Source organism: Monashia sp. HAY1-2A (genome assembly GCF_056755315.1).
Map to the genome: position 1 here is coordinate 1 of NZ_JBNDHY010000006.1, position 56,724 is coordinate 56,724.

At 70.7% G+C, this 56,724-nt stretch carries 49 protein-coding genes and 2 pseudogenes; 35 read left to right on the top strand and 16 right to left on the bottom strand.

Annotation, left to right across the window (positions count from 1 at the left end):
- From ACPYOM_RS01695 to ACPYOM_RS01720, 6 genes and pseudogenes are all read right to left on the bottom strand, one after another.
- On the bottom strand, nucleotides 1-295 hold a 295-nt coding region (locus ACPYOM_RS01695; protein ID WP_481344646.1), incomplete at its 3' end, for a helix-turn-helix domain-containing protein.
- A gap of 74 nt (nucleotides 296-369) precedes the next feature.
- Nucleotides 370-2,250, bottom strand: a complete 1,881-nt coding sequence (locus tag ACPYOM_RS01700; RefSeq protein WP_481344647.1) for an SIR2 family protein — start codon at nucleotides 2,248-2,250, stop codon at nucleotides 370-372.
- 336 nt (nucleotides 2,251-2,586) lie between these two features.
- Nucleotides 2,587-2,799, bottom strand: a complete 213-nt coding sequence (locus ACPYOM_RS01705; RefSeq protein WP_481344648.1) for a hypothetical protein — start codon at nucleotides 2,797-2,799, stop codon at nucleotides 2,587-2,589.
- Nucleotides 2,800-3,237: 438 nt separating this feature from the next.
- Nucleotides 3,238-3,537: a hypothetical protein gene (locus ACPYOM_RS01710; RefSeq protein ID WP_481344649.1), complete on the bottom strand. Its 300-nt coding sequence runs from the start codon at nucleotides 3,535-3,537 to the stop codon at nucleotides 3,238-3,240.
- Between the two features lie 147 nt (nucleotides 3,538-3,684).
- Complete coding sequence (locus ACPYOM_RS01715) at nucleotides 3,685-3,834, bottom strand: hypothetical protein (RefSeq protein ID WP_481344692.1); 150 nt, start codon at nucleotides 3,832-3,834, stop codon at nucleotides 3,685-3,687.
- Between the two features lie 326 nt (nucleotides 3,835-4,160).
- Nucleotides 4,161-5,109 (bottom strand): annotated as a pseudogene (locus tag ACPYOM_RS01720) (IS110 family RNA-guided transposase); the annotation flags it as partial.
- Nucleotides 5,110-5,385: 276 nt separating this feature from the next.
- On the opposite strand from ACPYOM_RS01720, the gene ACPYOM_RS01725 reads away from it, so the two are divergent.
- The 6 genes and pseudogenes from ACPYOM_RS01725 to ACPYOM_RS01750 all read left to right on the top strand — a co-directional run bounded on the left by ACPYOM_RS01725 (nucleotide 5,386) and on the right by ACPYOM_RS01750 (nucleotide 11,507).
- On the top strand, nucleotides 5,386-6,168 hold the full coding sequence (locus ACPYOM_RS01725; protein ID WP_481344650.1) for a hypothetical protein: 783 nt from the start codon (nucleotides 5,386-5,388) through the stop codon (nucleotides 6,166-6,168).
- 1,141 nt (nucleotides 6,169-7,309) lie between these two features.
- The gene (locus ACPYOM_RS01730) at nucleotides 7,310-7,678 is read left to right on the top strand and encodes a hypothetical protein (protein WP_481344651.1); all 369 of its coding nucleotides are present in this window, start codon (nucleotides 7,310-7,312) and stop codon (nucleotides 7,676-7,678) included.
- 285 nt (nucleotides 7,679-7,963) lie between these two features.
- Nucleotides 7,964-8,110, top strand: coding sequence for a hypothetical protein (locus ACPYOM_RS01735; protein ID WP_481344652.1), 147 nt, complete (start codon nucleotides 7,964-7,966; stop codon nucleotides 8,108-8,110).
- A 717-nt stretch (nucleotides 8,111-8,827) separates the two neighbouring features.
- The gene (locus tag ACPYOM_RS01740) at nucleotides 8,828-10,144 is read left to right on the top strand and encodes a hypothetical protein (RefSeq protein ID WP_481344653.1); all 1,317 of its coding nucleotides are present in this window, start codon (nucleotides 8,828-8,830) and stop codon (nucleotides 10,142-10,144) included.
- Between the two features lie 59 nt (nucleotides 10,145-10,203).
- Nucleotides 10,204-10,340 (top strand): annotated as a pseudogene (locus tag ACPYOM_RS01745) (CpaF family protein); the annotation flags it as partial.
- Between the two features lie 48 nt (nucleotides 10,341-10,388).
- Nucleotides 10,389-11,507 carry a TIR domain-containing protein gene (locus ACPYOM_RS01750; RefSeq protein ID WP_481344654.1) on the top strand — a complete coding sequence of 373 codons (1,119 nt, stop codon included), beginning with the start codon at nucleotides 10,389-10,391 and terminating at the stop codon, nucleotides 11,505-11,507.
- Nucleotides 11,508-11,708: 201 nt separating this feature from the next.
- Here ACPYOM_RS01750 and ACPYOM_RS01755 read toward each other — a convergent pair whose 3' ends face one another.
- On the bottom strand, nucleotides 11,709-11,939 hold the full coding sequence (locus tag ACPYOM_RS01755; RefSeq protein ID WP_481344655.1) for a hypothetical protein: 231 nt from the start codon (nucleotides 11,937-11,939) through the stop codon (nucleotides 11,709-11,711).
- Between the two features lie 771 nt (nucleotides 11,940-12,710).
- Between ACPYOM_RS01755 and ACPYOM_RS01760 the strand changes: the two genes are divergently transcribed.
- The 22 genes from ACPYOM_RS01760 to guaD all read left to right on the top strand — a co-directional run bounded on the left by ACPYOM_RS01760 (nucleotide 12,711) and on the right by guaD (nucleotide 39,171).
- Nucleotides 12,711-14,006: a type IV secretory system conjugative DNA transfer family protein gene (locus ACPYOM_RS01760; RefSeq protein WP_481344656.1), complete on the top strand. Its 1,296-nt coding sequence runs from the start codon at nucleotides 12,711-12,713 to the stop codon at nucleotides 14,004-14,006.
- Nucleotides 14,003-14,467 (top strand): hypothetical protein, encoded by a 465-nt coding sequence (locus tag ACPYOM_RS01765; protein ID WP_481344657.1) that lies wholly within the window; start codon nucleotides 14,003-14,005, stop codon nucleotides 14,465-14,467. Before ACPYOM_RS01760 ends, ACPYOM_RS01765 begins: the two co-directional genes overlap by 4 nt.
- A gap of 43 nt (nucleotides 14,468-14,510) precedes the next feature.
- Nucleotides 14,511-15,176 (top strand): hypothetical protein, encoded by a 666-nt coding sequence (locus tag ACPYOM_RS01770; protein ID WP_481344658.1) that lies wholly within the window; start codon nucleotides 14,511-14,513, stop codon nucleotides 15,174-15,176.
- Nucleotides 15,173-16,627 carry a CHC2 zinc finger domain-containing protein gene (locus tag ACPYOM_RS01775; RefSeq protein ID WP_481344659.1) on the top strand — a complete coding sequence of 485 codons (1,455 nt, stop codon included), beginning with the start codon at nucleotides 15,173-15,175 and terminating at the stop codon, nucleotides 16,625-16,627. Before ACPYOM_RS01770 ends, ACPYOM_RS01775 begins: the two co-directional genes overlap by 4 nt.
- A gap of 19 nt (nucleotides 16,628-16,646) precedes the next feature.
- Complete coding sequence (locus tag ACPYOM_RS01780) at nucleotides 16,647-16,958, top strand: hypothetical protein (protein ID WP_481344660.1); 312 nt, start codon at nucleotides 16,647-16,649, stop codon at nucleotides 16,956-16,958.
- Nucleotides 16,955-18,295, top strand: coding sequence for a helix-turn-helix domain-containing protein (locus ACPYOM_RS01785; protein WP_481344661.1), 1,341 nt, complete (start codon nucleotides 16,955-16,957; stop codon nucleotides 18,293-18,295). The genes ACPYOM_RS01780 and ACPYOM_RS01785 overlap by 4 nt, the downstream gene beginning before the upstream one ends.
- 1,139 nt (nucleotides 18,296-19,434) lie before the next feature.
- A complete protein-coding gene (locus ACPYOM_RS01790; protein WP_481344691.1) occupies nucleotides 19,435-20,673 on the top strand; it encodes a DUF6986 family protein in 1,239 nt (412 codons plus the stop codon).
- A gap of 255 nt (nucleotides 20,674-20,928) precedes the next feature.
- Nucleotides 20,929-21,861 (top strand): factor-independent urate hydroxylase, encoded by a 933-nt coding sequence (pucL, locus tag ACPYOM_RS01795; protein WP_481342446.1) that lies wholly within the window; start codon nucleotides 20,929-20,931, stop codon nucleotides 21,859-21,861.
- Between the two features lie 18 nt (nucleotides 21,862-21,879).
- Complete coding sequence (gene uraD / locus ACPYOM_RS01800) at nucleotides 21,880-23,835, top strand: 2-oxo-4-hydroxy-4-carboxy-5-ureidoimidazoline decarboxylase (RefSeq protein ID WP_481344662.1); 1,956 nt, start codon at nucleotides 21,880-21,882, stop codon at nucleotides 23,833-23,835.
- The gene (uraD, locus tag ACPYOM_RS01805; protein WP_481344663.1) at nucleotides 23,832-24,359 is read left to right on the top strand and encodes a 2-oxo-4-hydroxy-4-carboxy-5-ureidoimidazoline decarboxylase; all 528 of its coding nucleotides are present in this window, start codon (nucleotides 23,832-23,834) and stop codon (nucleotides 24,357-24,359) included. Before uraD (ACPYOM_RS01800) ends, uraD (ACPYOM_RS01805) begins: the two co-directional genes overlap by 4 nt.
- Nucleotides 24,359-24,685, top strand: a complete 327-nt coding sequence (gene uraH, locus ACPYOM_RS01810; protein ID WP_481344664.1) for a hydroxyisourate hydrolase — start codon at nucleotides 24,359-24,361, stop codon at nucleotides 24,683-24,685. Before uraD (ACPYOM_RS01805) ends, uraH begins: the two co-directional genes overlap by 1 nt.
- A gap of 170 nt (nucleotides 24,686-24,855) precedes the next feature.
- Complete coding sequence (locus ACPYOM_RS01815; RefSeq protein ID WP_481344665.1) at nucleotides 24,856-25,710, top strand: hydroxypyruvate isomerase family protein; 855 nt, start codon at nucleotides 24,856-24,858, stop codon at nucleotides 25,708-25,710.
- Nucleotides 25,711-25,771: 61 nt separating this feature from the next.
- A complete protein-coding gene (locus ACPYOM_RS01820) occupies nucleotides 25,772-26,656 on the top strand; it encodes a 2-hydroxy-3-oxopropionate reductase (protein ID WP_481344666.1) in 885 nt (294 codons plus the stop codon).
- A 75-nt stretch (nucleotides 26,657-26,731) separates the two neighbouring features.
- Complete coding sequence (gcl, locus tag ACPYOM_RS01825) at nucleotides 26,732-28,510, top strand: glyoxylate carboligase (RefSeq protein ID WP_481344667.1); 1,779 nt, start codon at nucleotides 26,732-26,734, stop codon at nucleotides 28,508-28,510.
- Nucleotides 28,511-28,530: 20 nt separating this feature from the next.
- Nucleotides 28,531-29,661, top strand: coding sequence for a glycerate kinase (locus tag ACPYOM_RS01830; RefSeq protein WP_481344668.1), 1,131 nt, complete (start codon nucleotides 28,531-28,533; stop codon nucleotides 29,659-29,661).
- A 44-nt stretch (nucleotides 29,662-29,705) separates the two neighbouring features.
- Complete coding sequence (locus tag ACPYOM_RS01835) at nucleotides 29,706-30,614, top strand: fumarylacetoacetate hydrolase family protein (RefSeq protein ID WP_481344669.1); 909 nt, start codon at nucleotides 29,706-29,708, stop codon at nucleotides 30,612-30,614.
- On the top strand, nucleotides 30,596-31,960 hold the full coding sequence (allB, locus tag ACPYOM_RS01840; protein ID WP_481344670.1) for an allantoinase AllB: 1,365 nt from the start codon (nucleotides 30,596-30,598) through the stop codon (nucleotides 31,958-31,960). The genes ACPYOM_RS01835 and allB overlap by 19 nt, the downstream gene beginning before the upstream one ends.
- Entirely contained in the window at nucleotides 31,957-32,808 is an 852-nt protein-coding gene (locus tag ACPYOM_RS01845; protein WP_481344671.1) for a bifunctional allantoicase/(S)-ureidoglycine aminohydrolase, read from the top strand. The genes allB and ACPYOM_RS01845 overlap by 4 nt, the downstream gene beginning before the upstream one ends.
- Before the next feature lie 198 nt (nucleotides 32,809-33,006).
- A complete protein-coding gene (locus ACPYOM_RS01850; RefSeq protein ID WP_481344672.1) occupies nucleotides 33,007-34,512 on the top strand; it encodes a xanthine dehydrogenase small subunit in 1,506 nt (501 codons plus the stop codon).
- The gene (xdhB, locus tag ACPYOM_RS01855; RefSeq protein ID WP_481344673.1) at nucleotides 34,509-37,004 is read left to right on the top strand and encodes a xanthine dehydrogenase molybdopterin binding subunit; all 2,496 of its coding nucleotides are present in this window, start codon (nucleotides 34,509-34,511) and stop codon (nucleotides 37,002-37,004) included. The genes ACPYOM_RS01850 and xdhB overlap by 4 nt, the downstream gene beginning before the upstream one ends.
- A complete protein-coding gene (xdhC, locus tag ACPYOM_RS01860; protein WP_481344674.1) occupies nucleotides 37,001-37,879 on the top strand; it encodes a xanthine dehydrogenase accessory protein XdhC in 879 nt (292 codons plus the stop codon). Before xdhB ends, xdhC begins: the two co-directional genes overlap by 4 nt.
- A complete protein-coding gene (gene guaD, locus ACPYOM_RS01865; RefSeq protein WP_481344675.1) occupies nucleotides 37,876-39,171 on the top strand; it encodes a guanine deaminase in 1,296 nt (431 codons plus the stop codon). Before xdhC ends, guaD begins: the two co-directional genes overlap by 4 nt.
- 9 nt (nucleotides 39,172-39,180) lie before the next feature.
- Here guaD and aceB read toward each other — a convergent pair whose 3' ends face one another.
- Nucleotides 39,181-40,803 carry a malate synthase A gene (gene aceB / locus ACPYOM_RS01870; RefSeq protein WP_481344676.1) on the bottom strand — a complete coding sequence of 541 codons (1,623 nt, stop codon included), beginning with the start codon at nucleotides 40,801-40,803 and terminating at the stop codon, nucleotides 39,181-39,183.
- A 223-nt stretch (nucleotides 40,804-41,026) separates the two neighbouring features.
- Here aceB and ACPYOM_RS01875 point away from each other — a divergent pair, with 223 nt between their 5' ends.
- Entirely contained in the window at nucleotides 41,027-41,875 is an 849-nt protein-coding gene (locus ACPYOM_RS01875) for an IclR family transcriptional regulator (protein ID WP_481344677.1), read from the top strand.
- 80 nt (nucleotides 41,876-41,955) lie between these two features.
- On the opposite strand, the gene ACPYOM_RS01880 is transcribed toward ACPYOM_RS01875, so the two are convergent.
- The 6 genes from ACPYOM_RS01880 to ACPYOM_RS01905 all read right to left on the bottom strand — a co-directional run bounded on the left by ACPYOM_RS01880 (nucleotide 41,956) and on the right by ACPYOM_RS01905 (nucleotide 46,641).
- Nucleotides 41,956-43,443 (bottom strand): nuclear transport factor 2 family protein, encoded by a 1,488-nt coding sequence (locus ACPYOM_RS01880; RefSeq protein ID WP_481344678.1) that lies wholly within the window; start codon nucleotides 43,441-43,443, stop codon nucleotides 41,956-41,958.
- Between the two features lie 67 nt (nucleotides 43,444-43,510).
- A complete protein-coding gene (locus ACPYOM_RS01885) occupies nucleotides 43,511-44,083 on the bottom strand; it encodes a nitroreductase/quinone reductase family protein (RefSeq protein WP_481344679.1) in 573 nt (190 codons plus the stop codon).
- Between the two features lie 138 nt (nucleotides 44,084-44,221).
- Complete coding sequence (locus ACPYOM_RS01890; RefSeq protein WP_481343692.1) at nucleotides 44,222-44,602, bottom strand: hypothetical protein; 381 nt, start codon at nucleotides 44,600-44,602, stop codon at nucleotides 44,222-44,224.
- 108 nt (nucleotides 44,603-44,710) lie between these two features.
- Nucleotides 44,711-45,358, bottom strand: coding sequence for a CPBP family intramembrane glutamic endopeptidase (locus ACPYOM_RS01895; protein WP_481344680.1), 648 nt, complete (start codon nucleotides 45,356-45,358; stop codon nucleotides 44,711-44,713).
- 105 nt (nucleotides 45,359-45,463) lie between these two features.
- Nucleotides 45,464-45,709 (bottom strand): PLDc N-terminal domain-containing protein, encoded by a 246-nt coding sequence (locus tag ACPYOM_RS01900; protein ID WP_481344681.1) that lies wholly within the window; start codon nucleotides 45,707-45,709, stop codon nucleotides 45,464-45,466.
- Between the two features lie 29 nt (nucleotides 45,710-45,738).
- On the bottom strand, nucleotides 45,739-46,641 hold the full coding sequence (locus ACPYOM_RS01905) for a universal stress protein (protein WP_481344682.1): 903 nt from the start codon (nucleotides 46,639-46,641) through the stop codon (nucleotides 45,739-45,741).
- A 170-nt stretch (nucleotides 46,642-46,811) separates the two neighbouring features.
- Between ACPYOM_RS01905 and ACPYOM_RS01910 the strand changes: the two genes are divergently transcribed.
- A complete protein-coding gene (locus ACPYOM_RS01910; RefSeq protein ID WP_481344683.1) occupies nucleotides 46,812-47,777 on the top strand; it encodes a universal stress protein in 966 nt (321 codons plus the stop codon).
- A gap of 119 nt (nucleotides 47,778-47,896) precedes the next feature.
- Here the strand turns inward: ACPYOM_RS01910 and ACPYOM_RS01915 are convergent, their stop codons facing one another.
- The gene (locus ACPYOM_RS01915; protein WP_481344684.1) at nucleotides 47,897-48,658 is read right to left on the bottom strand and encodes an SDR family NAD(P)-dependent oxidoreductase; all 762 of its coding nucleotides are present in this window, start codon (nucleotides 48,656-48,658) and stop codon (nucleotides 47,897-47,899) included.
- Between the two features lie 150 nt (nucleotides 48,659-48,808).
- Entirely contained in the window at nucleotides 48,809-51,352 is a 2,544-nt protein-coding gene (locus ACPYOM_RS01920; protein WP_481344685.1) for a cation-translocating P-type ATPase, read from the bottom strand.
- Between the two features lie 264 nt (nucleotides 51,353-51,616).
- Between ACPYOM_RS01920 and ACPYOM_RS01925 the strand changes: the two genes are divergently transcribed.
- The 5 genes from ACPYOM_RS01925 (at nucleotide 51,617) to ACPYOM_RS01945 (ending at nucleotide 56,669) form a co-directional block, all read left to right on the top strand.
- Nucleotides 51,617-52,987, top strand: a complete 1,371-nt coding sequence (locus ACPYOM_RS01925; protein WP_481344686.1) for an MBL fold metallo-hydrolase RNA specificity domain-containing protein — start codon at nucleotides 51,617-51,619, stop codon at nucleotides 52,985-52,987.
- Between the two features lie 94 nt (nucleotides 52,988-53,081).
- Nucleotides 53,082-53,396, top strand: a complete 315-nt coding sequence (locus ACPYOM_RS01930; protein ID WP_481344687.1) for a 2TM domain-containing protein — start codon at nucleotides 53,082-53,084, stop codon at nucleotides 53,394-53,396.
- A gap of 25 nt (nucleotides 53,397-53,421) precedes the next feature.
- Nucleotides 53,422-53,697, top strand: a complete 276-nt coding sequence (locus ACPYOM_RS01935; protein ID WP_481344688.1) for an SHOCT domain-containing protein — start codon at nucleotides 53,422-53,424, stop codon at nucleotides 53,695-53,697.
- Nucleotides 53,698-53,791: 94 nt separating this feature from the next.
- On the top strand, nucleotides 53,792-54,868 hold the full coding sequence (locus ACPYOM_RS01940; protein WP_481344689.1) for a zinc-dependent alcohol dehydrogenase family protein: 1,077 nt from the start codon (nucleotides 53,792-53,794) through the stop codon (nucleotides 54,866-54,868).
- Nucleotides 54,869-54,896: 28 nt separating this feature from the next.
- The gene (locus tag ACPYOM_RS01945; protein WP_481344690.1) at nucleotides 54,897-56,669 is read left to right on the top strand and encodes a GAF domain-containing sensor histidine kinase; all 1,773 of its coding nucleotides are present in this window, start codon (nucleotides 54,897-54,899) and stop codon (nucleotides 56,667-56,669) included.
- Nucleotides 56,670-56,724: the final 55 nt, after the last annotated feature.

Here is a 56,724-nt window from a genome sequence, read left to right on the forward strand (position 1 = left end):
AGGGCGCGACACCGGTCAGGGCGGCGAGCTGGACCGGGCCCACGCGCTTACGCAGCCGCAGTGCCACGATCCGCTTCGTCGTCGCTGCGCTGGTCTTGGCCGGCATCGAGTGTGGCCGGCTGGACCGGTCGCTCATCGCCTCCCCCGCGGCGTACCGATCCGCCCAGCGTTTGACCGTCGGCCAAGAGCACTGGAACCGGGCCGCGACCTCGACGATCGGGACGTTCTGGTCGACGACGAGCTGGGCCACCCGGAGCCGGGCGCGTGGGGTCAGGGCAGCGTTAGCGTGGGACACGAGGGCCTCCTGTTTGGCGAAGTGAACCTTGAGCAGTTCCACTCCACCGCGGGAGGCCCTCCCCTGTCAGCAGCTCACAGCGCGAAGTCGCACTCCCTCAACCAACGTGCCCGGTCAGTACAGCTAGTGGCGGTCGAGTCAGCAAAGGACGCGACGCGCTGGTCGACCTGGCGTGCTGCGGCAACTGTGGTCGACATGTCCGCCCCGACCGCCCGGAGGACACTCTCGGATGGGCCCTGCGCCGACAGGAGCCTCTGGAACCATGCCGCCGCGACCGGCACGTATTCGCGCCTGTTGACGTCGCGGACCCGAAGGTGGGGCAATCCCACGTCAAACCCGTGCCCTTGCGACTGCGCCCACACGTTGAACGCGACGAGCCGCAGATACTCGAACCGTTCGCAGCTTTCGTCGTAGCGGCCGCCCAGCCCGACCCCCTCCGCGAGCAGCGGCCGAAGGTACTCGTATAGGTGCTTCGGAGGCTGCGACAAAGTGGCATCAGCCGTGAGCTCGTGTAGGGCGGGAACGAGAGCCCCTGTATGAAGGTCCTGGGTGCGCGGCTCGGTGAACAGAGCGGCGACCAAGTCCCAGCGTTGAGCCGCGGTGGCCGCCACTCCGGCCGCGTACATCAGCATCGTCGCCGGCGCCTGGACCAGCCGAAGGAGGCTGGTCGCCCCAGACGCGTCAGGCCGGGCGGCCAGGCGGGTGATGTCGTCGAGCCACCACCTGTCGGTCTCGGGACCGCCCCAGTAAGCGACCGTTGCCACGAGCGCGATCGGGACCTTGGCCGCTTCTTCGAGGACAGCGCGCCGGGCCCGAGTCACCGCATGCGCGTCGAGGGTGTCGAAAGCGGTCGCAGTCACCGGAGCGCACTGGGCCACCAGATCCAGCTCGCGCCGCAGCACGTCATGCAGCACCACCGGCGTTCTGCCGCTTGAGAGCTCGCGCTTGGCAGCAGCGACCGCGACCGGCACGGTCAGCGGGTGGCGGGCAGCGCTCGCCTCGATGGAATCAACCGCGTCCGCGACCTGCGTGAGGAACTGCTCGGCCGTGTCCGTGACGACGAGGACGCCTTTGCGCCCGGCCAGCTCGGCCGCGATCGGTTTCAACGGCACCGGGTCGACCCAGAAGCTGGAGAAGCGCCGGTTCGGGCATCGGCCCCAGGCGGCCCGCAGCGCGGGGTCGTAAGCTGCGCTCCAGCCGGCGACAATGAGGCCGTACTCGTCGAAGATCCGGTCGAGTAGCGCGTCGACCGACGCCGGGTAGGCGCTCAGTTCCTCGACGGTGTTGAGCATGCTCGCAGGGGTCAGGTAGTCACCGTGCAGGTGCAGCACAAGGCAGTTGAGCGTGTGCAGGGGTGGCAGCCCGGCGACCTGGCTTGGTTCAGTCACCACGACCGGCTCCACCCCGGACGCTCGCAGCGCGCTCTCGAGCAGCCGGTCGAAGTTCGTCGTGATGAACACGCGTACCCTGCCTTGGGCGGCGAGCCGGGCGGCAGCTTCGTGGGCCTTCGTCGCGACCTTGTTCCCGGCGTCACGCTCCTGAGGTGTCGGCTCGAAGAATGCGCGCAGTAGGGCCTGCCGTTCCTGCTGGGTGGGTGCGAGCTGTGCGAGGAGGCCTTCGTATGTGGCCGGCGCGCCGTACCGGACCCGGAACCACTCGAACGGCTCCTCACGACCCACGCCGCTACTTGCGGCGGCGCTCTCTCCAGAACCTTCGCCAGAAGGGCCGCCGTCGCCTCGTCCACCAGCGATCGAAAGGTCCTCGGCGTGGTTCTCACAACGTCCCCGCTCGCGACCACCCCCTGCCGCACGCATCAGGCGCTCGATGAGGTCCTCCTGGATCTGCCACGCCGTCTTGACATCGGCGGCAGCCGACATCCCGGCCCCAACCAGCATGGCGTACGCGCCCGGCGCACTGGTCAGCGCGAACGCGGCAGACAGGTGTGGCTCGATCACCCACACAATCTTGCCAAACCGCCCCCCAAACCGCGGGCGCGGCGCATCCATCGCCGGTTACGGGGTTCACTCGCACGAAGGGGCCGCGCGGGCGCGTACATGCCGGGACTCGATCCGTAGTCAACCTCCGCAGCGATCGGAAAGCTTCCACCTGGCGGTCGCCGAGGCGTCGCGGGTCTGGCGTCTTAGACGGCGACGCGAACCTGGTCGCCATGACCTTCGTCGACATCGACGACACCTGCGCCGAGTGGACTTCACCGTCGACGCGCAGCACCAACGCGGTAGCGGGTTGGCGACGGCCGACATTGTGCCGCGACTTGACGTTCGGCCGCTCTGTCAGTGGGCGGGTGGGTCGCCAAACTGCGCCACGAAGTGCGGATACTCGTCCGTCTCAAAATGGTCGACCGCGCCGAGACGTGAGCGCAGGCGCACCACTTGAGACCATCCGTCGGTGATAAATGTCGTTGTGGCGGGCAGAGGTGGTTGAGGGTGGGCCGTCCACGAGCCGTCCGGCTGACGCTTGATGTTGATCTTCGGGAGGTCGCTCACGGCTACACCTTACGGTCCGGGCCCCTAGGTGGGCGGGGTATGCTCCCGCAGCCCGCGGCATCGTCGGGCGATCGGGTCTCCGTCCGCAGCAGGTGCCGAGCACTTCCCGAAATCGCGTATATGCCGCAAGCAGATCTTCGCCGCATCCGCGCCTGCCGACGTGCGAAGGCCCCGGCTGCTCGCCATGGGGTCTTTGGCCGTAGACCGGCGGGGCCGCACCTTCCATCTGCGCGATTGGCAACTGGGGTCTTGGCCGGGCGGTGCTGCGTTGGTATGGGTCCGTTTCGGTGTGCGGTAGGCCCACGAGGGTCAACACGCGGTGTGCGGTACGGCCGGCTGGGGCGTAGTGCCGCAGTGAGTAGGGTTGAGCAGGGTCGCGAGTGTTGGCGCCCGAGAGCTCGGCAACAGCTGCACTGGCTATGTGTGGAGCTGGGACGTTCACGGATCGCCGACCATGGCGTGTCCGCTAGGTGCGGGAGGGCTGCCCGAGCTGCCCGGGAACAGGGGCCTGACCTCCACGATGACGTGCTCGAACTCTCCGTCGTCGGCGTAGATCTTGATGGTCTCAAGCGCGCTCGCGCGAGCCTGTTCGAAGTTCTCGAACGGGCCGCTGACGTCCAGCCACAAGGGCTCAGCCAGGTCGCGCTGGATCACGACGCACCGCCCCTTCGTTTCGCGGAAGTCCGCCAGCAGCTCCTGCCCGTCGAGCAGCCGCTGAGCGTACTCGCGCAGGTTCACGTGGTCGTCGGTGAGGGAGAAGAGGCGTCCACGCCTGGAGGTCATGCCCGAGTCTCGCAGCCCCGAGCGCAGGGCAGCGACAGAGGCAATCGTTCTCGCCGAGGAGCCACCGGCGCCACTTCGTCCTCGCGCGCAGGGTGCTGGCGTTCAGATGGCGGCGAACAGCGGCCGGATCTCGACGATGTAGTCAGTCTCCCCGTCCTGCTCGAGATCGTGCTGGATCTTGGCCACGTGGCGCTGCGCCTCCTCGAACTCCGGGATGGGCCCGCTGATGTCCATGAAGGTCGGGTCGAGCACCGGCGTTGGACGATGACGCACGCCGCCGCGGGGTTGAAGTTGTCGTTGGAAGCCTCCCCGGCGTTGAGCTTGCGGGCGTAATCGAGCATCGCCAGGTGCGACTTGGACACGGCGACGGGTCCAAGTGGGGAGGTCATGCCCGAGTCTCCCAGCCCCGCGGGCGCGGGCGCATCCCGACGCGCGAAAGCGTCACGCCAACGCGCGGCCTCGAACGCGCGCTCCGCCACGTGCGGGCCGCGGTCCCAGAGATCGACGAACTGCTCGACAGGGGGCGACCGTCTGGTGTCGGGGTCCGCGGCCGGGCTTACCCCGCCCCCAGCTTCGTCGCCGCGGGCCCGGGCCGCCGGTGACGCCAGCTGCCAACGATCGCGCATCGTCTTGCCCGCGACGTACCGGGCGCGGTGGTGCCAAGCCGCCTCGACCAGCAACCGCCGAGCGTGGCCATTGCCGGTCTTGGTCACCGACCCCTGCACCCGGGACCCGCCAGAGGAGTGTTCACTGGGCACCAGCCCGACGAACGAGCCGACCGTGTTACCGGTGAACCGGTGCCAGTCGCCCATCTCGACGGCCAGGGCGAACGCGGTCAACGTGGACACTCCACGCAGGCAGCCCAAGCGGTGCACGATCGGCGTGAACTCGCTGTCCGCGGCCATCACCGCGATAGCGGCATCGAGCCGGTCCCGGCGGGCCTTCATCATCAGCACGGCGTCGTAGTCCGACTCGAACGCGGCCCGAGTCCCCGGCGCGTCGAAGCGCTGACGGCGCAGCCACACGTCATGCGCCCCCGTCCACGCCTGCCCGCCGGAGTAGACGATCCCATGACGCAGCAGCAGCTTCGACAGTCGGTTCCGGGGCCCGCATGAGGTCCCCGCGGCAGTCCTCCCTGGCCCGGACCACATCGCGGGCCGCCTCGACCGTGGCCGCCGGAACCGTCACGGCCCTCACCTCGTCCAGACGCAGCAGCCGAGCCAGGTGGACCGCGTCCCGGGCGTCGGTCTTGACCCGGTAACCCGCCGGGCGCTGCAGCTTCGACGGCGCCGCGACCACGCATCGGATCCCAGCCGCCTCCAACGCCCTGGCCAGCCCGAATCCCGTCGGGCCCGCCTCATAGGCCACCGCGACCGGGCCCGGCAGGCCCGCCAGCCATGCCTGGATCTGCTCGTGCGACGGGGTCAGTCGCGCCTGGACCAGCTCGCCCGTGACGCCATCGATCGCCGCTGCCGCGACCGATCGTGCGTGCACATCGAGCCCCACACTCGTACGCTCGCAAAACACCGGGGCCTCCCACAACTGTCGGATAGGCCGAGCAGGCAGCCCCTACTCGGTAACCCACGAACATGTGCGAGTGAGGCCCCGGCCCGCAACCCCCAGCCAATCGAGGGGTCACCCCATACCGGCTAGGTCCGGTCGGAGGTTGCGTTCAGGGCCGCGTGAACTCAGCCGAACCGGTTCTGGCACGGTAAACCTTCGCTGCGTGCCCCGTGAGAACGATTCGTCGAAAGGCCATCACCCGAGGGCTTGTTCCCGTTGGAGATGTGGGACGGTCTCCGCATGACGCGTGCCCCGTCGTTCTTGGAAGCAATCCAGGACACCTACCCGGACTTGGATCAATGGCAGATCCGGGCCCTTCGCGTCGAGGAACCGGAGCGAGGCAGTGATCTGTTCGAGGACGACAAGATCGTCGGCACCATGCGAGTGAGCCAGATGGTGCGCCTTTCGCTAGTGAGTAGCGCTGAACATCTGCGCGTAGTCCGTGACACACTTGAGGCCCGCAACCTGTATCCCATGGCGGTGCAAACCGTCCTGCGTGGCGCGCTTGTGGGTGCCTGCCAAGCGCTATGGGTATTGCACCCCGACTCCACGGCGGACCGGCAGGAGCGGGGGCTGATGGTCATCGAGGCGATGGTTGAAGAATCGTTGAAGGCAATGCGGATGCGAACCATGGTGCCCCGCGAACCGCAAGTAGCCGCCGATGTCGAAGCCCAAATTGCGCACCTGGAGGACCGGCTCTCCAAGGTCCGCGCTGTTCGCAGAACGCGAGCAGCGCTCCAACAGACCAACTACATCGCCGACGCGATGCAGGCCGCCTTTCCGACTGACCCGGGGCTCCAGGATGCGGGCAACTTGTGGTGGCGACGGCTCAGTTCTGACGCCCATGCGCTTGGCTGGTCGCTGTTGCAGCGGTCATCTATCTCGCACGTCGACAACAGGGCCGGGCAAGCCACATTTCGCGGTGCCGGGACAATAGAGGACACTGCGAACCCCTACATGGCCGCATACAGGGTGCTGAAGGTCGGCTGGTCCTGGTTCGACCGACGCTGCGAGTCGCCCTGAGCCCGGCTCGTGCATTGAGTCGGCGGCTCACAACTGCGGATGCATGCAGCTCTGCTACCCGGACGATGCTGCGTTCAGCCGCCGCCCTTGCCCAGCAGGCAAGGCCGCAGGCGGCGGATAGACGCACCTTTCGCCAGTCACGGAGTGCGGCATGTGCGCCCGGTAGCGATGCCCTGAGATCTACTTCTGGGAGAGTGTCGAATCCGAAGCGAGGCGCTCGTCGAAGAGGTGAGAGGCGGGCGGAGGAGGTCGTCGGGACGAGAGTTCTTGAGATGCCGTGGAACCTAGAAGGATCCTTGGGGTGGTGTCCGGGCCGTGAGGTGGCGATCATGGTCGCCTTGAGCCCTCCCAGGCCGAGGTCCCGATCGACGTTGTGCGCGCGCTCGCAGCTATTCGGCGAGGCGCGTCAGGATGGTGACCACGACAAGTAGGAGCCAGGACGGCGTGTCAAGGCACGGTCGAGTGCGGCTCCCCGCAGGCTGACAAGCTCAGCGACGCAGGATGTTGGTCCGTCTAAGCCGCCTTATCGAAGCTGCTCCTACCGCCACGAATTGTGCCGCGTGCGTGCAAGGGCGTCTCGTCGGGGAATTGTCGCAACGATGTGTTCAGCGGTTGGCCATACCGGGGCGATCGGTACCTATTGGGCTCAGCCGTCATTCTCGCCACCTTGAAAGAGCCGTGTCGCCTTTCACCCCCACCCACTGAGGGGCGGCGCCGTCCCGGACGTCGCTTCGGACGACGGGCGGCGCGCGTTTCCCCCGTGAAGCGACGGGTACTCGATGAGCGGCGTCGGCGGCGGGTTGAGGATGGGGCGAAGTCGCGTCGGCGACGTCGAACGGTGGTCCTCCTCACCGCCCCTCCCCGCTGCGCCGAGCACGTCGTTGCTCTCGATACGGAGTAGAGACGGAGAGAAGTCTCGTCATTTTGGAGATCTACCCATCCTGGAGCGCCGATATTGACCCAATGGTCCTTTTCGTGACGCCTTGACGTTTCAATAGGACGGGCCTACTCCATTTCGACTCTTATGTCCCCGGTACATTTCGGGCGGCGACTTGTAAACACAGGACAGGCATGCGCCGCCGTCGTAGCATCGGCCCACCAACCCCTCGGTTGGCGAATCGGGAAAAGGCAAAGGAGCGCCATGCACATCAAGCGTCAACTGCTCGCCGTCCCCGCCATGGCCGGAGCCCTGCTGCTCGCCGGAGCCTCGGTGGCCAGTGCCGGCGAGGCCCAGGGCAACAGCAGTGCCGGCAACATCAACGAGACCGGGATGCGGGGACACGCCAACTCGATCTGCGGCTTCTCGGGCCAGAACCCCGAGCGGTTCCTCGACCCGGCCGACCCGGACTACGAGCCGGGCCGGGTGCAGAACTGGGGCCACGTGCGCCAGTTCCTCACGGGAGAGCTTGGCCTCAGCCCGGCGCAGATAAAGGCATCCGGCGAGCAGCCGGGCGACTCCTGCAACGGTCACCGCGGCTTCCTCGCCGGTGGTGGTGGCGAAGAGCCCTGATGATCCGCACGGCGCCATCGGCAGAGACGCGACTGCTGGTGGCGTTGTGCTGTCCGGGCTGGAACGAGACGGGCGCCGAACTGCCTCGGGCAAAGGCCCTGGCCACATCCTCGCACGAGCCTCGTAGACCGGGCTCTCGCCAGCTCGCTGCCACGGCTTACCACCACTGTCACGGACCAAGGATTGTGCGCCGATCTGGATGCGGCACGGCGCGGTTAGATGCGCGCAAGTGCAACGCCGCGGTCACAGGGCGGAGTCTGCGCCGCAGTAGCCGAAGGGCCCGCCATGGTCGACGGCCGCGAGCTTCTGCGGCGCGAGGGTCTGGCCGAGATCGTCGACGTGGTCCCCGAGCGGTTCGGCCGTGCGGGACTGGCCGGCGACGATGCCACCGACATGTTGCTCATGCTGACCTCGTCGAGGAGGACTACCTGACCCTGCGGCGCTACAGATGAAGCGAGGAGAAGTACACCGGAAGCTGACCGACACGCTCGCCGAACAACTTCTCGCAGAACCGGGACGTCACGCGGAGAAACGCTCACATACGCGCCTGGCCAGCTCAACGGCGCTGTGCCCTGAGCCCCTTGGGACTGAACTGAGTCATCGGCGTCAGACACTTCGCGCCAGGGTCATCGACGGCCCGGCCTTGACGACAAACATACGTCCGCCGCCTCGCCAGTGAGTGTGCGCGATGTCCCGGATGACGACGTGCAGGCGCGAGCCCTGGTCAACGTCGCTTCCATGAGGGAGATCGAGATCCAACCGATGAACCCATGGTTCTGACCATCCGCGACATCCCGTCGCCGAGTACTCAAGCGTGAGTCCGCCGGGCCCCCTTCCCCGCGCCATGTGCGGCGGAGTGACACGGCGGCATGCAACCCGCAAAAGGCGGTCCGCCCGTCGGTCGCAACGAAGCGGAGAGACCGCTGTCACCGGTCCCGGGCATCTTCTTGTCATGGGGTGGATCGACATCATCGAAGCGGGACCGGAGCTGCCTACGCGCCGATGGAAGCAAGCGGTGGGCTGGCTGCTCGTACTGGGCTTCCTGCTGAGGCTTTCATGGAGGGGTCCGTGGCTTCCCTCCGCCTCCTGCTCGCCCGTCCGCTCATGCGTTCCGCGTGCTTTGTCCGACCCCGTGCGTACCATGGCGCCGTGACGACGTACGGGGAGGTTGCACGGCCGCAGGGCGTCTTTGTGGGCTACGCCGAGGGCGACGGCAGACTCGCGTCGATGGCGTCGCTGCTGGCCGGGCACATTGTCGCCAAAGATGGAGCGCTTCGCCGCCATCGGCCCCGCGATTTCGACATCACCGTGCAGCGTGGGCAGGACGAAATCGACGCCGCATCGCACCTCTGCCTTCTCTCCTTCGGCTGCGAGCGCGTGGGGCAGGCGCATGTCTATGCCGGGCACGGCGGAAACTCCGTCGGCTATGCCTTCCACCAGCCGAGCCGCACGATAACCGTGAACAAAAGCCTCCCAGAGCGTTTAAGGGCACTAGTCCGTGACGAGTTGGTCCCCTGGCTGCTCAATCAGGAGGGTCGACCCATCCTCTGCCGCCGTGTATTAACGACATACAGCGGCGTGCACGACTCACCCATCGGGCTCGACGAACTACCTGGCGATGCTGTCCCCTTCGCTTGGGACGCTGACGACAACGTCATTGCGGGTGCCTTCCGCCGCAGCGCCCAGGAGTCTTGGGCGTGGATCTTGCCCCATGATCCCGAGCACCCCGAACTCTGGCTCTCTGAGTACTTGCGAGATCTGCACGCTCGCTACGAGCGGCGCTTCCCGCAGGGGACTCCTTGGACGCGCAAGGCAGAGTGGATGACGCTGGAGGAAGTAGGTGCCCAGGACTCGCTTGACACCCTTGAAGCCCGCAAGACCAGATGGGAACAGGCCTTCCGGGAGATCAAGATCGCCATCGAGGCGCGCCTCCTGCAAGCAGCCACGGCGGCGGACGCGGGCCCCCGGCGGTTGCTGACAGCGCAGCACGACGAACTCACTGAGGCTGTAGTCAGGGCCCTCACGGATCTCGGCTTCAAGGTCACTGACGAGGACGCCGAGCGAGACGGCACTGGCACAGCGAAGGCCCACGACCTGAAGGTGGTCAATCCCGACCGACCCTCAGAGGTCACAATTGCAGAGGTCAAGGGGACGACCCGGGCGGCCCTGATGCAGGCACAGCAGCACATCGCTCGCTACACCGCTCGGCACGGGCGAGCCCCAGACCGCTGCCTGCTCATCGTCAACCACTTCATCAACCGTCCCCCGGACGAGAGACCGCTGCTGTTGCAGGGCGCCGACGACGACATTGCCGTGTTCGCTGAGTCGGGCGGCGTCTTGATTGACACGCGAGATCTGTTCCGGCTCGTGAAGCGTGTGTCCGAAGGGTCGCTGAGCGCCGAGAAGGCTCGGCAGATCCTCGCGAGCACCAGCGGACGTCTGGACGCGTCGCTGGTTCAGGGCTAAGCAAGCAGCCGCAGGTCAAGAACTAAGAAGCATTTGCCAGCTCGAAGACCTGCTCGCAGGTCAACGTCCGAAAGTTCGTCGTCAGGGCCGACCACCTCGATGACCTCGCCGGCTCGGTACCGCAGGCCGCGACCTTCCTCGGCGACGCGGTCGCGAGCGGCTCAACGTCCTGGTGGCCGGAGGCACGCAGGCCGGCAACCCAGCGAGTCCTTAAACGCCCTGCTCGTGGCATACGATTGCGCGTGTGACAGTGGCTAAGGGGTTCTGGTCGTATGTGCATGCTGACGACGCTGCTGAAGGGGGCCGGATTCTTCAGTTGGCGAGAGATTTGTCCGCGCAATATGAGTTGTTGACGGGCGAATCTATCGAGTTGTTTCTGGATCGAGATGATCTGAAATGGGGGGAGGATTGGAGAGCGTCGATCGATGAGTCGCTCGCGTCCACGGCCTTCTTTATTCCTGTGCTCACACCACGGTATTTTGCCAGCGCTGAATGTCGGCGCGAGTTGAATGCGTTCGCGCGCAAGGCGAAGCGTTTGGGTTTGGAAGATTTGGTCCTTCCGATTCTGTATGTCGACTCCGCGGTCATTCGCGAAGATCCCCCTTCTGACGACGCTGTTGCTCTTGTCAAGCCCTTCCAGTGGGTAGATTGGACAGAACTGCGTTTCGCGGATCCCGCCTCGCCCGAGTACCGCAAAGCAGTGGCGGAGATGGCATCCCGACTCGCAGAAGCGAACAGCAGGGCCGACTCGGTGGACCTGTCCGCTGCCTTGGAGACGGAGGAGGAGGACGACCAGTCCCCTGGCGCGGCCGACCTTCTTGCCACGGCCGAGGAAACGATGCCCCTGTGGAACGAGACTATCGAAAGCATCGTTTCTAGCATTCAGTCTGTCTCCGATGTGATGCAGCGAGGCACTGAGGCTCTAAGCGACCCGAAACTTCAAGCGAAGGGTTTCGCAGGCCGACTTACCGCGCTTCGTCAGGTCGCAAGCGAATTGAAGGGCCCCGCGGAGGCGCTTCAGGGCGACTCAACTAAGTTCACTTCGCAGCTGAATGACGTTGACGCCGGGATCCTAGAAATGATTCCCCTGCTGGCGGCGGAAGCCGAGCGCGACCCTGATGCCAAGCCGGCTGCGTGTGAGTTTTTTGACTCCATTCTGGGGCTGGCACAGGCCGCGGATGAGGGCTTGGGCGGCCTCAAGGCCATGATCGAGGGCATTCAGCCGATTGAAAAGATGTCTCGGGATTTGCGGGCTCCCTTGAAGACGCTGCGTAGGGCACTCACCTCCATGTACGAGAGTCGTAAGGTCATGAACGGGTGGGTCGAGGCCATCGAGGAGAGCGGGATCGAGTGCGGCCCGTAGGGCCGCCGCGCTTCACTTGCAAGAGCAACACAACTCGTCCCGCGTCGGGCAGGGGTGGGGGTCGTCCCACAGAGGCGGTCGTTAGGGGGCCGGGGAGCCCGTCACAGGGCGCGGAGCGGCGCAGCGGACCCTTGACGGGCGGCGGAGGCATCGGAGACTGACGCGGCGGGACGGCGACCGCCGAGGAACCTCCTCGTGCTCCTAGAAGGCGCCGCCCACGATCGGGCCCATGACGCCGAAGTTGTCGCATCTAGTGCAGGCCCACACCTCCGCCGGCTCGGACGCCCAGAGGAACGGCAGCGCGGGGCCAAGGTCGATGCCGCGTGCGCGGATCTGCTCGGCGGTTACCCATTCGACCGGGGAGGCGCACTCTGTGGATTGGGTGCCAATCATCCTGGCCAGTCCCGAGACGGCCGGCGTCTTGCGTGGCACGTTGCGTGACTTGTGGCGGCTTCGGTTCCCCATACTGGGCGGGGTGACGCACCTCTCGTGACCGGGGTGGCGCCCAATTCGGCCCGAGGAGGTTCGTCCTGGGGGGCGGACCGGGAGGACAGCCCTGCCCGGGCCTGCCGACCGCGCCTCGGCGAACCGGTTCAGAGAAGGAATCCAGCAGACCGCCAGGCACCACCGCAGCTGAAGAGGAAGCGGCTGACGCTCTCCTTGCCGCTTTGGGGATGGGTTCGTGACGCCGGGTGGTGACCCGGTTCGCTCGTGCCCACGCCGACGGAGGGAGACGGGATGGTCGGGCGCGAACTGAGCGACAGGGCGTTCGCTGTGGGCCTTGGGGCGATCGCCGCGGTCTGGGTGGCTCTGGCAGGCGGCGCCGTGCTGTCGTCCTTGGTCTTGGGTCTCGGGTGGCCTCGGCTGTCCGGCGCGGGACCCCTGAGTGCGCTCCTTCACCCCGACGCGCCGGGGTTCGGGTTCGACTTTCCGGTCGCGCCCGGGCTGTACTGGGCGGCCACGACCCTCGTGCTCGTCGCCGGCGTGGCACCGTCGGTCGTGCTCATGGCGAGACGGCGTAGACCGTCCCGCGAGGGCTGCGCCTCGCGAGCCCAGGTCACGGCTGTATCGGGGCGCCGTGGCCTGCTTCGACGGTCGGGCGTCCTCCGGCCGTCCGCGGTGATGCCGGGCATCGCGGATGTCGGGTACCGGCTCGGCAGCGCCCACGGGGTGACCTGCCACGCCAGCGTCGAGGACTCCATCGTGATCCTGGGTCCCCCACGTTCCGGCAAGGGCTTCCACCTGGTCGTCCCGACGATCCTGGACGCGCCTGGGGCAGTGCTGACCACGAGCACCCGCCCCGACAACCTAGCCCTGACCATTCGCGCTCGGGGACGGCGGGGCCCGGTGGCCGTCTTCGATCCGCAAGGTCTGGCGCGCGGTGTCCCGTCGGCGACCCGCTGGTCCCCGATCCGTGGATGCGAGGACCCGCACCTTGCGATGGTGCGCGCCAAGGCCCTGTCGGCCAATACCGCCGCCGGGACGACCGACTCGACGTTCTGGCAGGCCTCGGCCGAACAGGCCGTGCGCTGCCTGCTGCATGCGGCGGCCCTGGGCGAGTGCTCAACGGCGGACCTGTACCGCTGGTCGCTGTCGTGCGTGCAGGCCCGCGAGGCGGTCATGATCCTGGCCAGTCACCCAGCGGCCGCACCGGCTTGGCACCAGGCTCTGGATGCCATCGTCGGAGCCGACCCGCGGCAACGGGACTCGATCTGGGCCATGGTCACCATCGCGTTCTCGACGCTGGCGGACCCCAAGGTCCTCGAGGCGGTCTCACCGGGCCCGGGAGAGCACTTCGACCCCGAGGCGTTCCTGCGCGGCAACGGGACCGTCTACCTGCTTGGGACCTCCACAGGCGTATCGGCCACCGCCGGCCTCGTCGGCGCCTTCGTGGAGGACATCGTCGAGGCCGCACGCCGGATCGCCGCCCGCTCCCCCGCCTCGCGCCTGGACCCACCGCTGTCCCTCGTCCTGGACGAGGCCGCGAACTACCCGCTCCCGTCGTTGCCGTCGCTGATGTCCGACGGCGGCGGCTCGGGCCTGTCGACCATCGTCGTGCTGCAGTCGCTGGCGCAGGCGCGGGCGGTCTGGGGCGAGAACCAGGCCTCGGCCATCTGGGACGCCGCGATCGTCAAGACGATCCTCGGCGGCGGATCCAACGCCCGCGACCTGGAGGACCTGTCCAAGCTCATCGGGCAACGCGACGAGCGAACCACCTCCAGCAGCCGCGGACCCGACGGCCGACGCTCCACCTCCACGACGACCACCAAGGTGGCGGTCCTCGAACCGGCCGTGCTGCGCACCCTGCCCTTCGGCAACGCGATCCTGCTCATGCGCTCTGCACCCCCGATCGACTTGACCCTGTCGCCGTGGACCTCCCGCAGGGACGCCACGGCCCTCGAGCAGGACCGACGGCACGTCGAGGACGCGATCCGCACCGCCCACCACCGGCCACCCGCAAGGGCCGACGCGCCGCGACCCGAGCCGGGCGCGGCATGACCCAGGCGTGGCCTGGCCCCGTCGACCCCGCCGATCCGGTTCACCTGGGTGGCTGGTCATTCGGTCAACTGGCCGGTCCGGTCCACCTGCCCTCGCTCACCCGTGCGGAGCGCGACGCGGTCATGGCGGACCTGCGCGACTGGGTGATCTCCCTGATCAGCCGCCACCACATCGACGTGCGCGTCATCCCACCCTGCTGGGAACGCCACAGCGGCATGGTCGAGGCGCTGTCGGCCCTGCGGGATCTCGAGCGCGACTGCTACAGCGACAAGGCATCGCCGGGCGCCGCGGTCGACTGGTTCCGCGGCTACCGCGAGATCGCGGCACGCCTCACCGAGGTGGCCGCGATCACGAACTGCACGAGCCGCGAGCACCGCGACCCGCCACCCGGCTGGCCCGACCTGCAGCATGATTCGCGTCCATCGGCGCAGACCGCGGCTGGTGCCCCACCCCGGACGTGACGCTCCCGAGAGCGCGGGAGACTCCCGCGCCGGGAAGGCCGTCATGGTTGACACACCCATCCCACACCCGGCAGCGACCCGGCTGCGCGACCCGGCACCGGATCTGCTCGACGAACTGCTCTGGCTCGCACGTGATGCCCAGGACCGGCTCGCGCAGGAGCCGCTGGGCGACCGCGGCTACGTGCTCGGACAGCGCAACACCTACGCCCGCGCCGCCGGCATCGTCGCGGCCCGCGACACGCACGAGGACCCCGCCCTCGTCGCCGACCGCATCGTCCACGCCCTCGCCGAGGGCACAACCGACTTGGCCGTCATGCACGCGGCCGCGCTGCGCCGCCAGCAACAGCCCCCGGCCGTGGCGCACCGGCTGGACTGGCTGGGGCCCAAGGCCTTCGACGCACGCTACGGCGACGTGCCCGGCATCGACGAGGACTTCGGCATGCGCTGGGGTGCCTCCGGCAACCAGCGCATCTCCCTGCGCCGGGTCCCCGGCGCCACCGCAGGCCTGCTCTACGCCTACGACCCCACCTGGGACGAGTACGCCCTCATCCAACGCAACGCCCCCACGCGCGTCGTCACAGACGCGTACACCGAGGCGCTGGGCCGCGACGAGCACCTCCCCGTCGAGAACTTCGCCGCCATCCTCGACCGGCGAATCCTCCAGCCGAGCTACGAGCCCGACCCGGTCATCCTGGCGCTCGAGCCATGACCGGCATGCGGGGGCACATGGTCGACGTCGCAGACGTCCGGCGGCACCACCCCATCGAGGATGTCGTCGCCGCCGAAGGCATCGGCCTGCGTCGCGTCGGCACGGGCTGGATGGCCTGCTGCCCGTTCCACGACGACGCCACCGCGTCCCTGTCGGTGGCTGGGGTGCCGGATCGGTTCCACTGCTTCGGCTGCGGCGCCTCCGGCGACGTCATCGACTTCATTGGCCGGCTCCACGGGCTCGGCTTCCGGGAGGCCGTCGCCCACTTGGACCGGACGCTGCCCGACCGGACACCACTGCGCACCCTTCAGTCCGCGGACCGGGCAGAGCTGTCCCCCGCGCCGGCACCGCACCGCGTCGACCCGGAGCGCGCCTACGCGATCAACGCCCTCGCGTGGCAGTGGTTCTCCCGACCGGTCGCCCACGAGCACGCCATGGCCTACCTGCGCCACCACCGCCGCATCGACCTGCGCCAGGCCGAGCTGCAGACCGGCACCTGCTACGCCGGGCACACCGGCCACGGCTGGACACCCTTGGTCGACCACCTTCACGGCGAGGGCGTCACCGACGAGGAGCTGCTCTCCTTGGACCTGGCCCAGCCCACCCGGCACGGCACCCTGATCGACACCCTGCGCGACCGCCTGGTCATCCCCGTTACCGACCACCACGGACACGTCACCGGGTTCGTCGGCCGCGACACCAGCGGCCACCCGCGGGCACCCAAGTACCGCAATCCGAGCCACACCACCGTCTTCGACAAGGCCACCTGCCTCTACCGCCCGACCCGGACGGCAGTCTCCGACGCCCAGGTCATAGTCGTCGAAGGCGTTCTCGACGCCCTGGCCATCACCGCCGCCGTCGCCACGGCAGGCGCGCTCGAGCACGTCACGCCGGTCAGCGCCTTGGGCACCGCCGTCTCCGCCGCCCAGGCACGGCAGGTCATGGGCCAGTCGACGGGGTCGCCGGTCATCGCCCTCGACGGCGACCAGGCCGGCCACCAGGGCACCCTGCGCTGGATCGATGCCCTCTGCCGGCACGGCGGGCAGCTGGCGCTCGTGTCCAGCCTTCCCGCCGGCGCCGACCCGGCGGACTGGCTCGCTCGCCACGGGGCCGATGGCCTCCGGTCCTTCCTACCGCGCGTCCGGTTGGGGTCCACGACCCCGCCAGAGCTGCGCGGCTCCCGGCCGCGCCTTCCCGGTCGCGAAATCGCCGTCCTCGCCTGCCAGGGGCCCCGTCCCCTCGCCACCGCCGCCGCCGACCTGACCCGCCTGTCCCGCCGCCTCGACAACCACGCCCGACGCGAGCTCCTCGAGGGAGCCGCCGCGGAGATGACGCGGCAGGGCTGGAACCCCAACGGCGCCTTCACCCGCGCGATGCAAACCGCTGTCCCAGCCCACAACCCCGGCGGCGTCGCGCTCGACGCCAACACACCCACCTGCCACCAGCTGTAACCACCACCTGGAGTCATCAATGACCCACGCCGCAGCCCTCCTCTCGACCGCCGCCACGGAACTGGCCCTGGCCGCTGACCTGTCCGAAAGTCAGCAGGATCCCGCCTTCGCCGCCCAGATCCGTCTCGCGGCCGCCACCCTTCCCGCCCCGGCACCACCGAATGCACCAACGACTACCGATGCCCCGCGGGAGGGCGTCACGCGGCACCTGAGCCGCGCCCTGGGGTGCCTCGATGCCATCGCCCCGCTCGACGGGCCCGTGGACCTGCAGCTGTGCGCGTGGCACATCCACGAGCTGCGCCGCATCGCCGCCGAGGCCCTCGCGTCGTGACCATCACGACCGCGCGAGACCTCCTCGCCCGCGCCGACACCCTCATCCGCCAGCTGCGTAGCACCGAGGAGCCGACCACGCTCGCGCAGTGGGAGAGCTTCGACGACACGCTCTACCGACTCCTCGTTGAGCTCGTCGGCCTCGACGCCCAACACGTCCGGACCGCCGACCCCAGCCAGCGCCACCTCGCGGCCGCGATCCGCAGCTACCCCACACCCCTGCGGCCGCCCGTCGACACCTGGCTACGGCCGGCCCAGGTCGCCCACTACGACGACACCAGTCGATCCACCGTCGTGCGGCGGGCCCACCGAGGCACCCTCCGCATCGTCCGAGACGGCGACGCGCTCCTCATCCACAGCCGGGAGGTCGACGCCCGCTCCCACGTGCGCCCGGCCGACCCCACCGACCCCCATCCGCTGGCCAAGGCGGCCAGCGTCCTCGGCGTCATGGCGGACCTCGTGCACGAGGCACGGGACCGCGGTGCGGCCGTCCTCACCCACCAGGGCGAAGTCGCCGGCGCCGTTCAGCACCTGCTGTCGCTGGCCGCCGTGGCGGCCCGGCACACCATGGCGCACGGACACCTCGACGACGCCACCCGTCCCCTTCTCCTCGGAACTTACGCCGAACACGTCGTCGAGGGCCTGCGAGACACGGCCGCCGCACCCACCGGCCTCTCCCATGTGGACAGCGTCGCAACCGAACAAGTGCCGGTCGCTGTCGAAGGCCGCCTTATCAGGGCTGCCCACCTGTGGACGCGCGCCGCGCGGGAGGAGCTCAGCCGACCCATTCCCAGCGTCGACGTCCTGACGCAGATGGCGAACCAAGGCGCCCACATGTGTCGCGTCCGCGCCACCCTCGAGACCCCGGACAGCGAAGCAGCCGAGCGCCTACGACGGGCCGCAGAGCGGCTTCACCGAGCCGAAAAGGTCTGGGACCGGCTGACCACCCTCACCCGCCCCGGCCACGAGTTCGTCACCGCCAGCCGCGGGCTCTTCGAGTCGCTGAGGCAGATCGACGGCACAGCCAGGGCCCTCGAGGCCGACGACGCGCGTCGGAGGATCAAGGAGGTGCTCGACCGCGGAATCACCCAGGCTGGCGAGCTGATCGCGGCGAGCCGGACGCTCCCCCAGCGGCTCCTCGACGCCCACGCACTACGCGGCCCAGCGCGGTTCCTGCCCCCGGCGGATGACCGCCTCCAAGCCCGAGCCCTCGGCCGTCACGTCGCCGTTCGCGCGTCGGACGTCCCGGAGCTGGCGGGAGCTTGGAACACCGCGTGCAGCTCCCTCAGCAGCCTGAGCCGAGACTCCGCGAACGTCGCTTTCACCCTGGAGCTCTGAGACCGGCCACCTCACTCGGAGCCGACAACGCACCACCATGCATCAACCTGCCCGAAGGCGACCTGAGGATCCGCCGCGTTGACCTCATCGGCGCTTAGGAAAGGTGGAGCACGCGTCGACGCGATGGCGCCGGATGGCGCCGGATGTCAGCCTGCCAGCAGTTCGCTGGGAAGGTCGACCGCAGGGGCGGCTCGAGAGCCCATCGACGCACCTCATCGGGCGCGCCGTGGAAGCGACGTGGAGGCGCCGTCAGACCGCCGCCCATGCGCAGGGGCGGTTTGTGTGCCGCTCGACCCAGGGCGCATCGTCCAGAGATGTCGTCAGAGCCATCAAGGTGGGACGCGCTCGTGCCGAGATCCCGAAGGTCGTGACTGCTCCCTTTCGTATCCGAGTGCGCACCACCACGGCACCGGTGCGGTGAGTCCCACTGGAGACGGCGTTTCCGGCGGTGTCGTCGCGGAGGTCATCAGAGCAGCCCCACAGGGGCCGGTCGGTTCGCCCGCTGGCCTCACCGTGTGGCCGCGTAACCGTCCGCGTTTGGACGGGAACCGGGCAAAAACGACGCGACATGAGGGCCGTCCCAAGGGCACATATCTGCAGGTCAAACCGCCTTTGCGAGCGCCGTCGGGCAGTGATGGGCTGAGCGCGCCGAGATTCACTGGGTTCGGGGTTCGAGTCCCTGGCGGCGCACCATTGATGCAGGTCAGGAGCCCGGCCCTTTGGGCCGGGCTCTACTGCTGTCCCCGTCAGGGTCCCGCGCAGCCAAGGGCAGGCCCCGGGTGCGCGCCGAACCGCCCACTCCTTAGCGGCGGCTCTTCCGGCGGATGCCTCGACGTCGTCGCGGGCCAAGTGCCGACACCTTCAGCTCGGCCATTGTCTGCCCCAAGATTGCGCTCGTCCCCTCGCGAGACGCCTACTGATGGACGATGGGCGCTCGGGGCCACGTCGCTCGTCACCGCGTGCAGGCGCGGCCCCACGAGGAGGGTTCCCCCGGGACGGCTGGCATCTGCTGCGAAGGACGACCATTGACTTCCGCATCGCAGAAGTTACTATCCGCTGGACAGAAATCTGCGAGGAGTTGAGTCATGCCTACCCGACCCGCCAGGAACCCCACCGCCGCCCCGGACCCCGCCGCGACCATGCAGGCCGGCGCGACGCCGCTCGACGTCACGGCGCTCGCCGACGAGCTGGACGAGCGTCTGAGCGCCGCCGACCGTGACCTCTCCGAGCGCTTTCCCGGGCCCGCGGCCGGCCGGCAGCCGGTGCACACGGTGTACGTCCCCGCGGACCGGTACGACGCCCGGCTCGCGACGACGTGGGGCGCGGCGGCGACCGCCGCCATCGACTCGAACGCGGCTGCCTTCTCGTCGGTCGTCGACGACACGCAGACCGAGGAGGCGGTGCGCCGCAAGCTCGCGACCGAGCCGGTCGAGGACCTCCGGATCGACTTCGAGGACGGGTACGGGGCGCGCCCCGACGACGAGGAGGACGCTGCGGTCGACGCCGCCGCCGACGAGCTGCTCGCGTCGCTCGAGCGCGGTTCGGCTCCGCCCTTCACCGGCATCCGCTTCAAGTCGTTCGAGGCCCCGACCCGCCGCCGGGGGCTGCGCACCCTGGCCCGCTTCGTCGAGCGCGTGTGCGAGGAGGGTTCCCTGCCACCGGGGTTCGTCGTCACCCTGCCCAAGGTGACGAGCGTCGAACAGGTGGAGGCGATGGTGGTGGCCGCCGAACGGCTCGAGTCCGCGCTCGGGCTGGGCACGCCGCTCCGCTTCGAGATCCAGGTCGAGACGCCGCAGGCGATCCTCGGACCCGACGGTACCTCGCTCGTCCCGCGCATGATCCATGCGGCAGCCGGTCGGTGCACGGGACTGCACTACGGCACCTACGACTACTCGGCCTCCCTCGGCATCGCCGCCGCGCACCAGGCCATGGACCACCCTGCCGCCGACCACGCCAAGGCCGTCATGCAGGTCGCCGCGGCCGAGACGGGCGTGCGGCTCTCCGACGGGTCGACGAACGTCCTCCCGGTCGGCAGTGCCGACTCGGTGGCCGCCGCCTGGGCACTGCACCACCGGCTCGTGGGCCGCTCCCTCGCGCGCGGCTACTACCAGGGCTGGGACCTGCACCCGGCCCAGCTGCCGACACGGTACGCCGCGGTGTTCGCCTTCTACCGCAGTGGATTCCCCGGAGCGGCCCGCCGCCTGGCCGACTACGTCGCACAGCGCGACTCCGCCTTCATGGACGAGCCCGCGACCGCGCGCGCCCTCGCCGACTTCGTGCTGCGCGGCATCGACTGCGGCGCCCTGGACGCGGACGAGGCGGCCACTCGGTGCGGCATGGACCGCGCGGCCCTCGCGCAACTGGCCCGCCGCGCCTGACCACAGCGGTCGGCCGCCCACCTCGCTGGTCGCGCACCACGGCGCACGGCTGCGCCCGGCACGCGAGACGGGTCCGCCGGACCGTTGACGGCACGGGACAGCCACGCCTACCCTTCCATTATTCGATAATTTGATTCCGCATCTCGGAAGTCATAGACCGGAGCCGCAAGACCGCTCCACCGCGACCCCGACCACGGCACGCTGATGGGAAGCACCGTCGCGAGCAGAACCAGCCATCGACAATGGAGTTGAGACATGAGCATCGTTCTGGGCCCGAACCAGTACGGCAAGGCTGAGAACCGGGTGGTCCGCATCACGCGGGACACAGCCCGACACGAGATCGTCGACCTCAACGTGTCGACGTCACTGCGCGGTGACTTCGCCGACGCGCACGTGACCGGCGACCAGTCCAAGATCCTCCCCACGGACACGCAGAAGAACACCGCCTTCGTCTACGCCAAGAAGCACGGCGTCAGCTCGCCCGAGGACTACGCGCTCGCCCTCGCCGGACGCTTCCTCGACGCCGCGCCCGCGGCGACCGGGGCCCGCATCGAGGTCGAGCAGTACGCCTGGGACCGTATCCCGGTCGGCGACGGCGGTCACGACCACGCCTTCGTCCGCCGCGGCGGCGACACGCGCACGACCGTCGTCACGGTCGAACGCGCGGGGGACGCGTCGGCGGGGGCCGCGGCGGGGGCACGCACGACGCACGTCGTCTCCGGGCTCACGGACCTCGTCGTGCTCAAGTCCACCGGCTCGGAGTTCAAGGGATACCTCAAGGACGAGTACACGACGCTCGCCGAGACCGACGACCGCATCCTCGCGACGTCGCTCGTCGCCCGGTGGCGTCACCTCGGCACCGACGTCGACTGGAACAAGTCGTTCGACAGCGTCCGCGAGACGCTCCTCGAGGTGTTCGCGACCACGTACAGCCGCGCCCTGCAGGAGACCCTCCACGCCATGGGCCAGGCCGTCCTCGAGCGGCACGCGGACATCGCCGAGATCAGGTTCTCCGCGCCCAACAAGCACCACTTCCTCGTCGACTTCTCCGCCTTCCCGGACGTCGAGAACAACGGCGAGGTCTTCATCGCCGCCGACCGCCCCTACGGCCTCATCGAGGCGACCGTGCTGCGCGACGACGTGCCGGCCGCACCCGAGGCCTGGCTCGCCACCCCCGGCTTCTGCTGACCGGAAAGGGACTCGACCATGAGCACAGCTGCCACCGGGGCCACGCAGGCCCCTGCCCGGCGTCCCCGCCGGTCGCGCCACCCCGTCGACGAGGTGCTGCCCGCACCGCGGCTCTTCGTCTACGGCTTCCAGCACGTCCTCGCCTTCTACGCCGGCGCGGTCATCGTGCCGATCCTGCTCGCGAGCGCGATCCACCTGTCCACCGAGGAGCTCATCCACCTCATCAACGCCGACCTCTTCACGTGCGGCATCGCCTCGATCATCCAGTCGGTCGGCTTCTGGAAGGTGGGCGTTCGCCTCCCGCTGCTGCAGGGCGTGACCTTCACGGCCGTCTCTCCCATGATCGCCATCGGCCTCGCCGCCGGCGGCGGCACCGAGGGCCTGCTCGTCATCTACGGCGCGGTCATCGTCGCGGGCCTCTTCACCTTCCTCATCGCCCCGTACTTCAGCCGCCTGATCCGCTTCTTCCCGCCGGTCGTCACGGGCTCGGTCATCACGATCATCGGCATCGCGCTGCTGCCCGTCGCCGCGGCGGACGCCGTCGGCGGCGCCGGGCCCGACCTCAACCCGTCGAGCGGTCGCAACATGGCGTACGCGCTGGGCACGCTCGCGCTCATCGTCGTCATCCAGCGCGTCTTCAAGGGCTTCCTGGCAACCGTCGCCGTGCTCGTCGGCCTCGTCGCCGGCACGCTCGTCGCCTGGCTGCTGGGCGACGCGCACTTCGACAGCGTCTCGGGCTCAGGGTGGTTCGGCGTCACCACACCCTTCTACTTCGGCTGGCCGAAGTTCTCCGTCGCGGCCGTCATCTCGATGGTCGTGGTCATGCTCATCACCGCGGTCGAGACCACCGGTGACGTCTTCGCCACGGGAGAGATCGTCGAGAAGCGGATCGAGCGCGAGGACATCGCGCGTGCACTGCGGGCCGACGGTCTGGCGACGACGATCGGCGGCGTCTTCAACTCGTTCCCCTACACCTGCTTCGCCGAGAACGTCGGGCTGGTGCGCCTCACGCGGGTCAAGAGCCGCTACGTCGTCGCCATGGCCGGCGCGATCATGATCGTCATCGGTCTCATCCCCAAGGCGGGAGCGGTCGTCGCGGGGATCCCGCACCCCGTGCTGGGCGGCGCGGCACTCGCGATGTTCGCCACCGTGGCCGTCGTGGGCTTCCAGACCCTCTCGCGCGTGGACTTCCACGACCACCGCAACGTCGTCATCGTCGCCACGAGCGTCGGGCTCGCGATGTACGTCACGGCGCAGCCCGACGTCGCCAAGGCCGTGCCCGGCTGGGCGCAGATCATCCTCGGCTCGGGCATCACGCTCGGCAGCATCACGGCCATCCTGCTCAACCTGCTCTTCCACCACGTCGGCTCGACGCGGGGTCCGGCCGTCGCCGGCACCCCGGGCCGGCTCATCCGCCTCACCGAGGTCAACGAGATGACCCGGGAGCAGTTCGTGGACACGTTCGGGAGCCTCTTCCAGGGGCCGACCTGGGTGGTCGAGCGGGCCTACGACCAGCGGCCGTTCGCCGACACCAAGGACCTGCGCCAGGCCTTCCAGGAGGCGCTCTTCTCGGCCACCACCGAGGAGCAGCTCGACCTCATCGACGCCTACCCGGACCTCGGGGCCGAGAGCGTCGCCGGCGGTGACGAGGGTGAGGACTCACTGCGCGACCAGGCAGCGCTGGGCCTCACGCGTCTGGACGAGAAGGACCACCTGGAGCTGTCCGAGCTGACGCACCAGTACCGCGACCGTTTCGGCTTCCCGCTCGTCACGTGCGTGCGCGACCGGGACTCCTTCGCACAGGTGCTGCGTCACGGGTGGGAGCGGCTCAACAACTCGCCGAGCCAGGAGCACGCGGCGGCGCTCGTCGAGATCTCGAAGATCGCGGCGTACCGCTTCGACGGCCTCGTCGCCGACGCCAACCCGATCCACAGTGCCCGCACGCGCAGCGTCGACGTGGACCAGATGGCATGAGCCGGACCACCGACACCAGCACCTCGGCGTCCGCGGGACTCGAGACCTTCAACGACGAGCCGGTGGAGTCCCTGCGACCGCGGCTGCTCGCCTGCCTCGGCGTCGACCGCTGGGCCGACGAGGTGCTCGCCGGGCGGCCGTATGCCGGACGCGACGCGGTCCTCGAGGTGGCGGAGCGATCCGCCCGCCACCTCGACGACGCGGAGCTCGTCGCGGCGCTCGCCGGGCACCCCCGCATCGGGGAGCGGGCGAGCGCACCGGAGCACCACGCCGAGCTCTCCCGGCGCGAGCAGTCGGGCGTCGACCCCGCCGACCGCGAGGTCGCCGCGGCCCTGGCCGCCGGCAACGCCGCGTACGAGAAGCGTTTCGACCGCGTCTTCCTCATCCGCGCCGCCGGACGGTCCGCCTCGGAGATCCTCGCGGAGCTGCGGCGTCGGCTCGCCAACGACGACGAGACCGAGCGCGCCGAGACCGTGGCCCAGCTGCGCGAGATCGCCCTGCTCCGGCTCGAGGGGGTGCTCTGATGTCGACCCTGTCGACCCACGTGCTCGACACCAGCACCGGGCGGCCGGCGCGGGACCTCGGGGTCACGCTCGAGTCGGCGTCCGGGGAGGCTCTGGGCGCCGCGACGACGGACGCGGACGGCCGGGTCGGGTCCCTCGGGCCCGACCGGCTCGAGGCCGGCGACTACCGCCTCCGGTTCGAGACCGGCGCCTGGTTCGCCGCCAACGGCACCCGCGGCTTCTACCCGGAGGTCACGATCGCTTTCACGATCGCCGACTCCGACAAGCACTACCACGTGCCCCTGCTGCTCAACCCGTACGGCTACTCGACCTACCGCGGCAGCTGACCTCCGCTCCACCACCCACCGACCCGGGCGTGCTCGTTACGTCGTAAGCCGTTGCAGCGCAACGCTGCTCAAGAGATGGGACGACGGCCTGCGGCCTCTTGACGGAGGACGCGCGTCCCCATACCGTTTTGCATATCGGAAATTCTTTTCCACATAACGGAAGTTGAGAGATGACGACGAACCAGCACCCCGGCGCACCGCTCGCCCCCGGCGGCCTGCGCTACCTGGCCAACTGCTCGATGCTGTTCACCGAGCTGCCGCTGCTCGCGCGACCCCAGGCCGCCCGTGACGCCGGCTTCGACACCATCGAGCTGTGGTGGCCGTGGCCCGAGCAGCCCGTGCCGGCCGACCGCGACGTCGAGGCCCTCGTCCGCGCCGTCGAGGATGCCGGCGTGCGTCTCGCCGGGCTCAACTTCTTCGCAGGCGACCTGGCCGGTCCGGACTGCGGGGTGCTGTCGATCCCCTCACGAGTGGGGCAGTTCCGCGACAACGTCGACGTCGCCGTCGGCATCGGCGAACGGCTCGGCGTCGGCGCCTTCAACGCGCTCTTCGGCAACCGCGTCGACGACGCGTCGCCGCAGGAGCAGGACGCCCTGGGCCGCGAGAGCATCGTGGCGGCCGCCCACTCGGCGGACCGCATCGGTGCGACGGTCCTCGTCGAGGCGGTCAGCGGGCCCAAGCCCTATCCCCTGCGCACGGCCGCGGACGCCGTCGCCGTCGTGGACGACGTGCGTGCGGCCGGCGCCCACAACGTCGGCTTCCTGCTCGACCTCTTCCACCTGGCCAACAACGGGGACGACCTCGACGCCGCCGTCGGCACCTACGCCGACCGGGTCGCCCACGTCCAGGTCGCGGACTGGCCCGGTCGCGGGGAGCCGGGGACCGGGCGCCTCGACCTCGACCGTCACCTCACCGACCTCGCTCGGCACGGCTACACCGGGTGGGTCGGGCTCGAGTACGCGCCGACGACCTCCACCCTCGACAGCCTCGGCCGGCTGGGGCTCGCCTCGACGACCGCGCAGTGAGCCGCTCCGCGCGGCCTCCCTCCACCACACCAGACCTCCCAACGATCGCAAGGAGATCGACATGACCAGCATCGCCTTCATCGGGCTCGGCATCATGGGCAGCCCGATGTCCGTGCACCTCGCCAAGGCCGGCCACGACGTCGTGGGCTACAACCTCACCCCCGACCGCTACGCCCCCCTCGTCGAGGCCGGCGGCCGAGGCGCTGACTCCATCGCCGACGCCGTCAAGGCCGCCGACGTCGTCGCCGTCATGGTGCCCGACTCCCCCGACGTGCAGGCGGTGCTGCTCGGCGACGACGGCGTCTTCGCCAACGCGCAGCCCGGCACACTCGTCATCGACTTCTCCTCGATCCGCCCCGACGTCACCGCCGAGCTCGCGAAGGAGGCCGGCGCCAAGGGGTTTCGTCTCCTCGACGCGCCGGTCTCCGGTGGCGAGGCGGGCGCCCGCAACGCCACCCTGTCCATCATGGTAGGCGGCGCGGCCGACGACTTCGCCGAGGCGAAGCCGATCCTCGACACGGTCGGCAGCACCGTGGTCCACGTCGGCGGCAACGGCGCCGGCCAGACCGTCAAGGCGGCCAACCAGCTCATCGTGGCCGCCAACATCGAGGCTCTCGCCGAGGCGGTCGTCTTCCTCCGGGCCTACGGCGTGGACCTCGACGCCGCCCTGACCGTCCTCGGCGGCGGCCTCGCCGGCTCCAAGGTGCTGGATCAGAAGCGCGACAACATGCGGACCGACTCGTTCGAGCCCGGTTTCCGGATCGACCTGCACCACAAGGACATGGGCATCGTCAGCTCCGCCGCACGTGAGGCGGGGGTCGTGCTCCCGCTCGGCAGCCTCGTCGCGACGCTCATGGCCTCCGCCCGCGCCAACGGCGACGGTGGCCTCGACCACTCCGCCCTGCTCCGCGGCGTGCAGCGCCTGTCCGGGCAGCAGCCCGCCTGACCCACAGACCCGCCCCACGGCATACCGCCGCGACACCCAGCCGTCTGCCGGGGGCAGCCACGCAAGGACACGAACATGGCACGCATGACAGCAGCCCAGGCCGCGGTGGAGATCCTCAAGAAGGAGGGCATCACCAACGTCTTCGGCCTACCCGGGGCCGCGATCAACCCGTTCTACAAGGCGATGCAGACCCAAGGCGGCCTGCACCACACGCTCGCCCGCCACGTCGAGGGCGCCTCGCACATGGCAGAGGGCTGGACGCGCGCCCGCGCCGGCAACATCGGCGTCTGCATCGGCACGAGCGGCCCCGCGGGCACCGACATGGTCACGGGGCTCTACTCGGCGAGCGCCGACTCGATCCCCATCCTCTGCATCACCGGTCAGGCACCCGTCGCCAAGCTGCACAAGGAGGACTTCCAGGCCGTCGACATCGCCGCGATCGCCAAGCCGCTGACGAAGATGGCCGTCACGGTCCTCGAGGCCGCCCAGGTCCCCGGCACGTTCCAGCAGGCCTTCCACCTCATGCGCTCCGGCCGACCCGGCCCCGTCCTCATCGACCTGCCCATCGACGTCCAGCAGACCGAGATCGAGTTCGACGTCGACACGTACGAGCCGCTGCCCGTCTACAAGCCGGCCGCGACGCGTCGCCAGGTCGACAAGGCGCTCGACCTGCTCGAGGCCGCCGACCGCCCGCTCATCGTCGCGGGCGGAGGCATCATCAACGCCGACGCGGCCGACCTGCTCGTCGAGTTCGCCGAGCTCACCGGCGTGCCCGTCGTGCCGACCCTCATGGGCTGGGGCACGATCGCCGACGACCACGAGCTCAACGTCGGCATGGTCGGTCTGCAGACGAGCCACCGCTACGGCAACGCGACGCTGCTCGCGTCGGACTTCGTGCTGGGGATCGGGAACCGGTGGGCCAACCGTCACACCGGCGACCTCGAGACCTACACCGCGGGCCGCACCTTCGTGCACGTCGACATCGAGCCGACGCAGATCGGGCGGGTCTTCGCCCCCGACTTCGGCATCGTCTCCGACGCCAGGGCGGCCCTCGAGCTGTTCGTCGAGGCGGCACGCGAGCGCCGCGCCGCGGGTCGGCTGCCGGACCGCACCGGATGGGTCGCGGAGTGCCTCGAGCGCAAGCGAAACCTGTGGCGAAAGACGAACTTCGACGTCGTGCCGATCAAGCCGCAGCGGGTCTACCAGGAGATGAACAAGGCCTTCGGCAGCGACGTCCGCTACGTCAGCACGATCGGCCTCTCCCAGATCCAGGCCGCCCAGCTGCTCCACGTCTACCGGCCCCGGCACTGGATCAACGCCGGCCAGGCCGGTCCGCTGGGCTGGACCGTGCCGGCCGCCCTCGGAGTCGCCACGGCCGACCCCGACTCGACGGTCGTGGCGCTGTCGGGCGACTACGACTTCCAGTTCATGATCGAGGAGCTGGCGGTCGGGGCGCAGTTCAACATCCCGTACATCCACGTCCTCGTGAACAACGCGTACCTCGGCCTCATCCGCCAGTCGCAGCGTGGTTTCGACATGGACTACTGCGTCCAGCTCTCCTTCGAGAACATCAACGCTCCCGAGGTGAACGGGTACGGAGTCGACCACGTCAAGGTGGCAGAGGGCTTGGGGTGCAAGGCGATCCGGGTCACTCGACCGGAGGAGATCCTGCCCGCGCTCGAGCAGGCCAAGAAGATGGTCGTCGAGCACCGCGTCCCCATCGTCGTCGAGGTCATCCTCGAGCGGGTGACCAACGTGTCCATGGGCACCTCGCTCGGCACCGTGACCGAGTTCGAGGAGCTCGCGGTCAGCGAGCAGGACGCCCCCACCGCGCTCTACGCGAACCTCGACTGAACCCGACCCAAGGAGCTCCCGTGCCCCGAGTCGTCATCGCCCCGGACAAGTTCAAGGGGACGCTGAGCGCAGCCACCGTCGCGTCGTGCCTCCTGGCCGGTGTCCGGGCGGGTTGCCCCGACGCCGAGGTCGTCACCGTCCCGGTGGCTGACGGCGGCGACGGGACCGTCGCGGCCGCCGTCGCGGCGGGGTTCCACCGCGTCCCCGTCCGTGCCAGTGGACCCACGGGCGCGCCGGTGGCGACCGCGTGGGCGAGGCGGGGCGACACGGCCGTCGTCGAGCTCGCGGAGGTGAGCGGCCTGGGGCAGCTTCCGGGCGGCGTCTCCGCGCCGCTCACGTCCACGAGCCGGGGCACGGGTGAGGTCATGGCCGCGGCCCTCGACGCCGGATGCCGCCGCCTCGTCGTCGGCATCGGCGGCAGTGCCGGCACCGACGGCGGGGCCGGGCTGCTGCGCGCCCTGGGAGCACGCACCCCGGACGCGGCAGGCCGCCCCGTCTCCGAGGGCGGCGCGGCCCTGGCGGATGTCGCGACGCTGGACCTGACCGGCCTGCACCCGGCGCTCGCCACCGCCGAGATCGTCGTCGCGTGCGACGTCGACAACCCGCTCACGGGTCCGGAGGGCGCGGCTGCCGTCTACGGGCCGCAGAAGGGTGCCACCGCCGAGGAGGTCGACCGTCTCGACACGGCGCTCGGACACTGGGCCGACGTCGTCGCCGCCTCGACCGGGCACGACCTGCGTGACGTCCCGGGTGCCGGGGCCGCGGGTGGGGTCGGCTTCGCGCTCGTGGCCGCGCTGGGGGCGGTCGCGCGCCCCGGTGCCGAGCTCGTCTTCGAGCTCACGGGGCTGGTCGACCTGCTGTCCGGCGCGGACCTCGTCATCACCGGAGAGGGATCGCTCGACGAGCAGACGCTGCGCGGGAAGGCGCCGGCCGCCGTGGCGGCGGCGGCGCGCGCAGCGGGCGTCCCTGTGGTCGCCGTCGCCGGTCGCTGCCTCCTGGACCGGGAGACCTGGGCCGCTGCTGGTTTCGCGGACGTCCTGACGACGACCGACGAGGCGGGGTCGCTCGAGGGGTCGCTCGAGGCACCGGGGGCGGCCCTGGAACGCATCGGGCAGCGCCTCGCGCAGTCGCTGAGCGTGGCTCCGGCATGAGGTTCGCACGCGTGGGCCCGCCGGGCTCGGAGCGCCCTGTCGTCGTGACGACGGACGGTACGCTGCTCGACCTCGCCCCGGTCGCGACCGACGTCGACGCCGGCTTCCTGGCCCACGGGATCCCCGCTGCCCACGAGGCGCTCGAGCGCGACCTGCTTGCTCCCCTGCCTGTTCCCCTGCACGCGGCCGGTCGCTCGCCGGCGGACGGCGCCGGAGGCGTCCCCCGGTACGGACCATCTGTCGCCCGTCCGGGGAAGATCGTCGGCCTCGGCCTCAACTACCACGACCACGCGGCCGTCCTCGGGGTCCCGGTGCCGACCGAGCCCGTCGTGTTCCTCAAGGCGACGAGCTCGGTCTGCGGACCCGACGACCCGGTACGCCTCCTGCCCGGGTCCACGACGACGGACCACGAGGTCGAGCTCGCGGTCGTCGTGGGTCGCCGGCTCACCGACGCCACCCCCGAGGAGGCCCTCGCCGCGGTCGCGGGCTACACCCTCGCCGACGACCTCACCGACCGCGAGCTGCAGCTCGAGCGCGGTGGCACGTGGACGAAGGGCAAGTCCGCCGACACCTACTGCCCGCTGGGTCCGTGGCTCGTCACACCTGACGAGCTCCCCGCGCCGGACGCGACCGGGGTGCGCCTGCGGCTCGACGTGAACGGCCGGCGCCGCCAGGACGGCACGACCGACGACATGGTCCTCGGGGTGGGCGCGGCGCTGTCGTACGTCAGTGCGCTGATGACCCTGGAGCCCGGCGACGTCGTCATCACCGGCACCCCCGCCGGTGTCGCCATGGCGGCGCCGGAGCCGCGCCCGTACCTCCGCGACGGCGACCTCGTCGAGGTCGACGGAGGGCCCCTCGGCCGACATCGCTCCCCGATCCGTGCCGCGCGGCATACGGTCGGACACGAAGGCCCGACGAAGGAGTCGCCCGCATGGCTCTCGACACGCTGATCCGCGCGCCCCGCGCCGTCGTCGACGGACACGTCACCGCGGCGGTCGTCGGGGTGCAGGACGGCCGCGTGGCCGAGCTCCGTACGGCGGCGACGCTCGCCGAGCTCGAGCCCGCCGCGCGGATGCTCGCGGCGCGGGCCCTCGTCGACCTGGCACCCGACGAGGTGCTCCTGCCCGGGCTCGTCGACACGCACGTGCACGTCAACGAACCGGGGCGCACCGAGTGGGAGGGCTTCGCGAGCGCCACCCGTGCCGCCGCCCGTGGCGGGGTGACGACCATCGTCGACATGCCGCTCAACTCCGTCCCCCCGACGACGACCGTCGAGGCGCTGGAGGCCAAGCGCGAGGTCGCCCGTGGGCAGGCCTGGGTCGACGTCGGCTTCTGGGGCGGAGCCGTCCCCGGCAACGTCGGAGACCTCGGACCGTTGCATGAGCAGGGCGTCTTCGGGTTCAAGTGCTTCCTGCTGCACTCGGGTGTCGACGAGTTCCCGCACCTCGAGCCGGCCGACTTCGAGGCCGCGATGCACGAGACGGCGCGCCTCGGCGCGCTGATGATCGTCCACGCCGAGGACGCGCACGTCATCGAGCAGGCCCGTCCGGCGGACGGTCGGGCGTACGCCGCCTTCCTGCGCTCGCGTCCGCGTGGCGCCGAGAACCTCGCGATCGCCCACGTCATCGAGCTGGCCCGGCGGACCGGTGGCCGCGCGCACGTGCTGCACCTGTCGAGCTCCGACGCTCTGCCGATGCTGAGATCGGCGCGCGCCGACGGCGTCGCGCTCGGCGTCGAGACGTGCCCGCACTACCTGACCTTCTCGGCCGAGGAGATCCCGGACGGGGCGACGGAGTTCAAGTGCTGCCCGCCGATCCGCGAGTCGGCGAACCGCGACCGCCTCTGGGAGGGGCTGGCCTCGGGCGACATCGACCTCGTCGTCACCGACCACTCGCCGTGCACGCCCGACCTCAAGGCGTTCGACAGCGGCGACTTCGGCACGGCATGGGGCGGCATCGCCGGGCTCCAGCTCGGGCTCGCCGCCACCTGGACCGGCGCGCGGGCCCGCGGCCTCGGGCTGCCGGACGTCGTGCGCTGGATGTCCACTGCACCCGCGGAGCAGGTCGGTCTGGCCGCCAAGGGACGGATCGCCGTGGGAGCGGACGCCGACCTCGCCGTCTTCGCCCCCGACGACGAGTTCGTCGTCGACGCGAACGCCCTGCAGCACAAGAACCCCGTGTCGGCGTACGCCGGCCGCACGCTCACGGGCCTCGTGCGGCAGACCTGGCTGCGCGGCACCCCCGTGGACGTCGACGCAGCGCCGCGTGGGCGGCTGCTGCGGAGAGGAGACGCATGAACCAGCCGAGCTACCACGTCCCGCAGGGCGGGTTGCCACCCCAGACCGACCTGACGACCGACCGGGCCGTCTTCACCGAGGCGTATGCCCTCCTGCCCCGCGGGACGATGCGCGACATCGTCACCAGCGCGCTCCCCTACTGGGAGGGGACCCGCACCTGGGTCATCGCCCGGCCGCTGTCGGGGTTCGCCGAGACGTTCTCGCAGTACGTTGTCGAGGTGTCGCCCGGCGGAGGCAGCGACCGGCCCGAGCTCGACCCCGGCGCCGAGGGCGTCCTCTTCGTCGTCGGCGGGTCGCTGCGGCTCCTCGTCGGCCCCGACGGGCAGGTCGACGAGCACGTCATGGAGCCGGGCGGGTACGCGTACCTGCCGGCCGGGGCCCGCTGGCGTCTCAGGGTCGATGCCGACGCGAACGAGCCGGCGACGTTCCACTGGATCCGCAAGGCCTACGAGCCGGTCGACGGCATCGACGCACCGGAGGCGTTCGTCACGCACGAGCGCGACGTCGAGGCCAACCCGATGCCGGACACGAACGACGCGTGGACGACGAAACGCTTCGTCGACCCGCTCGACGTGCGTCACGACATGCACGTCACGATCGTCACCTTCGAGCCGGGAGGGGTCATCCCCTTTCCCGAGACCCACGTCATGGAGCACGGCCTCTACGTGCTGGAGGGCAAGGCCGTCTACCTGCTCAACAGGGACTGGGTCGAGGTGCAGGCGGGGGACTTCATGTGGCTGCGCGCGTTCTGCCCGCAGGCCTGCTACGCGGGAGGCCCGGGACGCTTCCGCTACCTGCTCTACAAGGACGTCAACCGGCACCCGAAGCTGTCCAGACAGTTCCTCTGAACGGAACCAACTATCCACATAGTGGAATAACTGCCGAGCCACACCTTCCCAACGGACTGGGCTGCCGCGTACGATCGATGCAGCGTCCGACCGTTGTTCGGCATGGATAACCAGCGGCTCGGTTCACCCCCCAACCATGCGGCCGATCGTCGTCTCGACCGGTCGAACCGGTGCTTCGCGCACCACGAGGAGTGGACAATGACGTCTTCGACCACCGCACCGACCCCGTCGGTCTGCGTCAACGGCGAGCGCATCGACCTCGCCGGTGTGCCGGCCTGGACGAGCGCGCTCGACCTGATCCGGTCGCGTGGCCTGACCGGCGCCAAGGAGGGCTGTGCCGAGGGTGAGTGCGGGGCGTGCTCGGTCCTCGTGGCCCGCCCCGGCAGCGACTCCTTCGGCGGGCGCGGAGAGACTGCGGACGGCACGGCCGACGCCACGGCCTGGACCGCCATCAACGCGTGCCTCATCCCGGCGGCCTCGCTCGACGGGCAGGAGGTCGTGACGGCCGAGGGCCTCGGCGAGCCCACGAGGCTGCACCCCGTGCAGCAGGAGCTGGCCGAGCGCGGCGGCTCGCAGTGCGGTTACTGCACGCCCGGGTTCGTCTGCAGCATGGCCGCCGAGTACTACCGCCCCGGCCGCTGCGACACGGCTCCCGGTCACGACGACGGTGACGAACACGGCCCCAACGGCTTCGACCTCCACGCCCTGTCGGGCAACCTGTGCCGCTGCACCGGCTACCGGCCGATCCGTGACGCCGCGTACGCGCTGGGCGCTCCTGCGGAGTCCGACCCGCTCGCCGCGCGCCGTCACGAGCCGGCACCGGCGGCCGTCGCCACACGGCTCTCCACGGCGTCCGGCTCCTACGCCCGAGCGGCGGACCTCGCCGACGTCTTCGCCCTCATGGCAGAGCACCCCGACGCGGTGCTCGTCGCCGGGTCGACCGACTGGGGCGTCGAGGTCAACCTGCGCGGCACCCGCGCGCCCCACGTCATCGGGATCGACCGGGTCGAGGAGCTGCGCGGCCTCGAGGTCGGCGCCACGTCCGTCGAGATCGGCGCGGCCCTCACGCTGTCCGAGGTCGAGACCAGGCTGGACGGTCGGATCCCGCTGCTCGCCGAGGTGTTCCCGCAGTTCGCCTCACGCCTCATCCGCAACGGCGCGACCATCGGCGGCAACCTCGGCACCGGCTCGCCCATCGGCGACCTGCCCCCGGCGCTGCTCGCCCTCGAGGCGGCCGTCGTGCTCGCCTCGTCGCGCGGCGAGCGCGAGGTGCCGCTGGCCGACTACTTCACCGGCTACCGCCAGACCGTCCGGGCCGCCGACGAGGTCATCCGCGCCGTGCGGGTCCCGCTCCCGCTCGCTCCTGTGTCGGCCTTCCACAAGATCGCCAAGCGGCGCTTCGACGACATCAGCAGCGTCGCCGTGGGCTTCGCCGTCACCGTCGAGGACGGCACCGTGCGCAAGGCCCGGATCGGTCTCGGCGGCGTCGCCGCGACCCCCGTCCGCGCACTCGCGACCGAGGCGGCCCTCGAGGGCCGCGCCTGGAGCAGGGAGGTCGTCCGCGAGGCGGCCGCGGTGATGCGCGCCGAGGGCACACCGCTCGACGACCACCGCGCCAGTGCGGCCTACCGGAGCACGATGCTGGGCACGGCCCTGCTCAAGCTCCATGCCCAGCACGCGACGCAGCAGGAGGTGGGAGCATGAGCCAGCTCTCCGAGCGCCCGACGAACCCCGTTGTGGGACAGACGATCCCGCACGAGGCAGCAACGCTCCACGTCACGGGTCGAGCCCTGTACACCGACGACCTCGTCGGCCGCACCGCCCACGTGCTGCACGCCTGGCCGGTGCAGGCACCTCACGCCCGCGCCACGGTGAAAGCCCTGCGCGTCGAGCCGGCGTACGCCGTCGAGGGTGTCGTGCGTGTCCTGACCGCAGCAGACGTCCCCGGCGTCAACGACGCTGGGGTCAAGCACGACGAGCCGTTGTTCCCCACCGAGGTGATGTATGTGGGCCACGCCGTGTGCTGGGTCCTCGGGGAGACGCTCGAGGCCGCCCGGCTCGGCGCGACAGCGGTGGAGGTCGACTACGAGCCGCACCCCGCGATCGTCACGGTCCGCGAGGCCATCGCCGCCGAGTCCTTCCAAGGGGCCCAGCCGCGCCTCGAGCGCGGCGACGTCGGTGCCGGCCTCGCGCGCTCGACGCACGTGCTGAGCGGCGAGCTCGAGTTCGCCGGGCAGGAGCACTTCTACCTCGAGACGCACTGTGCGCTCGCCCACGTCGACGAGAACGGCCAGGTCTTCGCGCAGTCGAGCACCCAGCACCCGAGCGAGACGCAGGAGATCATCGCGCACGTGCTCGGGATCGCGAGCAACGAGGTCACCGTCCAGTGCCTCCGCATGGGCGGCGGCTTCGGCGGCAAGGAGATGCAGCCCCACGGCCTGGCCGCCATCGCCGCCCTGGGCTCCACACTCACCGGGCGCCCGGTTCGTCTGCGGCTCAACCGGACCCAGGACATGACGATGACCGGCAAGCGGCACGGCTTCCACGCCGAGTGGCGGGTCGGCTTCGACGACGACGGACGCCTCCAGGCCCTCGATGCCACCCTGACCGCCGACGGTGGCTGGAGCCTCGACCTGTCCGAACCGGTGCTCGCCCGTGCCCTCTGCCACATCGACAACGCCTACTGGATCCCGGACGTCCGCGTGAACGGTCGCATCGCGCGGACCAACAAGACCTCGCAGACGGCCTTCCGGGGTTTCGGCGGTCCCCAGGGCATGCTCGTCATCGAGGACATCCTCGGCCGGTGTGCACCCCTGCTCGGGATCGACCCCGCCGAGCTGCGGCGCCGCAACTTCTACGTCGAGGGCCAGAGCACGCCGTACGGCCAGGCGGTGCGCCACCCCGAGCGCCTGGTGGCCGCCTGGGACGGGGTCGTCGCGAGCGGTGAGCTGGACCGGCGGCGCCACGAGATCGCCGCGTTCAACGCGACCCACGCCGACACGAAGCGGGCCCTCGCCATCACACCCGTGAAGTTCGGGATCTCCTTCAACCTCACGGCGTTCAACCAGGCCGGCGCGCTGGTGCACGTCTACAAGGACGGGTCGGTGCTCATCAACCACGGCGGCACGGAGATGGGCCAGGGGCTGCACACCAAGATGCTGCAGGTGGCCGCGACCACGCTCGGCGTCCCGCTGCACAAGGTGCGCCTCGCCCCGACCCGCACCGACAAGGTCCCCAACACCTCTGCCACCGCGGCGAGCTCGGGGGCCGACCTCAACGGCGGAGCCGTCAAGAACGCGTGCGAGCAGATCCGGGGGCGGCTGGCCCAGGTCGCGGCCGGGGCCTTGGGCGTCAACCCGCACGACGTGCGCTTCGACCGGGGCATGGTGCACGCCGTCGGCGACGACGCCGAGCACATCGACTGGGACGACGTCGTGGGCCTCGCGTACGTCCAGCGGGTCCAGCTGTGGGCAGCCGGCTTCTACCGCACCGAGGGCCTTCACTGGGACTCGTCGCGCATGCAGGGCTCGCCGTTCAAGTACTTCGCCTACGGCGTCGCGGCGGCCGAGACGGAGGTGGACGGGTTCACCGGCGCGTACCGCACGCGGCGCGTCGACATCGTCCACGACGTCGGCGACAGCCTCTCCCCACTTGTCGACCTGGGCCAGATCGAGGGCGGTTTCGTCCAGGGCGCAGGGTGGCTCACGCTCGAGGACCTGCGCTGGGACGAGAGCGACTGGCCCTCCCGCGGACGGCTGGCCACCCAGGCCGCAAGCACCTACAAGCTGCCGTCCTTCTCGGAGATGCCCGAGGTCTTCAACGTGTCGCTGCTCGAGCACGCGCACGAGGAGGGCGCCGTCTACGGCTCCAAGGCCGTCGGCGAACCGCCCCTCATGCTGGCCTTCTCGGTGCGGGAGGCCCTGCGCCAGGCGGCCGCCGCGTTCGGCCCGCCGGGGACGAGCGTGGCCCTCGCCTCGCCGGCCACCCCGGAGGCGGTCTACTGGGCCGTCGAGTCCGCGCGCAGCCAGCACGCCGAGGACGGCGAGGCAGAGCGTGCCGCGAGTGCCGGGATGACGTTGGGTGACGGCGCGCCGGCGCCGGACCAGCCTCCGGCCGAGGCACCGCGGATGCGCCCGGAGTCCGAGCAGGTCGCGGCCGGAGCCACGGCCGCAGCCACGGCCGGAGCGGGACGATGAGCTGGGTCCGGGCCGTCGAGGCCCTGCGCGCCCAGCGCCTGCCCGGAGTCCTCGTCACGGTCACGGCCGTGCGCGGTCACGCGCCCCGCGAGGCCGGCGCCAAGATGGTCGTGGCCGCCGACGAGGTCTGGGACACCATCGGCGGCGGGAATCTCGAGGCGACCGCCGTCGACCGCAGCCGGGCGCTCATCGCCGACGGCGCGTCCGCACCTGAGACCCTGACGCTCTCGCTCAGCGACAAGGCACCCGGCGAGCACGGTCAGCAGTGCTGCGGCGGCGAGGTGACCATCCTGCTCGAGCCGCTCGCCGTCGTGCCCGCCGTCGCGATCTTCGGTGTCGGCCACGTCGGGCTCGAGCTGGCCCGCATCCTCGCGAGGCACGACCTCGAGCTGCACCTCGTCGACTCACGCGCCGACCAGGTGGAGCCGCAGCGCCTGGCCGTCCTCGACGACGCCGTCGCGCGCATCCACGTGCACCACGCCCCGGTGCCCGAGATGGCTCTGGGGCAGGTCCCCGCCGGGACGGACCTGCTCATCATGACGCACGACCACGCAGAGGACGCGGCCCTGTGCGACATGGCCCTGCGCAGCAGCCACCTGGGCTCGATCGGGCTCATCGGGTCATCGGCGAAGTGGCGTCGCTTCGAGGTGCTGCTGCGCCGTGAGGGCCACGACGACGCCGCCCTGGCCCGGATCACGACGCCCATCGGCCTGCCGGACATCGTCGGCAAGGACCCCGCGACCATTGCCGTCAGCGTTGCGGGCGACCTGCTGCGGCGGTTCGCGGCCCGACCGTCCGGCTCGCGTCCCCCGTCAGCCTCGTCAGCCTCGTCGATGTCCCCGCCGTCCGACGGCCGTTCGGAGGTGGCCCGGTGACGATCTACCGCGGCACCTTCTTCGACACCCCTCCCGGCGGCTCCTACGCCCCGACGGGTCATGTGCTCCGCGCGGACGCGGACATCGCCCTTCGCGTCGTCGACGGCACCATCATCGAACGCGGCGCCTACGCAGACGCCCGCCGCCGCCATCCCGACGAGGACGTCGTCGACCTGAGTGGGGGCCTCGTGCTCCCGGGCCTCGTCGACACCCACGTCCACTACCCGCAGGTCCGGGCGATCGGCGCGCTCGGCATGCCGCTGCTCCAGTGGCTCGACGAGTGCGCGCTGCCCGAGGAGGCGCGGCTCGCCTCGGCGCCCTATGCGCGCGAGGTGGCGACGGAGTTCGTCGCCGGCCTCGTGTCCGCCGGCACGACGACCGCCCTCGTCTTCGGCTCGCACTTCGCGAGCGCCGTGGACGTCCTCTTCGAGGAGGTCGAGCGGGTCGGTGTGCGCGTCACCGCGGGCCTCGTCGTCAGCGACCGTTCGCTGCCCGCGGCCCTGCTCAGCACGCCGGAGCGGGCCTATGACGAGGCGCTCGACCTCGCGCGTCGCTGGCACGGGCGGGGCCGGTCGAGGTACGCCGTGACGCCGCGCTTCTCGTACTCCGCGAGCGACGACCTGCTCGACTCGTGCCGGGCCGTCCTCAAGGACGTCCCGGGAGCGTGGTTCACGTCGCACGTCAACGAGAACCCGGCCGAAGTGGCCGCTGTGGCAGCGCTTTTCGCCGACGCCGAGGATTACGTCGACACCTACGACCGGCACGGGCTCGTCGGCACGAGCACGGTCCTGGCCCACAACGTCCACGCGACCGACCGGGAGCTGGCGATGCTCGCCTCCCAGGGTGCAGCGGTGGCGCACTGCCCGACGAGCAACTCCGCGCTCGGCAGCGGCCTCTTCCCGCTCCGGGCGCACGCCGAGCACGGCGTCCGGGTCGCCCTCGGCTCGGACGTCGGCGCGGGCACCGGCTTCTCGCTGCTCAAGGAGGGACTGCAGGCGTACTTCATGCAGCAGCTCCTCGGCGCCCGGGGTCTGCCGCTCCGGGCGCCGGACCTGCTGCACCTGGCCACCCGGGCAGGTGCCCTGGCACTCGGGCTCGGCGAGCAGGTCGGGGACCTGTCGGTCGGCAAGCAGTTCGACGCGGTGTGGGTGCGGCCGCTGTCGGGCGACCCGCTCGACGTCGGCCTGCGGCACGCCGCGTGCCCGGAGGACGCCCTCGCCAAGACGTTCGCGCTCGCGGGTGCCTCCGACCTGGCCGGCGTGTGGGTGGGCGGCGACCGGGTCAAGGGCTGAGCCCGACGGTCAGCGGGCCTCGGCGTCGAGGACGGCCGCGTACGCCGGCAGGGTGAGGAAGTCCGGGAAGTCGTCGGAGACCGCGCTGCCGACGAACAGCCGACGTGCCTCGGCCCAGAGACCGTCGGCGTCGAAACGGTCCCCTCCGACGGCGCTGCGGAGGGCGGCACACTCCTCCTCGACCACGGCCTGGACGAGCTCGGCCGTCACCGTCGTGCCGTCGGCGAGCGTCACGTCGTTGTGGATCCACTGCCACACCTGGGACCGCGAGATCTCGGCGGTGGCGGCGTCCTCCATGAGGTTGTCGATGCCGGCGGCGCCGTTGCCCGAGAGCCAGGCGTGGAGGTACTGGATGCCGACGGACACGTTGCCCCGCAAGCCCTGGAGCGTGCGCTCGCCGGGGGTCCGGGAGACTGCGAGCAGGTCGGAGGCCGTCACCTTCACGTCGTCGCGCTGCCGGTCCAGCTGGTTGGGCCGGTCGCCCAGCGTCTCGGTGAAGACCTCGGCGCACAGGCCGACGAGGTCGGGGTGGGCGACCCAGGACCCGTCGAAGCCGGCCCTCGCCTCGCGGGTCTTGTCCTCGCGCACCTTCGCGAAGGCGCGCTCGTTGGCCTGGGCGTCGCGGCGGCTCGGGATGAACGCCGCCATGCCGCCGATGGCCATGGCACCGCGGCGGTGGCACGTCGCGACGAGCAGGTCGCTGAAGGCCTTCATCATCGGCGCGTTCATCGTCACGTCGTTGCGGTCCGGGAGGGTGAAGGCGGGGCCGGCGTCGCGGAAGTTCTTGATGATGGAGAAGAGGTAGTCCCACCGACCGGCGTTGAGCCCGGCTGCATGGTCTCGCAGCTCGTAGAGGATCTCGTCCATCTCGAAGGCGGCCGGGATCGTCTCGATGAGCACGGTGGCCCGGATCGTGCCGTGGTCGAGACCGAGCACCTCCTCGGTGCGGGTGAAGACGTCGTCCCACAGACGCGCCTCGAGGTGCGACTCCATCTTCGGGAGGTAGAAGTAGGGACCGCTCCCGCGCCGGAGCAGCTCGTGCGTGTTGTGGAAGGCGTAGAGGCCGAAGTCGAGCAGCGCTGCCACGACCGGTGCGCCGTCGAGCGTGACGTGGGCCTCGTCGAAGTGCCAGCCCCGCGGACGCGGCACGATGACGGGTGCCTGCTCCGGGTCGCGCAGGGCGTACTCCTTGCCCTCGGGGCTCGTGAACGCGATGGTGCCGCGGACGGCGTCGCGCAGCGTCACCTGTCCCCCGACGACGTTGCGCCAGTGCGGGGTGTTGGCGTCCTCGAGGTCGGCGAGCCACACCCTCGCTCCGCTGTTGAGGGCATTGATCGCCATCTTGCGGTCGGTCGGACCCGTGATCTCGACGCGCCGGTCGCGCAGGGCGGGAGGCGGTGCGGCGACCGTCCAGTCACCGGACCGGACCTCGGCCGTCTCGGGGAGGAAGTCGAGCGTGCCACCGTCCGCGAGGGCAGCCCGACGCGCGGCCCGCGCGCGGAGCAGCTCGTCACGTCGGGCGCCGAAGCGGCGCTGGAGGTCGGCCACGAGCTCGAGCGCCTCCGGCGTCAGGACCTCGTCGCTTCGCTCGACGGGCGGTCCTGCGACAGTGAGGGTGCCGGTGGCTGTCATGCTCGCTCCTTGCTCACGCCCGCGTGGGGCTGGTTCGTGGTTCGGACACGCGGCCCCGCCTCGCCGGCGGCGGCCGTCCCCCTGCGAGACTGGACGGCAGTGACGCACGGCGCTGGCTGCCACCCGATGGCGCTCGCTGGGCTATGATTTCATCATACGGAAAACTATTCTCACAAACGGCGTTGCGCCTCGTGAGACGACGAGCCGAGAGAGGCAGGGCCGCATGCCCGCACGCACGACCGGGACGCGTTCGAGCGCCCGCTCCAGCGCCACGCCGAGCGCGGGCTCCTCGGCGTCCGGTCGCGGCCCCGCGGGCGGCGCGAGGGCCACGGGCGGCGTCCAGTCCCTGGACCGGGCCTTCGCGATCCTCGAGACCATCGCCGACGCCGGCGGCGTGATCAGCCTCTCGCAGCTGGCGGCCGACACGCACCTCCCGCTGCCCACGATCCATCGGCTCGTCCGCACGCTCGTCGACCTCGGCTATGTCCGTCAGGAGCCCTCGCGGCAGTACGCCCTCGGCCCTCGCCTGATCCGGCTCGGCGAGACGACGTCGCGGCGGCTGGCCAGCTGGGCCAGGCCGCACCTGGCCGCCGTGGTCGCGGAGCTCGGCGAGTCGGTCAACCTCGCGATGCTCGACGGCGACCAGGTGGTCTACGTCGGCCAGGTGATGCCCTCGCAGAACTCGATGCGGATGTTCACGGAAGTGGGTCGTCGCGTCGACCCGCACACGACCGCCGTCGGCAAGGCGATCCTCGCATCGCACGACGACGACGAGATCCGAGCGCTGCTCGGGCGCACCGGGATGGCGAGCCGAACGGAGCACTCGATCACGACGCCGGATGCGTTCATCGCCGAGATCGACCGGACCCGGAGCCGCGGGTACGCCGTGGACGACGAGGAGCAGGAGCTCGGTGTGCGGTGTGTCGCGGTCCCCGTGCCGGGCGACGGCCGGCTCGCGGTCTCGATGTCCGGCCCGCTCACCCGGATGGCAGACGGCATGGTCGAGAAGGCCGTGGCGCCGCTCCGCTCGGCGGCGGACGCCATCGCAGCGGAGCTGAGCACACGCTCCTGAGGTTCGACCGGCCGCCGGGTTCAGGCGCTCTCATCTCCGATCGCGCTCGCGCTCCCGTGCACATCGCGCGCTCCTGGCCGTCACCGCCTCGGCGGGCACGGTAGGTGCAGTGGGGCAGCGCCGGTCAGCAGCTCGAACGCTTGGGTGAGCTCGGCACAGCTGCGGTCCGCGAGCTCCCGACCCTGTAGCGGGGCCTCGGCCAGTCCCCATGCGATGACGTCGGCTGCTTGCTCCATCCCGCGGGTCTCCCAGGGGACGCCGGGCGCGTTCCACGCCCGCAGCTGCATCCGGGCCAGGAACTGCTCCCGGGTCGGCTCGTCGAGGTTCTGCCACATCCACGCGTGCGCGAGCTCGTGCAACATCATCGACCGCTGGAACGGCGTCGCGGCCGCCCCTTCGACGGTGTCGCACAGGTAGATGCTGCTGCTCCTGCCCTGCGGGCGGGCCAGTCCCCATCTGTCGCTGGAACACTCGACCGGATGGGCGTGCTCGTCGAACGCGACGGACGCGACGTCCGGCATGCCGAGGTGAGCGGTGGGGAACCGTCCCATCGCCCAGCGGACCAGATCGTCGGCCGCCTCGGTGCCGTTGTGCACCTCGACCCGCCGCCCGGCCACCGTGACGGTTCCGGTGACCCGGTCCTCGACGGGCGCGGGGAGGACCGCATGCGTCCACCAGCCGTCCGGCAGCTCCGACGCGCTGACGCAGCTGCGCATCGACGCGACGTCGTGGTACCGGCGCTCGGCCACGATCCGGCCCTTCTCGATCTGCAGCTGTGCCGTGACGCCACCCGGGCAGCCGGTGCCGTCGTCACCGGTGTAGGTCAGGTAGGCCGTGAGGGGACCACGGTATTCGGGCCAGTAGCCGTAGAGCGCCGGCCCCCCGCCACCGGGGATCGCGTCCAGCCGCAGCGGCGCCCCACCGTGCTCCGCGGCAAACGACCCGATCGCATCCCGCCCGATGCGCCGCACTCCCAGCACAGAGTCGAGCAGGGTCGCGTTCTCCCCGTAGAGAGCGCCGACTGCACGACCATCGCGTCCGGACCACGCGGACAGGTAGCGGTCCACGAGCCCCCGTGAGGCAGCCAGGTCCTCGCCGAACCACGTGCGCGCGTCGTAGACCGGAGCTGTGAGGAACTGGAGCGACGCCCCGTGCACGGTCCGGGTCGCGGCACCGTCGGCGGCGTGCTCCGACACCAGAAGCTCGTCGGGACCCAGACGGTCACCCCACCCGGGCGGGCGGTCACCGTCCGACCCGGGCGTCAGCCGGTACTCGACGACCGCCCCGGACACGTCGATGTACGACCGCCCCGCCACGCCCTTCTCGATGGAGGAGAACGTGCCCGCGACGAAGCCGGCCACGGCCGCGCGGCCCTGGATCGGCCCCACCTGGTTGCAGCACAGGAGGTGCACGCTGTCGGCCGCTTCGAACATCAGCAGCTCCGCGACGGACCGATGCGACGCGCGGTCCCGCGCCGCGATCCACTGCACGGCGTTCTCGGCCCAGGGCCGGCCCGTTCCGGAACCGGTCAGCAGGGCGACGGACGTCGCGGCGATCGCTCCGAGCACCGCGGCTCCGTGGCCACGTCGTCGTCGACCCGGGTTCCGCGGACCAGCGCGCACACTGAGCATCACGTCAGCCGGGCCACGCCGCGCGGTCGAGGCCGCCGTCTCGGCGACTCGAGTCGGCACCGACGGCTGCGGGTCGCAGCGCCACGAACGGGTGGGTTCGGACGAAGGAGCGGAGCGCAGCCTCAGCGCGCAGGTCCGGCCAGCCGAGGATCCGCGAAGCCAGCATCCCGCGGTACGGGTGCCGTCCGAGGAAATCCCTTGCGACGTCGACGCTTTCCTCGTCCGAGAGGAACCGATGTTGCGGGGTGTACGACTCGCGGCCGACCTCCACGCGCAGGGCGGGACGGGCACGGAGGTTCCGGACCCAGTCGGAGTCGGGACCCCACCCGGAAAGGATGACGACCTCACGGGTAGTGGGCTCATACCGCATCACCATCGCCGTCATCGGATGCGCCCGTCCCGTGGTGCGTCCAGCGTGGACGAGCAGCATGAAGGTGCGACCGAGAAGCCGACCCCATCCGCGGCGGTAGAGGACCAGGGGGAGCCGGAACACTGCGAGTGCCAACCGGCCCGGCCGCCGCCGAAGCCCGAGAAGGGGTCGGTCGTGCCAGGCCCTGGCCGCCTGACTGTTCTTCACGATTCCACCTTCCTTGCTCCGCCTTCCTGCACGACCGGGCCGCGTCTTCGACGATCCGGGTGCACCGGTGCACCCGGATCGTCGAACCGCACCGACAGGCGTAGCCCGCTCGTGGACCCTCCAGGGGCCCGTCGGGCGTCAGGCGTGGGCCGCCGGTGCGTCGTGCGCGTGCACGAACCCGGCGTGGTCGACGATCTCCATCAGCCACACGACGAGGATCGAGCCCATGAACACGGCCAGCAGTACCTCGGCGGCGGCGGCTTCAGCGAAGGCCAAAGCCACCAGTCCGAGGACCAGCGCGACGACGGCGACACCGGTTCCCACCTTGCCGACTCGGTCGAAGGCGTCGCCGCTCCGCATGACGAGGAACGCGACGGTGCCCAGGACGAGGCCGACGGCTGACATCCCGCGGGGGTCCTTGACGAACGGCATCTCGCCGTTGACCAGGTAACCGACGTAGGGGACGCCGATGGCAACGACGAGGATGGTGCCGACCAGGTCTTTGAGTCTCAGTCTCATGATCACACCTCCTTCCACCGCCCACTCTGGCCTGCGTTCGACTCACGCAGAAGAGGCGAAGGTCTCGCGCGCGGGGTGATGGTCGAGACACGGCAGGCGACGCATTGCCTAGTGCAGAACGACGATCAGGTTCATCGCTGCGTGCAGGATGAGGGGCGGATACAGGCTGCCCGTCACCGCGCGCGCATATCCGTACACGACGCCCCAGACGGCGGCGTTCAGCACCTGCACCGCCACGAAGCCGATGGGTACCCCCACGAGCGCGTTGGCAGCGTGCAGCAGACCGAAAGCGATGCCGCCTGCCCACACGGCGAGCGTTGTGCCCATGTGGTCGGGGTAGATGCGAGCGAATGCGGCGCACAGCATCGCGAAGACGGCACCGCGCCACATCGTCTCCTCGACGAGCGGAACGGTGACAACCTCGGTGATCAACCACTCGTGGCCGCTGTAGAGAGTGGTGCCGCGGGTCAGGAGGAGGTACCCACCCACGATGCCGCAGTTGGCGAGGAGGGTCAGCAGGAGCCGTCGCCAGTGACGTCGAGTCTCACCCTGCCGCAAGCCCAGCATTCGAGGTCGCCAGACAGAGGCCACCGCGAGCGGGACGATCAGATGCAGGCGAGAGGCGAGCCCGTACGCCGTCGCTAGCCACACTGACGCGCCGATCGGAGGGAAGCGGGAGGTGACGAAGTGGTTGAAAGCCTGGTCGAGAAGCACGAAGGCAGCTGAGAAGGCGGCCAGCGCCAGGATGACCAGCATCGCCCTTGCCAGCGCACGCGGGGGCGGTCCCTGGCTCAATGCAGGGTTGTCTCGCGCTGGCTCAACACGAGTCACGTCAGCCGCCCCGCTCGTGAGCCTGTTCTGTCAAGGCCCACCGGGAGACGACGCCTGCTTGCGGCCCCGCGCGAAGTACACGATCGGCCCGACCCAGCTGATCGCGATGATGGCGGCCCACTTCGCCTTGCTCCCGTTGACCTCGGCAGCGTCTCGGCGGGCGAGGTCGACCCACGCCGTCGCCGCCAGGGACAGCTGCACGGAGGCGGCCACCAGAGTGGCTGTCCTCTGCCTGCTGCTCAGGTCCGACCACTGCTTGGTCCGCCGCTGGTTCATGGTTCCTCCCTCATCCCTCATGCCCGACGTCACTCATCCGACGAGAGCTCGGAGGGGACGACCGCCACGGGAGTTCGAGCGTGCGTGAGCACGCGCAGGCTCACGGACCCGAGGACGAGCCCGGCGAATCCGCCATGGCCGCGGCTGCCCACGACGAGCAGCTCGGAGCCGGCCGACTCCTCGATGAGCGTCTCGACCGGGTGCCCGCGCACCAGCGTGGACTCGACCTTCACGTCCGGATACTTGTCGCACCAGCCCGCCAGCTGCTCCGAGACCAGCCGGGCCTCGCTGTCCCGCGCGGTGTCCGACCAGTCCATGGCACCGGCCAGATAGGGCCCGGTGTCCTGCCACCACCAGCACGCGACGGCCGTGAGCGCGAGGCCCAGCCTGCTGGCCCGGTCGAAGGCGAAGGCCACGGCAGGACCACAGGCCTCGCTGCCGTCCACCCCGACCGTCAGGTGCCGCCGATACGTCCTTTCCCCAGCTGGGAAGCTCGACTCAGCCAGCCGCATCGTGTCGTTGACCACCACGAGAGGGCAGCCGCTGCGGCCCGCGAGCTGCGTCGCGATCGCGCCACCGACGACGGCTTCCAAGGTGCCCTGACGCTGTCCGCCGAGCACGACCATCTCGGAGGTCTGAGCGCGAGTCAGCAGCTCGCGGGCCGGCGGCCCGGTCACCGTCTCGTACCTCATCTCGAGGCCGGGAGCGTGCTGCTCCACCACTGACATCGCGGACTCCATGACGACGCGCTCCTCGCGTCGCGGGTCCGTGCCCGGGAGCGGCTCTCCGGCCCATGGCTGGACGTGCAGCACGTGCAGGGCGCGGTTGCGCGACCTCGCCTCGTGCACGGCCCAGCACAGGGCGCCGCGGCTGCTTCGGCGCCCGTCATAGCCGACGAGGATCGCCCCAGGGGAAAGAGTGTTCGTGGTCATACACCGATCGTGGGCGGCAGGGCTCCTCGTCGGCAGGGACCAAGGGCCCGCCCCCGTGTCACCCCCGAAGGCCTCTCTCGAAGGCCTCCGCAGATGTCAGGACCTTCGACCCGTGTCGCGCCGTGCCGCCGCCGAAAGTCTGGAGACAGAGCACGATCCAAGGAGGAGCCATGGTCACGGTGCGGCACCAGGACAGAGACGGACAGACGGTCACGAGCACCGCCCCCCGGCGCGGCGCCCACCCTGACGAGGGAACCACCGTCGTCGTCGGCTACGACGGCACCCACGGGGCCGATGCGGCGCTCGACTGGGCGGCCCGGGAGGCGAGCCGCCGTGGCAGCGGGCTTCTCGTCCTGTGCGCGAGTCCCTACGTCGGCGTCGAGGGCGACGGGCTGACAGGCAGCGCGCTGCTGCCGGTGGACCTCGACCAGCGGGCTCGGCAGGTCGTGGCGGCCGGCCGGGACCGCGCGCGGACCGTCCTGGACGGCGACCGCATCGTGGCCGAGGCCGTGCGCGGCGGGGCCGTCGCGACCTTGGTCGACGCCTCCAGACGCGCGGCACTCGTCGTCGTCGGACACCCGGGCAGCCGGGTCCGGGCACTCGTGACGGGGTCGACCGCCTTCGCGGTCGCGGCGCACGCCGGGTGCGACGTCGCCGTCATCCCCGGCGGGAACCTCACCCTCCCCGGGCCGGGACGGCCCGTCATGGTGGGCATCGACGGGGCGCACGACGGCGAGGTGGCCGTCGCCCGCGCAGCCGAGTTCGCCGAACGATGGGACGCGCCGCTGCACATCGTCCGCGCGTGGAGCATGTCGTTCGTCGGCTGGCCGCTCTCGTTCGAGAACATGCAGCTCGACAGCGGCGTCGGCTTCTTCGAGCACGAGGCGCGCGAGTCGGTGGACAGCGCTGTTGCGCAGGTCCGGGCCACGCATCCTGGTCTCACGGTCGAGACGACGGTCATCGAGGAGCACCCGGTGCGGGCTCTCATCGAGCTCGGCGCGTCCGCAGGCCTGGTCGTCGTGGGTACGCGCGGCATCGGCGGGTTCGACCGGCTGCTGCTCGGGTCGGTGAGCCGGGCCGTGGTCCACCACGCACCCGTGCCCGTGCTCGTCGTCCGGGCCATGAGCCCGTCATGAGCTCGTTGTGAGCCCGTCATGAGCCCGGACTGACGCCGGACGTGCCAGTCGTACGAGTCGTGAGACTCGTACGACTGGCACGTCGGCTGCAGGCCCGGGCCAGCGCGTCCGGGGCGCGCTCAGCGGGCGAGGTATCCGCCGTCGATCGGGTAGTAGCCGCCGGTCGCGAAGGACGCGCCGTCGCTGGCGAGCCAGGCCACGAGCTCGGCCACCTCGTGCGGGTCGCCGATGCGTTGGAGTGCGTGCTGAGTGGCGAGCGCCTGCAGTGTGGCCTCGTCGAGGTTGGCCTCGAGCAGCGGCGTGCGGATGAAGCCGGGGCCCACCGCGTTCACCCTGATGCCGTCGGTCGCGTGGTCCCAGGCCGCCACCTTGGTGAGGCCGACAACCGCATGCTTCGCCGCCGTGTAGGCGCTCGCGGTGGGGAAGCCGACGGCCCCGAGGACGGATGCCATGTTGATGACCGAGCCGCCGCGTCCACGTGCCTTCATGGCCGCGATGGCAGCCCGCTGCGTGTAGAAGACGCCGTCGAGGTTGACCCGGATGACCTCGTGCCATGCCTCGTCGCCGTAGTCCCCACTCGGCAGCGCCGCGCCACCGATCCCGGCGTTGCACACCGCGATGTCCACGTGCCCGAACGCGGCCAGGGTCGCGGCCATGGCGGCGTCCACGGAGGCCGGGTCTCCGACGTCGACGGTCACGCCATGCGTCCGGCACTCGAGTGCGTCCAGCTCCTTCAGCACCAGCTCGATCTGCTCCCACTCCCGGTCCCAGATCGAGATGTCGGCTCCTGAGCGTGCCATCGTCTGGGCACAGGCTCGTCCGATCCCGGATGCCCCACCGGTGATGACGGCCGCCTTGCCCCCCAGGCCATACGTGTTCATCGTCCTGTTCCTCTCTGTCGAGGACACCACTGTCCGGCCACCGACGGCAGGCGCGGCAGGGTCGGAGGTCCCGCCCGCGTGACCGGACCCGGTCTCGAGGCGCACGCAACTCGGGCGCACGCGACGCACCGGGTCACGTCGCAGGGACACTCAAACCGAGCTCGTCCTGGTGAGCCGTGTCAGCAGGAAGGCTCCGATGCCGGCGGCGGCCGCGACCCCCCACGCCGTCGCGTCGACAACCTCGGTCCCCAGCAGCTCTCGAAGCGGGAGCACGGTGACCGCCGCCGTGAGCATGAGTCCGGCGAGGAGCAGCGCGAGCAGCAGCGGGTCGGCGTGCCCGGCGCGCGTCCGTACCGGCGCGCCGGGGGTGCGCACGCCCCAGGCCACCGCCAGCTGTCCGGCCCCGAGCGTCAGGAGCACCGCGGAGTGGGCGGAGGCCGGACTGACCCACATCGCCGCCACGCTGACGGCAGCGAGGTACACGGCCAGGACCGAGATGCGCCACCACAACCCGCGAGCGAGCGGTCCTTCGTCGGGTGCCCGGGGTCCGCGACGCAGGACTCGGCTGTCCGCGGGCTGGCCGGCGAGCCCTGCTCCGGCGAAAGAGTGCGTCAGGAGGTTGAGCCACAGGATCTGGGCAGGGAGCAAGGGCAACGGCACCCCGACCAGGGGCCCCACCAGCATGAGGAGGACTTCGGACGCGCCACCGGAGAGTCCGTAGGCGAGGAACCTCCGCAGGTTGTCGTAGACGCGGCGGCCTTCCTCGATCGCCGACACCAGGGTCGCGAGGTTGTCGTCGGCGAGGACGAGGTCCGCGGCCTGGCGTGCGACCTCGGTGCCGCGCTCTCCCATGGCGATCCCGATGTCGGCCCGGCTGAGCGCCGGGGCATCGTTGACACCGTCACCGGTCATCGCCACCACGTGCCCCGACCGCTGCAGGGCGGTGACGATGGCATGCTTGTCCGCCGGTGTTGCACGGGCGATGACCCGGCGACGCTCCACATCGGCCGCCTCGACGGTCGAATCCGCCGGCTGGTCCCCGGGCTCCTCAGGGGGGCCGTCGAGAATCCCCACCTCTTCGGCGATGGCGTGGGCCGTGGCGGCATGGTCACCCGTGATGAGGACGACCTGCAGGCCGGCATCCCGACACGACGCGACCGTGTCCCGGGAGGTCTCGCGCACCGGGTCGTGCAGGGCCACCAGCCCGAGCAGACGCGGCCGCGCGACGTTGCCGTCGCCGGCCGTTGCGTGGTCCTGCGTCACGGCCAGGACGCGCATCCCGGCTCGTCCCCACCGGTGCGCCAGCTCCCGGGCCTCGGCGAGAACGGCTGGATCCTCGGCCACGGCGTCCGCCGTGAGCATGGCCTCGGGGGCTCCCTTCCGGAGGGTGAGACTGGCGCCGGTGGGCTCCCGGTGGATCGTCTCCATGGCCTTGCGGGTGCTGTCGAACGGCACCTCGCGGATCCGCGGGTGATCGGCCCTCAGTCTCGCCACATCGGCGCCCCGGTCCACTGCTGCCAGGAGCAGGGCGGTGTCGGTCGGGTCGCCATGGGGCCGGCCGGACGCCTTCGCCAGCACGGCGTCGTTGCACAGGGCCAAGGCCCTCGTCAGGTCGGACGGGGCAGCGTCGTCCGGTTGCCAGGTCGCCGCGACGCTCATGCTTCCTTGCGTGAGGGTCCCGGTCTTGTCGGTGGCGAGCAGGGTGACGGACCCGAGCGTCTCGACAGCGGCCAGGTCGCGCACCACGGCTCGCCTGCCGGCCATGCGGCGAGCTGCAAGCGCGAGACCGAGTGTGACCACGAGCGGGAGCGATTCGGGGACGGCGGCCACGACGAGCGCCACCGTCGCCAGCAGCATGACCTCCAAGGGCTCGCCGCGCGCCACGCCGAGGACGAGGACGACGGCGCTCAGCAGCACCGCTCCGACCGCGAGGTAGGCCGAGAGGCGAGCCATCCGCCTCTGCAGGGGCGTCGGCGCGCCGGGACGCCCCGTCATGCCGGCGATCCGGCCCACGGTGCTGCGCGCGCCGGTCGCGGTCACCCGGGCACGACCATGCCCGTGGACCACGACGGTTCCGGAGAAGAGAGCGCTCGGAGAATCCGTATCGCACGAAGGCAAGCCCCCACCCGCGGCCGGCCCCGGGTCCTGACGAGGGGACTTCGGCACCGGCACCGACTCCCCGGTGAGCATCGACTCGTCGGCCTCGAGACCGGCTCCGTCGACCAGCCAGGCGTCGGCCGGGACGAGGTCACCCTGCCGCAGCAGCATCAGGTCTCCGGGAACCAGCGTTGTCGACGGCACCTCGATCGCTCGCCCTGAGCGCTCCACCCACGCCCTCGGCTCGACGAGCGCCGAGAGCGCGCGCACCGACCGCTCGGCCTTGATCTCCTGCCGCAGGCCCATCGCGGAGTTGACGATGACGACCAGACCGATCACCGCGCTGTCCGTGTAGTCGCCGGTGACCAGGGTGAGACCAAGGGCGGTGAGCAGCACGAGCACCAGCGGGTCTCGCAGGCTGCGAACGAGCCGGCTGACCGCGGAAGGAGATGGTGGCGCCGGTACTTCATTGGGCCCGTGAAGGCGGAGCCGCACCTCGGCCTCGGACGCGGACAGACCGGGGAGGCCACCGCCGGGAGGCGGGCCCGAGCCGCGGTCGAGATGGAGGTCGGTCGGATCTCCCACGCGTGAGTGCATGCGCACCTCCTCTGCGGTCCCCGGACCTTCGGTCACACAGGGCCAGGAGTCCCGGCGTGAGCCGATGCGGGCCGCCTCTCCACCCTTCAGCCTTGGCCGGGCTCGTCCCTCGGACCAGGGCCGAAGGACCCGTCACATCGTGGAACGTCCCGGCCCGGCGACGCTCAGGTGCTGGCTGCCGAGAGCAGCTGACCACGTTCGTTCCTCCAGCGGGGGTGCCATTGGTCCCTGGTGCCGTCCTTGCGCGCGCAGGACGATGACACGATGACCACGCTCACCTTCCTCGGAGCCGCAGGGGCCGTCACCGGAAGCAAGTTCCTTCTCGAGGACGCCCACGGGCGCGTGCTCGTGGACTGTGGTCTCTACCAGGGCGAGCGGGAGCTGCGCCGCCTCAACTGGGAGGACCCCGGCGTCGAACCGGGCACGGTGTCGGACGTCGTGCTGACCCACACCCACCTCGACCACTGTGGCTACCTGCCGGCTCTCGTCCATCGCGGGTACACGGGGCCGATCTGGGCCACCACGGGGACGGCGGCCCTGGCGGACATCGTGCTGCACGACGCGGCCAAGCTCCAGGAGGAGGACGCTGCCGACGCGCGGGCAGGTGGGTTCTCCAAGCACGACCCGGCGCTCCCCCTCTACACGTGGGCCGACGCCGACGACACCATGCAGCTCATGCGCCCCTGCGAGTACGGAAAGCCGACGACGCTGCGATGCCAAGCCGAGGTCACGCTCGTCCGCGCGGGCCACGTTCTCGGGTCAGCCTCGGCGCACATCACCATGGGGAGCGCGAGCGTGCTGTTCTCCGGCGACCTGGGGCGTCCCACCCATCCCTTGCTCCTGCCACGCGACCGACCACTGGCTGCCCGCACGGTGGTGGTGGAGTCGACGTACGGCGACCGCGTGCACGCCGACGGTGCCGGCGGCCACGAGGTACTCGCGGACGTGGTCCGTCGCACGATAGGTCGTGGTGGCTCCGTGCTCATCCCGGCGTTTGCCGTGGACCGCACCGAGCTGGTTCTGCTGGCCCTGGCCCGACTTCGTCAGCGCAACCTCATCCCGGATGTGCCCATCTACGTCGACAGCCCCATGGCTCTGGCGGCGCTGGAGGTCTACCGGCGCCCGGAGAACGAGGCGGAGCTACGTCCTGACGCCCTCTCGGCCCTGTCTGCCCTGTCCCGACTGCGCACCGCGCACACCGCTGAGGAGTCGAAGCGGCTCAACACTCCCGGCACGCCGTGCATCATCATCTCGGCGTCGGGGATGGCCACCGGCGGGCGCGTGGTCCACCACCTTCGCTCGCTGCTGCCCCATCCGCGCAACACCGTGGTCCTCACCGGCTACCAGGCAGCCGGGACTCGGGGGCGCCTCCTGCAGGAAGGCGCACGGGAGCTCAAGATGATGGGTCAGTACGTTCGCGTCCGCGCCGAGGTCGTCACCGACGAAGGCTTCTCGGTCCATGCGGACTCGCGCGAGCTGCTGCAGTGGCTCGAGGAGCTGCCGGACCCTCCTGAGGCCGTCTACGTCGTGCACGGCGAACCAGCGGCCAGCTCCGCTCTGGCCGAAACGATCGGCGGCAGGCTCGACTGCCCCGTCGTGGTGCCACGGCGTGGCGAGCGAGTGGTCGTCGACTAGCCAACAGTGTCCGGCAAACCCCGTACACGGGACGTTCGGCCCCTGCGCCGGTCGTCGTGCGCGGCCAGGCTGGACGTGAGAGAGAGGAGTGGTGATGACCGAGTACCTGACCTCGGACCACACGCGCAAGAACGACGAGGACGAGCTCGAGCTGCGTCGGAGAGCCGTCAAGCGGCTCGAGGCCAAGCGCGGCCTGGCCGCACACGCGCTCGCGTACGTCACCGTCAACCTGTTGCTGGTCGCGCTCTGGTACGTCACCGGCGCCGCGTTCTTCTGGCCCGTGTTCCCGATCTTCGGATGGGGCATCGGGATGGCCTTCCACGCGTGGGACGTCCTGTCGCCCACACCCGGCCCGGAGCAGGTCGAAGCGGAGATGGAACGGCTGCGCCGGACCGAGCACAAGGGCTGACGGCGGCGCCCCGGAAGGAGGCACCATGTGGTGGAACGGCGGAGTCGGATTCGGCATGGGCTGGGGCATGTGGCTCGTCATGATCCTCCCGGCCGTGGGGCTCGGCCTGCTCGCCGCCTACGTCGTGCAGCAGATCGTCGCCCGCGAACGTCCCGGTCGCGTCCCGCGTGAGCGCGGAGGTCAGGCCGGACCGGTTCGACGGCCCACCCCCACGCAGATCCTCGACGAGCGGCTGGCGCGTGGTGAGATCGACGCGGAGCAGTACCAGCAGGCGAAGCGCCTCATCAGCCAAGAGCACTGACTCGCCCGGCCCGTGGCCGCTGGGCACCCACGGTGAAACCGGAAGGACCAGCGGCGCCGTCACGTCGGCGTGCGGTGCGCGAAGGAGGCAGGACATGGCCCCACCAGCGGACCGGGCCGCGCTCCCCTCGACCATGCGGGTGTGGGAGGTCACCGGCCGCGGTGGCCCGCACCGGATCCGTCCGGTGGAACGTGCCGTACCCTCCCCCGGCGGGAACGAGGTCCTCGTGCGTGTTGCCGTGTGCGGCGTGTGCCGGACCGACCTTCACGTCTCGGACGGCGACCTCCCGGTGCACCGACCCTCGGTCGTCCCCGGACACGAGGTGGTGGGGCGGGTGGTGCAGGTCGGTGCAGGGACGACCCGGTTCGTCATCGGGGACCGTGTGGGCATCGCGTGGCTTCGCGGCACCTGCGGCGAGTGCCGCTGGTGCCGCACAGGCTCCGAGAACCTCTGCGAAGCGGCGACGTTCACCGGCTGGGACGCCGACGGCGGATATGCCGAGTACGCCGTCGTGCCGGCCGCCTACGCGTACACCCTGCCGACGGGGCTGCCGGACGAGCAGGCCGCTCCCCTGCTGTGTGCGGGGATCATCGGCTACCGCTCACTGCGTCGGGCCGCCCTGCCCCCGGGAGGACGGCTCGGCATCTATGGTTTCGGCGCCAGCGCGCACCTCACGGCGCAGATCGCGATCGCTCAGGGCGCCGAGGTCCACGTCATGACGCGGGGCGAGGAGGCCCGCCGCCTGGCGCTCTCGTTGGGGGCGGCCTCGGCCGCAGGGGCGTTCGACGATCCGCCGGTTCCGCTCGACGCCGCCATCGTCTTCGCGCCCGCCGGAGAGCTCGTGCCGAGGGCGATGGCCGCCCTGGAACGAGGTGGAACCCTCGCGCTTGCGGGCATCCACGTCACCGAGGTGCCACCACTCGACTACCAGACACACCTGTTCCACGAGAAGCGGCTCACCTCGGTGACGGCCAACACACGAGCGGACGGCGAGGAGCTGTTCCGCCTCGCTGCCGCCTTGTCGGTCCGTGCCGACGTGACTGCCTACCCCTTCGACGACGCGGACCGGGCCCTGGAGGACCTGTCGTCGGGTCGACTCACGGGCGTGGCGGTTCTGGACGTCGACCGCCAGGGCTCAGCCGGGACAGGACGGGCTCCATCTCAGCGTTAGCCGGTCACGGGCGACCTATCCTTGACCCGTGGAGTCGGAGACCGGGCATGGTCGCGGATCCTCGCCGTGGGGTGACGCGTTGTCGTTGCACGTCGACGACATCATGGAGGAGCTTCACTCCCGGGCGGAGGCTGCGCAACGGTCACGCGCCCAGTTCGAGGGACTCCTCGACGCCGTGACTGCCGTCAGCGAGGACCTCGACCTGTCGGAGGTCCTGGCGCGCATCGTCCGATCTGCGTGCGCCCTCGTCAACGCCCGTTACGGAGCGTTGGGCGTGCTGGGGCCCGACGGTGAGCACCTCATGGAGTTCATCACGCACGGTGTGAGCCCCGACGAGCGAGAGCGCATCGGGGACCCGCCGTCGGGACACGGCATCCTCGGCCTGCTCATCCGGGACCCACGTCCCCAGCGGCTGTCGGACATCGGCGCGCACCCCGAGTCCGTCGGTTTCCCACCGAACCACCCGCCCATGACGACCTTCGTGGGAACCCCGATACGGATCCGCGACGAGGTCTTCGGCAACCTCTACCTGGCGGAGCGCCAGGGTGACAAGGAGTTCACCGAGGGCGACGAGGCCATGCTCGTCGCGCTGGCGGGAGCTGCAGGGTTCGCGATCGAGAACGCACGTCTCTATGAGCGCAGTCGGCAACAGCGCTCGTGGGCCGAGGCCGTCAGCGAGCTGACGCGAGGCCTGCTGGAGGGTGAGGACGAGAACCTCGCGATGTCCGTTCTCGCCAAGGAGGTCCTCGCCCTCACGAAGGCCGAGGTGTGTCTGGTGGCGCTGCGCGACGAGGAGAGCGCCCCGACGCGTGTGCGCGCTGTGCAGCACCGACGCGGCGCGGAGAAGTCGCCTGGGGAGGTGCCTCCTGAGGAGGGGGCGTCGGCACGGACCGACCTGCCGCCCATGGAGAGCTGGGAGGGCTGGTCGGAGGTCCTGGGCAGCGGGCTGAACCTGCTCATTCCTCAGGGCGGGGACAAGGGTCCCGCTGGACGCTTCCCGGTGTACCTCGCGAAGCTGGTGGGACGCACGGCGGGCGGGCCGACGGCCGTCGTGCCGTTCTCCACCGGCCGCGGCGACATCGGTCACCTTGCGGTGCAGTGGCAGCCAGGACAGGAGGACGCCGCCTCGACCGCGCTGCCCGGCTTGGCCACGTTCGCGCAGCAGGTGGCCCTCGGGCTGGTGGCCGCGCGGGCCCAGCACGACCGGCAGCTGCTCGCCATGCTCGAGGACCGGGACCGCATCGCCCGGGACATGCACGACCACGTCATCCAGCGCCTGTTCGCCACGGGGCTGTCCCTCCAGGCGGCGGAACGGCTCGCCGTGCATCCGGTCGTGAGGTCGCGGCTCGACGAGGCCGTGAACAGCCTGGACGAGGCGATCAAGGACATCCGCTCCACCATCTTCGAGCTCCGCTCCCCGACCCAGGATCGAACGCTGCACGAAGAGCTGCAGGAGATCGTGCGGTCTGCCGGGGTGAGCCTGGGGTTCACCCCGACCCTGGAGCTCGCCGGCGGCCCTGAACCGGACGATGCCGGGCTGCGCGGCGACCTTCTCGCCGTCGTCCGGGAGGCCCTGGCCAACGTGTCGCGGCATGCCCAGGCCGGTTCGGCCTCGGTCGTCGTCACCTTCGGGACCTCGCTGTCCGTCACGGTCACCGACGACGGGGTCGGTATCGGTACCGACGACCGGCGCAGTGGTCTGGCGAACCTGGGCCAGAGGGCTGCAGCTCGATCCGGCACCTTCCACGTGTCACCCTCCGAGCCGCGGGGAACCGAGCTGGTCTGGACCGTCCCGCTGTGAGCCGGGAGAAGCAGGACTTTCGCACCTACCCCGGACGACCCGTGCGCCCTAGTCT

Excerpts from the sequence above, each read along its gene's own strand:
- ACPYOM_RS01925 (WP_481344686.1), top strand. The coding sequence starts at position 51,617 with ATGACCACGCTCACCTTCCTCGGAGCCGCAGGGGCCGTCACCGGAAGC.
- pucL (WP_481342446.1), top strand. The coding sequence starts at position 20,929 with ATGAGCATCGTTCTGGGCCCGAACCAGTACGGCAAGGCTGAGAACCGG.
- ACPYOM_RS01770 (WP_481344658.1), top strand. The coding sequence starts at position 14,511 with ATGGTTGACACACCCATCCCACACCCGGCAGCGACCCGGCTGCGCGAC.
- ACPYOM_RS01730 (WP_481344651.1), top strand. The coding sequence starts at position 7,310 with ATGCACATCAAGCGTCAACTGCTCGCCGTCCCCGCCATGGCCGGAGCC.
- ACPYOM_RS01875 (WP_481344677.1), top strand. The coding sequence starts at position 41,027 with ATGCCCGCACGCACGACCGGGACGCGTTCGAGCGCCCGCTCCAGCGCC.
- ACPYOM_RS01940 (WP_481344689.1), top strand. The coding sequence starts at position 53,792 with ATGGCCCCACCAGCGGACCGGGCCGCGCTCCCCTCGACCATGCGGGTG.
- ACPYOM_RS01775 (WP_481344659.1), top strand. The coding sequence starts at position 15,173 with ATGACCGGCATGCGGGGGCACATGGTCGACGTCGCAGACGTCCGGCGG.
- uraD (WP_481344662.1), top strand. The coding sequence starts at position 21,880 with ATGAGCACAGCTGCCACCGGGGCCACGCAGGCCCCTGCCCGGCGTCCC.
- uraD (WP_481344663.1), top strand. The coding sequence starts at position 23,832 with ATGAGCCGGACCACCGACACCAGCACCTCGGCGTCCGCGGGACTCGAG.
- ACPYOM_RS01815 (WP_481344665.1), top strand. The coding sequence starts at position 24,856 with ATGACGACGAACCAGCACCCCGGCGCACCGCTCGCCCCCGGCGGCCTG.
- ACPYOM_RS01915 (WP_481344684.1), bottom strand. The coding sequence starts at position 48,658 with ATGAACACGTATGGCCTGGGGGGCAAGGCGGCCGTCATCACCGGTGGG.
- uraH (WP_481344664.1), top strand. The coding sequence starts at position 24,359 with ATGTCGACCCTGTCGACCCACGTGCTCGACACCAGCACCGGGCGGCCG.
- ACPYOM_RS01900 (WP_481344681.1), bottom strand. The coding sequence starts at position 45,709 with ATGAACCAGCGGCGGACCAAGCAGTGGTCGGACCTGAGCAGCAGGCAG.
- ACPYOM_RS01920 (WP_481344685.1), bottom strand. The coding sequence starts at position 51,352 with ATGCACTCACGCGTGGGAGATCCGACCGACCTCCATCTCGACCGCGGC.
- ACPYOM_RS01930 (WP_481344687.1), top strand. The coding sequence starts at position 53,082 with ATGACCGAGTACCTGACCTCGGACCACACGCGCAAGAACGACGAGGAC.
- aceB (WP_481344676.1), bottom strand. The coding sequence starts at position 40,803 with ATGACAGCCACCGGCACCCTCACTGTCGCAGGACCGCCCGTCGAGCGA.
- ACPYOM_RS01895 (WP_481344680.1), bottom strand. The coding sequence starts at position 45,358 with ATGCTGGTCATCCTGGCGCTGGCCGCCTTCTCAGCTGCCTTCGTGCTT.
- ACPYOM_RS01820 (WP_481344666.1), top strand. The coding sequence starts at position 25,772 with ATGACCAGCATCGCCTTCATCGGGCTCGGCATCATGGGCAGCCCGATG.
- xdhC (WP_481344674.1), top strand. The coding sequence starts at position 37,001 with ATGAGCTGGGTCCGGGCCGTCGAGGCCCTGCGCGCCCAGCGCCTGCCC.
- ACPYOM_RS01725 (WP_481344650.1), top strand. The coding sequence starts at position 5,386 with ATGACGCGTGCCCCGTCGTTCTTGGAAGCAATCCAGGACACCTACCCG.
- ACPYOM_RS01850 (WP_481344672.1), top strand. The coding sequence starts at position 33,007 with ATGACGTCTTCGACCACCGCACCGACCCCGTCGGTCTGCGTCAACGGC.
- ACPYOM_RS01780 (WP_481344660.1), top strand. The coding sequence starts at position 16,647 with ATGACCCACGCCGCAGCCCTCCTCTCGACCGCCGCCACGGAACTGGCC.
- ACPYOM_RS01905 (WP_481344682.1), bottom strand. The coding sequence starts at position 46,641 with ATGACCACGAACACTCTTTCCCCTGGGGCGATCCTCGTCGGCTATGAC.
- ACPYOM_RS01765 (WP_481344657.1), top strand. The coding sequence starts at position 14,003 with ATGACCCAGGCGTGGCCTGGCCCCGTCGACCCCGCCGATCCGGTTCAC.
- ACPYOM_RS01735 (WP_481344652.1), top strand. The coding sequence starts at position 7,964 with ATGGTCGACGGCCGCGAGCTTCTGCGGCGCGAGGGTCTGGCCGAGATC.
- ACPYOM_RS01790 (WP_481344691.1), top strand. The coding sequence starts at position 19,435 with ATGCAGGCCGGCGCGACGCCGCTCGACGTCACGGCGCTCGCCGACGAG.
- ACPYOM_RS01935 (WP_481344688.1), top strand. The coding sequence starts at position 53,422 with ATGTGGTGGAACGGCGGAGTCGGATTCGGCATGGGCTGGGGCATGTGG.
- allB (WP_481344670.1), top strand. The coding sequence starts at position 30,596 with ATGGCTCTCGACACGCTGATCCGCGCGCCCCGCGCCGTCGTCGACGGA.
- ACPYOM_RS01890 (WP_481343692.1), bottom strand. The coding sequence starts at position 44,602 with ATGAGACTGAGACTCAAAGACCTGGTCGGCACCATCCTCGTCGTTGCC.
- gcl (WP_481344667.1), top strand. The coding sequence starts at position 26,732 with ATGGCACGCATGACAGCAGCCCAGGCCGCGGTGGAGATCCTCAAGAAG.
- xdhB (WP_481344673.1), top strand. The coding sequence starts at position 34,509 with ATGAGCCAGCTCTCCGAGCGCCCGACGAACCCCGTTGTGGGACAGACG.
- ACPYOM_RS01910 (WP_481344683.1), top strand. The coding sequence starts at position 46,812 with ATGGTCACGGTGCGGCACCAGGACAGAGACGGACAGACGGTCACGAGC.
- ACPYOM_RS01845 (WP_481344671.1), top strand. The coding sequence starts at position 31,957 with ATGAACCAGCCGAGCTACCACGTCCCGCAGGGCGGGTTGCCACCCCAG.